The organism is Enterobacter sp., from assembly GCF_977039595.1.
In genome coordinates, this window is record NZ_CDRQYH010000028.1 from 1 (window position 1) to 48,734 (window position 48,734).

Annotated in this window: 37 protein-coding genes and 3 pseudogenes; 23 read left to right on the top strand and 17 right to left on the bottom strand. The window is 56.4% G+C overall.

Features of this window, described 5'->3' with window-relative positions; all coding sequences use genetic code 11:
* The 10 genes and pseudogenes from ACWYRJ_RS10685 to ACWYRJ_RS10730 form a co-directional block, all read left to right on the top strand.
* Nucleotides 1–186 (top strand): annotated as a pseudogene (locus ACWYRJ_RS10685) (hypothetical protein); the annotation flags it as partial.
* A 72-nt stretch (nt 187–258) separates the two neighbouring features.
* The gene (bcsR, locus tag ACWYRJ_RS10690) at nt 259–447 is read left to right on the top strand and encodes a cellulose biosynthesis protein BcsR (RefSeq protein ID WP_008503237.1); all 189 of its coding nucleotides are present in this window, start codon (nt 259–261) and stop codon (nt 445–447) included.
* An 11-nt stretch (nt 448–458) separates the two neighbouring features.
* Nucleotides 459–1,211: a cellulose biosynthesis protein BcsQ gene (gene bcsQ / locus ACWYRJ_RS10695; RefSeq protein ID WP_133295304.1), complete on the top strand. Its 753-nt coding sequence runs from the start codon at nt 459–461 to the stop codon at nt 1,209–1,211.
* Nucleotides 1,208–3,823, top strand: a pseudogene (gene bcsA / locus ACWYRJ_RS10700) (UDP-forming cellulose synthase catalytic subunit). Before bcsQ ends, bcsA begins: the two are co-directional and overlap by 4 nt.
* Before the next feature lie 10 nt (nt 3,824–3,833).
* The gene (gene bcsB, locus ACWYRJ_RS10705; RefSeq protein WP_111963698.1) at nt 3,834–6,254 is read left to right on the top strand and encodes a cellulose biosynthesis cyclic di-GMP-binding regulatory protein BcsB; all 2,421 of its coding nucleotides are present in this window, start codon (nt 3,834–3,836) and stop codon (nt 6,252–6,254) included.
* 6 nt (nt 6,255–6,260) lie between these two features.
* Entirely contained in the window at nt 6,261–7,367 is a 1,107-nt protein-coding gene (gene bcsZ, locus ACWYRJ_RS10710) for a cellulose synthase complex periplasmic endoglucanase BcsZ (protein WP_111963699.1), read from the top strand.
* Nucleotides 7,349–10,831, top strand: a complete 3,483-nt coding sequence (gene bcsC, locus ACWYRJ_RS10715; protein WP_455507855.1) for a cellulose synthase complex outer membrane protein BcsC — start codon at nt 7,349–7,351, stop codon at nt 10,829–10,831. Before bcsZ ends, bcsC begins: the two co-directional genes overlap by 19 nt.
* A gap of 119 nt (nt 10,832–10,950) precedes the next feature.
* Nucleotides 10,951–12,957, top strand: a complete 2,007-nt coding sequence (gene hmsP / locus ACWYRJ_RS10720; RefSeq protein WP_111963701.1) for a biofilm formation regulator HmsP — start codon at nt 10,951–10,953, stop codon at nt 12,955–12,957.
* A 159-nt stretch (nt 12,958–13,116) separates the two neighbouring features.
* The gene (locus ACWYRJ_RS10725) at nt 13,117–14,403 is read left to right on the top strand and encodes a dicarboxylate/amino acid:cation symporter (protein WP_023309587.1); all 1,287 of its coding nucleotides are present in this window, start codon (nt 13,117–13,119) and stop codon (nt 14,401–14,403) included.
* A gap of 226 nt (nt 14,404–14,629) precedes the next feature.
* Nucleotides 14,630–16,123 carry a M16 family metallopeptidase gene (locus tag ACWYRJ_RS10730; RefSeq protein WP_047646783.1) on the top strand — a complete coding sequence of 498 codons (1,494 nt, stop codon included), beginning with the start codon at nt 14,630–14,632 and terminating at the stop codon, nt 16,121–16,123.
* Between the two features lie 63 nt (nt 16,124–16,186).
* Here the strand turns inward: ACWYRJ_RS10730 and kdgK are convergent, their stop codons facing one another.
* Nucleotides 16,187–17,116 (bottom strand): 2-dehydro-3-deoxygluconokinase, encoded by a 930-nt coding sequence (gene kdgK / locus ACWYRJ_RS10735; protein WP_455507856.1) that lies wholly within the window; start codon nt 17,114–17,116, stop codon nt 16,187–16,189.
* A 229-nt stretch (nt 17,117–17,345) separates the two neighbouring features.
* Here kdgK and pdeH point away from each other — a divergent pair, with 229 nt between their 5' ends.
* Nucleotides 17,346–18,119, top strand: a complete 774-nt coding sequence (gene pdeH, locus ACWYRJ_RS10740; protein WP_455507857.1) for a cyclic-guanylate-specific phosphodiesterase — start codon at nt 17,346–17,348, stop codon at nt 18,117–18,119.
* Between the two features lie 65 nt (nt 18,120–18,184).
* Nucleotides 18,185–20,227 carry an AsmA family protein gene (locus tag ACWYRJ_RS10745; protein WP_455507858.1) on the top strand — a complete coding sequence of 681 codons (2,043 nt, stop codon included), beginning with the start codon at nt 18,185–18,187 and terminating at the stop codon, nt 20,225–20,227.
* A gap of 60 nt (nt 20,228–20,287) precedes the next feature.
* On the opposite strand, the gene ACWYRJ_RS10750 is transcribed toward ACWYRJ_RS10745, so the two are convergent.
* The 3 genes from ACWYRJ_RS10750 to ACWYRJ_RS10760 all read right to left on the bottom strand — a co-directional run bounded on the left by ACWYRJ_RS10750 (nt 20,288) and on the right by ACWYRJ_RS10760 (nt 23,846).
* Nucleotides 20,288–21,610 carry an MFS transporter gene (locus ACWYRJ_RS10750; protein WP_111963705.1) on the bottom strand — a complete coding sequence of 441 codons (1,323 nt, stop codon included), beginning with the start codon at nt 21,608–21,610 and terminating at the stop codon, nt 20,288–20,290.
* A 260-nt stretch (nt 21,611–21,870) separates the two neighbouring features.
* The gene (gene yhjD, locus ACWYRJ_RS10755; RefSeq protein ID WP_111963706.1) at nt 21,871–22,896 is read right to left on the bottom strand and encodes an inner membrane protein YhjD; all 1,026 of its coding nucleotides are present in this window, start codon (nt 22,894–22,896) and stop codon (nt 21,871–21,873) included.
* Nucleotides 22,897–22,946: 50 nt separating this feature from the next.
* Complete coding sequence (locus tag ACWYRJ_RS10760; RefSeq protein ID WP_455507859.1) at nt 22,947–23,846, bottom strand: LysR family transcriptional regulator; 900 nt, start codon at nt 23,844–23,846, stop codon at nt 22,947–22,949.
* Between the two features lie 119 nt (nt 23,847–23,965).
* Here ACWYRJ_RS10760 and ACWYRJ_RS10765 point away from each other — a divergent pair, with 119 nt between their 5' ends.
* A complete protein-coding gene (locus tag ACWYRJ_RS10765; protein WP_274243340.1) occupies nt 23,966–24,724 on the top strand; it encodes an SDR family NAD(P)-dependent oxidoreductase in 759 nt (252 codons plus the stop codon).
* Between the two features lie 263 nt (nt 24,725–24,987).
* Here ACWYRJ_RS10765 and ACWYRJ_RS10770 read toward each other — a convergent pair whose 3' ends face one another.
* Nucleotides 24,988–25,527: a GNAT family N-acetyltransferase gene (locus ACWYRJ_RS10770; protein ID WP_111963709.1), complete on the bottom strand. Its 540-nt coding sequence runs from the start codon at nt 25,525–25,527 to the stop codon at nt 24,988–24,990.
* A 148-nt stretch (nt 25,528–25,675) separates the two neighbouring features.
* Between ACWYRJ_RS10770 and ACWYRJ_RS10775 the strand changes: the two genes are divergently transcribed.
* A complete protein-coding gene (locus ACWYRJ_RS10775) occupies nt 25,676–27,265 on the top strand; it encodes an STY4199 family HEPN domain-containing protein (protein WP_455507860.1) in 1,590 nt (529 codons plus the stop codon).
* A gap of 61 nt (nt 27,266–27,326) precedes the next feature.
* On the opposite strand, the gene ACWYRJ_RS10780 is transcribed toward ACWYRJ_RS10775, so the two are convergent.
* The 3 genes from ACWYRJ_RS10780 to ACWYRJ_RS10790 all read right to left on the bottom strand — a co-directional run bounded on the left by ACWYRJ_RS10780 (nt 27,327) and on the right by ACWYRJ_RS10790 (nt 31,425).
* Nucleotides 27,327–28,976, bottom strand: coding sequence for an alpha,alpha-trehalase (locus ACWYRJ_RS10780; RefSeq protein ID WP_111963711.1), 1,650 nt, complete (start codon nt 28,974–28,976; stop codon nt 27,327–27,329).
* Between the two features lie 182 nt (nt 28,977–29,158).
* Complete coding sequence (gene gorA, locus ACWYRJ_RS10785) at nt 29,159–30,511, bottom strand: glutathione-disulfide reductase (protein ID WP_133295294.1); 1,353 nt, start codon at nt 30,509–30,511, stop codon at nt 29,159–29,161.
* 71 nt (nt 30,512–30,582) lie between these two features.
* A complete protein-coding gene (locus ACWYRJ_RS10790) occupies nt 30,583–31,425 on the bottom strand; it encodes a 23S rRNA (adenine(2030)-N(6))-methyltransferase RlmJ (protein ID WP_032640380.1) in 843 nt (280 codons plus the stop codon).
* A gap of 207 nt (nt 31,426–31,632) precedes the next feature.
* On the opposite strand from ACWYRJ_RS10790, the gene prlC reads away from it, so the two are divergent.
* Entirely contained in the window at nt 31,633–33,675 is a 2,043-nt protein-coding gene (gene prlC / locus ACWYRJ_RS10795) for an oligopeptidase A (protein WP_133295293.1), read from the top strand.
* Between the two features lie 7 nt (nt 33,676–33,682).
* The gene (gene rsmJ, locus ACWYRJ_RS10800) at nt 33,683–34,435 is read left to right on the top strand and encodes a 16S rRNA (guanine(1516)-N(2))-methyltransferase RsmJ (protein WP_021242153.1); all 753 of its coding nucleotides are present in this window, start codon (nt 33,683–33,685) and stop codon (nt 34,433–34,435) included.
* A 133-nt stretch (nt 34,436–34,568) separates the two neighbouring features.
* Here rsmJ and uspA read toward each other — a convergent pair whose 3' ends face one another.
* Nucleotides 34,569–35,006 (bottom strand): universal stress protein UspA, encoded by a 438-nt coding sequence (gene uspA / locus ACWYRJ_RS10805; RefSeq protein ID WP_003861223.1) that lies wholly within the window; start codon nt 35,004–35,006, stop codon nt 34,569–34,571.
* 283 nt (nt 35,007–35,289) lie between these two features.
* Here uspA and uspB point away from each other — a divergent pair, with 283 nt between their 5' ends.
* Nucleotides 35,290–35,625: a universal stress protein UspB gene (gene uspB / locus ACWYRJ_RS10810; RefSeq protein WP_455507861.1), complete on the top strand. Its 336-nt coding sequence runs from the start codon at nt 35,290–35,292 to the stop codon at nt 35,623–35,625.
* Between the two features lie 43 nt (nt 35,626–35,668).
* Here uspB and ACWYRJ_RS10815 read toward each other — a convergent pair whose 3' ends face one another.
* Both ACWYRJ_RS10815 and pitA read right to left on the bottom strand, forming a co-directional pair.
* Nucleotides 35,669–36,076, bottom strand: coding sequence for a hypothetical protein (locus tag ACWYRJ_RS10815; RefSeq protein ID WP_127732549.1), 408 nt, complete (start codon nt 36,074–36,076; stop codon nt 35,669–35,671).
* Nucleotides 36,077–36,260: 184 nt separating this feature from the next.
* Complete coding sequence (gene pitA / locus ACWYRJ_RS10820) at nt 36,261–37,760, bottom strand: inorganic phosphate transporter PitA (RefSeq protein WP_127732547.1); 1,500 nt, start codon at nt 37,758–37,760, stop codon at nt 36,261–36,263.
* Between the two features lie 228 nt (nt 37,761–37,988).
* Between pitA and ACWYRJ_RS10825 the strand changes: the two genes are divergently transcribed.
* Entirely contained in the window at nt 37,989–39,185 is a 1,197-nt protein-coding gene (locus ACWYRJ_RS10825) for an NAD(P)/FAD-dependent oxidoreductase (protein ID WP_455507862.1), read from the top strand.
* Between the two features lie 32 nt (nt 39,186–39,217).
* Here ACWYRJ_RS10825 and ACWYRJ_RS10830 read toward each other — a convergent pair whose 3' ends face one another.
* On the bottom strand, nt 39,218–40,156 hold the full coding sequence (locus ACWYRJ_RS10830) for an NAD(P)-dependent oxidoreductase (protein ID WP_455507866.1): 939 nt from the start codon (nt 40,154–40,156) through the stop codon (nt 39,218–39,220).
* Nucleotides 40,156–40,848, bottom strand: coding sequence for an RraA family protein (locus ACWYRJ_RS10835; protein ID WP_455507863.1), 693 nt, complete (start codon nt 40,846–40,848; stop codon nt 40,156–40,158). Before ACWYRJ_RS10835 ends, ACWYRJ_RS10830 begins: the two co-directional genes overlap by 1 nt.
* A 169-nt stretch (nt 40,849–41,017) precedes the next feature.
* Here ACWYRJ_RS10835 and ACWYRJ_RS10840 point away from each other — a divergent pair, with 169 nt between their 5' ends.
* Nucleotides 41,018–41,755, top strand: coding sequence for an IclR family transcriptional regulator (locus ACWYRJ_RS10840; protein WP_455507867.1), 738 nt, complete (start codon nt 41,018–41,020; stop codon nt 41,753–41,755).
* 37 nt (nt 41,756–41,792) lie between these two features.
* On the opposite strand, the gene ACWYRJ_RS10845 is transcribed toward ACWYRJ_RS10840, so the two are convergent.
* A complete protein-coding gene (locus tag ACWYRJ_RS10845; RefSeq protein WP_149367181.1) occupies nt 41,793–43,127 on the bottom strand; it encodes an MFS transporter in 1,335 nt (444 codons plus the stop codon).
* 317 nt (nt 43,128–43,444) lie between these two features.
* Between ACWYRJ_RS10845 and ACWYRJ_RS10850 the strand changes: the two genes are divergently transcribed.
* Together ACWYRJ_RS10850 and ACWYRJ_RS10855 are read left to right on the top strand one after the other, a co-directional pair.
* A complete protein-coding gene (locus tag ACWYRJ_RS10850; protein WP_115876818.1) occupies nt 43,445–43,843 on the top strand; it encodes a potassium channel family protein in 399 nt (132 codons plus the stop codon).
* Nucleotides 43,844–44,012: 169 nt separating this feature from the next.
* Nucleotides 44,013–45,038 (top strand): TerC/Alx family metal homeostasis membrane protein, encoded by a 1,026-nt coding sequence (locus tag ACWYRJ_RS10855; protein WP_023309545.1) that lies wholly within the window; start codon nt 44,013–44,015, stop codon nt 45,036–45,038.
* A 60-nt stretch (nt 45,039–45,098) separates the two neighbouring features.
* Here ACWYRJ_RS10855 and ACWYRJ_RS10860 read toward each other — a convergent pair whose 3' ends face one another.
* Nucleotides 45,099–45,761: an HAD family hydrolase gene (locus ACWYRJ_RS10860; protein WP_455507864.1), complete on the bottom strand. Its 663-nt coding sequence runs from the start codon at nt 45,759–45,761 to the stop codon at nt 45,099–45,101.
* Between the two features lie 240 nt (nt 45,762–46,001).
* On the opposite strand from ACWYRJ_RS10860, the gene ACWYRJ_RS10865 reads away from it, so the two are divergent.
* On the top strand, nt 46,002–46,529 hold the full coding sequence (locus ACWYRJ_RS10865) for an NlpC/P60 family protein (RefSeq protein WP_455507865.1): 528 nt from the start codon (nt 46,002–46,004) through the stop codon (nt 46,527–46,529).
* Nucleotides 46,530–46,534: 5 nt separating this feature from the next.
* On the opposite strand, the gene ACWYRJ_RS10870 is transcribed toward ACWYRJ_RS10865, so the two are convergent.
* Nucleotides 46,535–47,329 carry an SDR family NAD(P)-dependent oxidoreductase gene (locus ACWYRJ_RS10870; RefSeq protein ID WP_111963723.1) on the bottom strand — a complete coding sequence of 265 codons (795 nt, stop codon included), beginning with the start codon at nt 47,327–47,329 and terminating at the stop codon, nt 46,535–46,537.
* A gap of 32 nt (nt 47,330–47,361) precedes the next feature.
* Nucleotides 47,362–48,243, bottom strand: a complete 882-nt coding sequence (locus ACWYRJ_RS10875; protein WP_223580686.1) for a LysR family transcriptional regulator — start codon at nt 48,241–48,243, stop codon at nt 47,362–47,364.
* 99 nt (nt 48,244–48,342) lie between these two features.
* Here ACWYRJ_RS10875 and ACWYRJ_RS10880 point away from each other — a divergent pair.
* Nucleotides 48,343–48,636: pseudogene (locus ACWYRJ_RS10880) on the top strand (phenolic acid decarboxylase); the annotation flags it as partial.
* Nucleotides 48,637–48,734 lie beyond the last annotated feature (98 nt).

Here is a 48,734-nt window from a genome sequence, read left to right on the forward strand (position 1 = left end):
GGTGGAAAAAATAGCCTAAATAGGCTGATTCGATGTGTTTGCGGGAAAAAAATCGGCCCAGATCCGCGAAATTTTAATCAGCGAGTCAGCTTGGGAAGAAATGACCTGCTTATTCGCACCTTCCCTAGCGAAAGCGTAGAAATAAACCTAACATTGAAATTAAAGAACATCAGATTTAGCATGTAAATGAAATTTGTCAGGGCAGGAAGCCCCGCAACTTCTTTAGCGTGCGATTTTCCTTAAAGGGATGGAAAAAGAATGGATAATAACGAACCTGGAACCCCAGTCGACTCGACTCTGGGTTACACATTCCAAAACGATTTTCTGGCGCTGACGCAGGCCTTTTCTTTACCTGAAATAGATTACACCGATATTTCCCAGCGGGAACAGTTGGCCGCGGCTATTAAACGCTGGCCGTTATTAGCTGAATTCGCCCATCAACAATAAGGGAGCCATTGATGGCCATACTCGGATTACAGGGTGTCCGTGGCGGTGTGGGTACCACATCAGTTACCGCGGCGCTGGCGTGGTCATTACAGCTTTTAGGTGAATCGGTGCTGGTTATTGACGCCTGCGCCGATAATTTGTTGCGTATGTCGTTTAACGTTGACTTTACTCGTGAAGAGGGCTGGGCACGCGCGCTGCTTGATGATAAAGACTGGCAGGATGCGGGGATGCGCTATACCTCCCAGCTCGATCTGCTGCCGTTTGGTCAACTGACCACCACGGAACGCGAAAATGAAGCCGCGTATCAGCGCCTCTTTTCGCAGTTCACGCTGGCGCTGCAGGCCCTGAAAGAAAAGGGGCACTACAAATGGATCCTGCTGGATCTGCCCCACGGCGCCGGTACGCTGACCAGACAGCTTATCGCGCAGTGCGATCACATCCTCTCGATCGTTAACGTTGATGCGAACTGCCATATCCGCCTGCACCAGCAGGGGCTACCTCAGAACGCTCATATTCTGATTAACGATTTGCGTATTGGCAGCCAGATCCAGGACGATCTCTATCAGGTATGGCTGCAAAGCCAGCGCCGTTTGCTTCCTATTGTCATTCATCGTGATGAGGGAATGGCGGAATGTCTTGCGTCTAAGCAACCGCTCGGCGAATACCGCAGCGATTCACTGGCGGCAGAAGAGATTCTGACGCTGGCTAACTGGTGTCTGCTGAACTTCGCCAACCGGGCGGAGCATGCAGGGAGTGATGTATGAGTCGTCTCGCCAGCTGGTTACTCATCCCGCCGGTCAGTTCGCGTTTGAGTGAACATTACCGGCATTTTCGCCGTCACGGTGCGTCGGCATTTAGCGCCGCGCTCGGCTGTTTCTGGATGATTCTGGCCTGGATGTTTATTCCACTCGAACACCCGCGCTGGCAGCGCATACGTGCCCGCCACAGTGAGCTATATCCGCACATTAATCCCAACCGGCCGCGTCCTTTGGATCCGGCGCGTTATCTCATTCAGGCCATCTGGCTGGTGGTCACATCATCCCGCTCAGAGAAAATAACGCCGTACTGGCGCAGCTTCTCCCGCGTGCAGCAGTTACGTGAGCGCTACCACTAGTGGCTGGACAGACTGCCCAACAGCTTCAGCGATAAGACCAGCCATCTGGATAACCATAAAGAGCTCGGACATCTCCATCCGGGCCTGCGGCGTTTTATCCTCGGCGTGATCGTCGTGTTCTCGCTCATTCTGGCGCTGGTCTGTATTACGCAACCTTTCAACCCTCTGGCGCAGTTCACCTTCCTGATCCTGCTGTGGGGCGTGGCGCTGCTGGTCCGCCGTATTCCGGGGCGCTTCTCGGCGCTGATGCTGATCGTGTTATCGTTGACCGTCTCCTGTCGCTACATCTGGTGGCGTTATACCTCAACCCTGAACTGGGACGACCCGGTCAGTCTGGTATGCGGTCTGGTGCTGCTGTTTGCAGAAACCTACGCCTGGATCGTGCTGGTGCTGGGCTATTTCCAGGTGATTTGGCCGCTCAACCGCCAGCCGGTTCCGCTGCCAAAGGACACGACCCAGTGGCCAACTGTCGATCTCTTCGTGCCGACCTACAACGAAGACCTGAGCGTGGTGAAAAACACGATTTATGCTGCGCTGGGCATCGACTGGCCGAAAGATAAGCTCAAGGTCTGGATCCTGGATGACGGCAACCGTCCGGCGTTCCGCCAGTTCGCAGAGGAGGTCGGCGTCGAATACATCGCCCGTCCGACTCACGAACACGCTAAGGCGGGTAACATCAACAACGCGTTGAAGTATGCCTCCGGGGAGTTTGTCTCGATCTTTGACTGTGACCACGTGCCGACGCGCTCTTTCCTGCAGATGACCATGGGCTGGTTCCTGAAGGAGAAAGAGCTGGCGATGATGCAGACGCCGCACCACTTCTTCTCTCCGGACCCGTTTGAACGTAACCTTGGCCGCTTCCGTAAGACCCCGAACGAAGGCACCCTGTTCTATGGCCTGGTGCAGGACGGGAATGACATGTGGGACGCCACCTTCTTCTGCGGCTCTTGTGCGGTTATCCGCCGTAAACCGCTGGATGAAATTGGCGGTATCGCCGTCGAAACGGTGACTGAAGATGCGCACACCTCTCTGCGCCTGCACCGTCGTGGCTATACCTCTGCCTATATGCGTATTCCTCAGGCAGCCGGTCTGGCAACGGAGTCACTGTCGGCGCACATTGGTCAGCGTATTCGCTGGGCGCGCGGGATGGTGCAGATTTTCCGTCTCGATAACCCTCTGATCGGGAAAGGACTCAAGCTGGCGCAGCGTCTTTGCTACGTCAACGCCATGTTCCACTTTTTGTCCGGCATTCCGCGGCTAATCTTCCTGACCGCGCCGCTGGCGTTCCTGCTTCTTCACGCTTATATCATCTACGCTCCCGCGCTGATGATTGCGCTGTTTGTTCTGCCGCACATGATCCACGCGAGCCTGACGAACTCGAAGATACAGGGTAAATACCGCCACTCCTTCTGGAGTGAAATCTACGAAACGGTGCTGGCCTGGTACATCGCGCCGCCGACGATGGTGGCGCTGATTAATCCGCACAAAGGTAAATTCAACGTCACCGCGAAGGGCGGGCTGGTGGAGGAGGAGTACGTCGACTGGGTGATCTCCCGGCCGTATATCTTCCTGGTGCTGCTGAATATCGTGGGCGTCATTGCGGGTATCTGGCGTTACTTCTACGGCCCGGAAAACGAAATCCTGACCGTCTTCGTCAGTATGGCATGGGTTTTCTACAACCTGATTATCCTCGGCGGCGCGGTGGCGGTGTCGGTGGAAAGCAAACAGGTTCGTCGTGCGCATCGTGTTGAAATCTGCATGCCTGCGGCGATTGCCCGTGAAGATGGCCACCTCTTCTCCTGTACCGTGCATGACTTCTCTGACGGCGGTTTGGGGATCAAAATCAACGGCCAGGCGAAGGTGCTTGAAGGGCAAAAAGTTAACCTGCTGCTTAAGCGCGGTCAGCAGGAGTATGTCTTCCCGACGCAGGTTGTTCGCGTGGCGGGCAATGAAGTCGGTCTGCAGCTGATGCCGTTGACCAAAAAGCAACATATCGATTTTGTGCAGTGTACGTTTGCCCGCGCGGATACGTGGGCTCTCTGGCAGGACAGCTTCCCGGAAGATAAACCTCTGGAAAGCCTGCTGGATATTCTGAAGCTGGGGTTCCGTGGCTATCGTCACCTTGCAGAATTTGCCCCGTCGTCGGTGAAATTAATTTTCCGGTCACTTACTTCGCTGGTTTCCTGGGTCGTGTCGTTCATTCCTCGTCGTCCTGAGCGGGATGAGGCGAAGCAGGCGGACCCGGTTATGGCTCAACAATGATGATAACGCGATGAAAACAAAACTTTCCTGGTTATGTGCAGTGGCAATGGGGATGAATGCGATCCCCGCAACAATGGCTAACGCAGCCCCGGGTAACGCAGCGGCAACGCCTGCGCCAACGGTACCTGTCGTCGCGCAAGCAACCGATCCGGTTGTCACCGCGGCACCTGGCCAAACAGAAAATATCACGCCGAACCAGCCGACGGAGGGGAACACATTGCCGGCAGACGGCCAGGTCATCGGGCAGGTGATGCCGGGCGTCCGGGGGGCGAATGCGCCCGTCGTTGCGGACAATGCGCCGTCGCGCGACGTGAAGCTGACCTTCGCGCAAATTGCGCCGCCTCCGGGCAGCATGGTGCTGCGCGGCATCAACCCTAACGGCGGCATTGAGTTTGGCATGCGCAGCGATGAGGTCGTCTCTAATGCGGTGCTGAACCTTGAATACACCCCGTCGCCGTCTCTGCTGCCGACGCAGTCTCAGCTGAAGGTCTACCTGAATGACGAGCTGATGGACGTACTGCCGGTCACGAAAGAGCAGCTAGGCAAGAAAACTCAGGCTCAGGTGCCGATCAACCCGCTGTTCATCACCGATTTTAACCGTATTCGCCTGGAGTTTGTCGGTCACTACCGCGATGTCTGCGAAAACCCGGCCAGCAACACGCTGTGGATGGACGTCGGACGTAACTCCTCGCTGCAGATGACCTACCAGTCGCTGGCGCTGAAAAACGATCTCTCCGCATTCCCGGTTCCGTTCTTTGATCCGCGTGATAACCGTCCGCTCACGCTGCCGATGGTGTTTGCCTCGTCCCCGGACGTAACAGAACAGCTGGCGGCCACCATTGTGGCGTCCTGGTTTGGTTCACGCGCGGGCTGGCGTGGACAGAGCTTCCCGGCGATGTATGACAAACTGCCGGACAGAAATGCCATTGTGTTTGCGACCAACGCGAAACGCCCGGCCTTCCTGCGCGATCATCCGGACGTCAAAGCGCCGACCGTTGAGATGATAAGCCACCCGGAAAACCCGTACGTGAAGCTGCTGGTGGTCTTTGGTCGTGATGATAAAGACCTGGTGCAGGCAGCAAAAGCCATTGCTCAGGGTAACGTCCTTTTCCGCGGCAACAGCGTGGTGGTGGATGAGGTCAAACCGCTGCTGGCGCGTAAACCTTATGATGCGCCAAACTGGGTGCGTACCGACCGTGCGGTGACTTTCGGTGAGCTGAAAACCTATGAAGAACAGCTGCAGGCGACGGGGCTTGAGCCAGCGCCGATTAGCCTGTCGCTGAATCTGCCGCCGGATCTGTACCTGCTGCGTACCAACGGCATTGATATCAATCTGAACTACCGCTATACCGCGCCGGCTACCAAAGACAGCTCGCGCATGGATATCAGCCTGAACAACCAGTTCCTGCAATCCTTCAGCCTGCAAAGCACGCAGGATACTAACCGCCTGATGCTTCGCCTGCCGGTGCTACAGGGTCTTCTGGATGGCAAAACGGATGTCTCTATTCCGGCACTGAAGCTTGGCGCGATAAACCAGCTGCGCTTTGACTTCCAGTACATGAACCCAATGCCTGGCGGTTCTGCGGAAAACTGCATTACCTTCCAGCCCGTACAGAACCACGTTGTGATTGGCGATGAGTCGACCATCGACTTCTCGAAGTACTATCACTTCCTGGCGATGCCGGATCTGCGCGCTTTTGCTAACGCGGGCTTCCCATTCAGCCGTATGGCCGATCTTTCTGAGTCCATCGTAGTGATGCCAAAAACGCCAACTGAAGGGCAAGTAACGACCCTGCTGGATACCATGGCGACCGTTGGAGGACAGACAGGATTACCGGCGATTAACGTTACGTTGACGGACGATGGCAGCCAGATTCAGAACAAAGACGCTGACATCATGGTGATCGGTACCATTCCGGACAAGCTGAAGGATGACAAACGTATCGATCTGCTGGTGAAAGCGGCTCAGTCCTGGGTTAACACGCCGCTGCGCCAGACCGAGTTCCCGAGCATTATGCCGGATGTGAACGATCGTCAGGCCAGCGCGCAGACGACGGTAACGTCTCAGGGGGCAATGGCCGCGGTGGTGGGCTTCCAGTCACCTTACAACGAACAGCGTAGCGTGGTGGCTCTCCTGGCGGATAGCCCGCGGGGGTATGAACTGCTCAATACGGCCATGAACGACAGCGGTAAACGTGCCGCGATGTTTGGTTCCGTGTCGGTGATCCGTGAGTCCGGCGTCAATAGCCTGCGCGTGGGGGATGTGTACTACGTGGGCCATCTGCCATGGTTCGAACGCCTGTGGTATGCGCTGGCTAACCATCCGGTTCTGCTCGCCATCCTGGCTGCGGTTAGCGTGGTCTTGCTGGCATGGGTGCTGTGGCGTCTGCTGCGAATCATCAGCCGTCGTCGTCTGAACCCGGATGAGTAAGATGTGATGAAAGCCTTTCGCTGGTGTGCATTAGCAGCGGTGATGCTGGCGGCGCTACCTCTTCGCGCCGCCTGTACCTGGCCTGCATGGGAGCAGTTTAAAAAGGACTACATCAGCGAGGGCGGGCGTGTCGTTGATCCCAGCGACACGCGCAAAATTACGACCTCGGAAGGGCAAAGCTACGCCCTGTTCTTTGCCCTGGCGGCGAACGATCGCAAATCTTTTGACCAGCTGCTGACGTGGACGCGCGATAATCTTGCCAGCGGCGATCTCAACGACCATCTGCCTGCCTGGCTATGGGGTCAGAAAGATAAAGAGACGTGGGCGGTGATTGATACCAACTCCGCCTCTGACGCCGATGTCTGGATCGCCTGGTCACTGCTCGAAGCGGGTCGACTGTGGAAACATCCGGACTATACCCGCACGGGTAAAGCGCTGCTGAAACGCATTGTCAGCGATGAAGTGGTGAAAGTCCCGGGGCTCGGCGCAATGCTGCTTCCCGGTAAAGTCGGCTTTGCCGATGAGAACGTATGGCGCTTTAATCCCAGCTATCTTCCTCCGCAGCTAGCGAGTTATTTCACGCGTTTTGGTACCCCGTGGACCACGCTTCGTGAAACCAATCAGCGCCTGCTGCTGGAGAGTGCGCCGAAAGGTTTTTCGCCGGACTGGGTGCAGTATCAGAAAAACAAAGGCTGGCGGTTGCAGCAGGATAAATCGCTGGTGGGCGGCTACGACGCCATCCGCGTTTATCTCTGGGTGGGAATGATGAGTGATAAAGACCCTCAGAAAGCCCGGCTGCTGACGCTGTTCCAGCCGATGGCGGCCAAGACAATGAAACGGGGTGTGCCGCCGGAGAAAGTGGATGTGGCGACGGGGAAACGCACCGGGAATGGTCCGGTCGGGTTCTCTGCCGCCATGCTGCCGTTTTTACAACAACGTGATGCCCAGGCGGTTCAGCGCCAGCGCGTTGCAGACCATTTTCCCGATAATAATGCCTATTACAGCTACGTGCTGACTCTCTTTGGGCAAGGATGGGATCAGCATCGTTTTCGCTTCACCGCAAAAGGTGAATTAATACCGGATTGGGGCCAGGAATGCGCAAGTTCACAATAAATCTACTCACTTTATCGCTTGGCCTGGCACTGATGCCGATGGCTGAGGCCGCCAACTCTCCGCAGCAGAAACAGCTGCTGGAACAGGTTCGGCTGGGCGAATCGACACAGCGTGAGGATTTGGTTCGTCAGTCGCTTTATCGTCTTGAGCTGATTGACCCGAACAACCCTGACGTTATTGCCGCACGCTTTCGCTACCTGCTGCGCCAGGGCGATAACGCCGGCGCGCAAAAAGAGCTGGACCGTCTGAAAGGGATCGCGCCGGGCTCGAGCGCGTACCAGTCATCACGCAATACGATGCTGCTTTCCACTCCGGATGGCCGCCAGCAGCTCCAGCAGGCGCGATTGCTCGCCACCACGGGACACACGCAGGAGGCGATTGCAGCCTATGACAAGCTGTTTGACGGCAACCCACCGGGCGGCGACGTGGCGACGGAATACTGGAACGTGGTGGCGAAAGATCCTGCTCGCCGGAATGCAGCCATTAACCAGCTCAAGAAAATAAACAGCAGCAGCCCCGGAAATACCCAGCTGCAGGCGACGCTGTCCCAGCTTCTGTTCCAGAGCGGACGCCGTGACGAAGGTTTTGCGCTATTGCAGGAGATGGCCAAATCCACCAACGGGCGCAGCCAGGCGTCTGATATGTGGTATGACCAAATCAAAGACCAGCCTGCCAGCAGCGCGAGCGTTAGCGCGCTGCAAAAATACCTGAGCGTATTCAGCGACGGTGATAGCGTCGCGGCGGCGCGTGCCCAGCTTGAAGCCCAGCAAAAACAGCTCGCTGACCCTGCATTCCGCGCGAAAGCGGAAGGGCTGGCGGCGGTGGATGCCGGGCAGGGCAGTAAGGCGGTGGCGGAGCTGCAAAAAGCCGTCAGCGCCAACCATGCCGACAGTGAAGCGGTGGGTGCCCTGGGACAGGCTTATTCCCAGAAAGGCGACCGCGCCCGCGCGGTGGCACAGTTTGAAAAGGCAATTGCCCTCGACCCCCAGAGCGATAACCGGGGTAAATGGGACAGTTTGCTGAAGGTTAACCGCTACTGGCTGCTGATCCAGCAGGGCGATGCGGCGCTGAAGGCAAATAACCCGGCGCAGGCGGAGCGTTACTATCAGCAGGCACGCAGTATCGACAATACCGACAGCTATGCCGTGCTGGGGCTGGGCGACGCCGCCGCGGCGCGTAAAGATAACGAGGCGGCGGAGCGTTATTACCGTCAGGCGCTGCGAATGGACAGCGGCAACAGCAATGCGGTCCGCGGTCTGGCCAATATTTACCGCGCGCAGTCCCCGGAGAAGGCCTCGCAGTTTATCCAGTCTCTCTCCGCCAGCCAGCGCAGAAGCATAGATGATATTGAACGTAGCCTGACCAACGAACAGCTCTCCGCCCAGGCCGAGCAGCTTGAAAATCAGGGGAAATACGCTCAGGCGGCAGAGATTCAGCGTCGTCGTCTGGCGCTCTCTCCCGGCGATGTATGGATAACCTATCGTCTCTCGCGCGATCTTTACAGCGCGGGTCAGCGAAGCCAGGCGGATACCCTTATGCGTCAGCTTGCCAGCCAGAAACCGTCCGACCCGGATCAGGTTTATGCTAACGGGCTCTATCTTTCCGGAAACGATCAGGACCGCGCCGCGCTGGCGCATCTGGATACGCTGCCGCGAAGCCAGTGGAACGGCAATATTCAGGAGCTTGCCGACCGTCTGCAAAGTAACCAGGTGCTGGAAACCGCCAACCGTCTGCGCGACAGCGGCAAAGAGCAGGAGGCTGAAAACCTTTTGCGCCAGCAGCCAACCTCCACCCGCATCGACCTGACGCTGGCGGACTGGGCGCAGCAGCGTGGCGATCTGGACTCGGCAAAAACGACGTACAACGCCGTTCTGCAGCGTGAACCGCAGAACGAAGACGCCATCCTCGGCCTGACCGAGATTTATAGCGCTCAGGGTAACAAAGATGCCGCGCGCTCGGAGCTGGCGAAGCTGCCCGCCGCGCAAAACGGTCAGCCGCTGTCGCTCAATATGCAGCGCCGCATCGCGATGGCGCAGGCGGGTCTGGGCGATTCCGCCGCCGCAGAACAGACCTTCAATAAAATTATTCCGCAGGCTAAATCGCAGCCCGGCTCCATGGAAAACGCGCTGGTGCTGCGTGATGCCGCGCGTTTCCAGGCGCAGAACGGGCAGCCTCAGCAGGCACTGGAAACCTACAAAGACGCGATGGTGTCGTCTGGCATCACCACGACGCGTCCGGTGGATAACGACAGTTTCACTCGTCTGACGCGTAACGATGAAAAAGACGACTGGCTGAAACGCGGCGTGCGCAGTGATGCCGGTGACTTGTACCGTCAGCAGGATGTTAACGTCACGCTGCAGCACGACTACTGGGGCTCCAGCGGCACGGGCGGCTATTCCGACCTGAAAGCGCACACCACCATGCTCCAGGTGGATGCCCCGCTCTCTGACGGGCGCATGTTCTTCAGAAGCGATCTGGTCAACATGGACGCTGGTTCATTTGATAACAATAACGGGACCTACGATCCTAAATGGGGGACCTGCTACGAAACACCGTGTAGCGGCAATACCCATCAGTCCGACAATGGCGCAAGCGTTGCCGTCGGCTGGCAGAATAAAACCTGGGCGATGGATATTGGCACCACGCCGATGGGCTTTGACGTTGTCGACGTGGTGGGCGGCATCAGCTACAGCAGCGATCTGGGCCCCATCGGCTATACCGTAAACGCCCATCGCCGCCCAATCTCTAGCTCTCTGCTGGCCTTTGCCGGGCAAAAAGATACTAACACCGGCACCACCTGGGGCGGCGTACGTGCCACCGGTGGCGGCGTAAGCATGAGCTATGACAAAGGTGAAGCGAACGGCATCTGGTCGAGCCTGAATGCGGAAACGCTGACGGGTAAAAATGTTGAGGATAACTGGCGCGTCCGCTGGATGACGGGTTACTACTACAAGCTCATTAATAAAAACAATGAACGCCTGACGGTCGGCGTCTCCAATATGCTCTGGCACTACGACAAAGACCTGAGCGGGTATACCCTGGGTCAGGGCGGTTACTACAGTCCGCAGGAGTACGTCTCCTTCGCACTGCCGGTGACCTGGCGTAAACGCACGGAGAACTGGTCCTGGGAGCTGGGTGGCTCGGTCTCCTGGTCTCACTCTAAAACCAAAGACGAACTGCGCTACCCGATTCAGAATCTGATCCCGACCGATGAGCCAGACCGCTATACCGACCGGGGCGTGATGGAAACCGGCAGCAGTTCCTCGGGCACGGGTTATACCGCGCGGGCCATTATCGAACGCCGCGTAACGTCCAACTGGTTTGTAGGCATGGGCGTGGATATTCAGGAGGCGAAAGACTATACCCCAAGCCATGCGCTGATCTATGTGCGCTACTCTGCCGCAGGCTGGCAGGGCGATATGGACTTACCGCCGCAGCCGCTCATCCCTTACGCGGACTGGTAATCGGATTTTCCTTAATCCATTTGTAAGTCTCTCTTAATAGCGCGGCAATCGGGTATACTCAGGCGCGCCGGGTTTACACCCTGGCGCGCCCTGCGCTTCGAGTTTTGTGGAGAGTCATTTTGCGTGTCAGCCGTTCCTTAACAATCAAACAGATGGCGATGGTCTCTGCCGTCACTATGCTGTTTGTCCTGCTCTTCTGCGTAATTTTGCTGTTTCATTCCGTACAGCAGAATCGCTATAACACGGCTTCGCAGTTAGAAAGTATTGCCCGCTCGGTGCGCGGCCCGCTTTCAGCCTCTATCCTGAAAGGGGATATTCCAGAAGCGGAAACCATTTTAAAACGCATTCAGCCTGCCGGCGTCGTTAGCCGCGCCGATGTCGTCTTGCCCAACCAGTTTCAGGCGCTGCGGATGAGCTTTATCCCGGAGCGTCCCGTCCCGATGATGGTGATGCGCCTGTTTGAACTACCGGTGCAAATTTCGCTTCCCGTTTATTCGCTTGAACGCCCTGCGAATCCGCAGCCGCTGGCCTACCTGGTTTTGCAGGCGGACTCCTACCGCATGTATAAATTCGTCATGAGCTGGGTGGTTACGTTAGTGACCACTTGCTTACTTATGACGCTTATTCTCAGCGTGGCGCTCACCTGGTGCATTAACCGGCTGATTGTTCATCCGCTGCGCCGTATCGCCCGTGAGCTGAATACGCTTGCGCCGCAGGATCAGATGGGACATCAGCTTGAGCTGCCGCGTCTGCATCATGACGATGAGATAGGTATGCTGGTGCGCAGCTACAACCTCAACCAGCAGCGCATCCAGCGTCAGCAGGATGAATTAAACAGCAGCGCCACCCGTTTTCCGGTATCGGAGCTCCCCAATAAAGCCTTCCTGATGGCGATGCTGGAGCAGACCGTTGCCCGCCAGCAAACCACGGCGCTGATGGTTATCGCCTGTGAAACCTTGCAGGACACGGCTGGCGTACTTCAGGAGAGCCAGCGTGAAATGCTGCTGCTCACCCTGGTGGAAAAGATCAAATCTGTCCTTGCCCCGCGCATGGTGCTGACCCAGGTCAGCGGTTACGATCTGGTGGTGATTGCCAACGGCGTAAAAGAACCGTGGCATGCGATCACCTTAGGTCAGCAAGTACTCACTGTCATTAATGAGCGGTTGCCCATTCAGGGTATCCAGCTTCGTCCGAGCGCCAGTATCGGTATCGCCATGTACTATGGTGATTTAACGGCGGAGCAGCTTTATCGTCGCGCGTTTTCGGCGGCGTTTACCGCCCGGCGCAAAGGGAAAAATCAGATCCAGTTCTTTGAACCGGAGCAGATGGAAAAGGCGCAGCAGCGCCTGACGGAAGAGAGCGACATCCTGACCGCGCTGGATAACCGGCAGTTTGCCCTCTGGCTACAGCCGCAGATGAATTTGCTGACGGGAGAAGTGAAAAGCGCCGAGGCACTGCTGCGCGTGCAGCAGCCGGATGGTTCATGGGAACTGCCGGAAGGGCTGATTGAGCGCATTGAGTCCTGCGGCCTGATGGTTACCGTCGGCTACTGGGTGCTGGAAGAGTCCTGCCGTCAGCTGGCCGCCTGGCAGGAGCGCGGCGTGACGCTGCCGCTGTCGGTTAATTTGTCTGCTATGCAGCTTATGCACCCGACCATGGTTTCAGAGATGCTGGAGCTGATCCATCGTTACCGAATCAAACCTGATACGTTAACTCTGGAAGTGACGGAGAGCCGACGCATCGACGATCCTAATCAGGCGGTCGCGATTCTGAAACCGCTGCGTAATGCCGGTATTCGCATTGCCCTGGACGATTTTGGCATGGGATACGCCGGGCTGCGTCAGCTTCAGCACATGAAAACCCTTCCGGTAGATGTGCTCAAAATTGACAAAGCGTTTGTCGAAGGTCTGCCGGGCGACAGCAGCATGGTGCAGGCGATTATCCAGATGGCGCGTAGCCTCAACCTCCATCTTATTGCCGAGGGGATTGAAACCGAAGCGCAACGCGCCTGGCTTGCGGAGGCGGGCGTGGAGAGCGGACAAGGCTTCCTTTTTGCCCCCGCAGTCCCTTCGGATATCTTTGAAGAACGATACCTTTCTGGTGCTGACAATAACGCAAAAGTGTAATTTTGTTGCTGGCTTGTGCGAGCCAGCTCAAAGTTCTTAACATTTGTGTTTCAAATTTGAACTGAGTTTATTTCTGTCCTGTTATGTGGGTGTTATTTTAAAGCCGCAGGTTAACCATAACCTTACAAAGCCTGTGGTTTTTCTTCCCAAGGACACCTTATGAAAACCTCACTCTTCAAAAGTCTTTATTTCCAGGTCCTGACAGCCATCGCCATCGGTATTCTGCTGGGTCACTATTACCCTGAGCTGGGCGCGCAAATGAAACCGCTTGGCGACGCGTTCGTTAAGCTCATCAAAATGGTCATCGCTCCGGTGATCTTCTGTACCGTAGTAACGGGCATCGCTGGCATGGAAAGCATGAAGGCGGTCGGTCGTACCGGTGCAGTGGCGCTTCTCTATTTTGAAGTGGTCAGTACACTTGCGCTGATTATCGGTCTGATCATCGTCAACGTGGTGCAGCCAGGCGCGGGGATGAACGTAGACCCGTCAACGCTTGATGCCAAAGCGGTCGCGGTATATGCCGAGCAGGCGAAGGATCAGGGCGTGGTAGCCTTCCTGCTGGACGTAATACCGGGCAGCGTCATTGGCGCGTTCGCCAGCGGAAACATCCTCCAGGTGCTGCTGTTCGCCGTGATGTTTGGCTTTGCCCTGCACCGTCTGGGCAGCAAAGGCCAGCTTATCTTTAACGTAATCGAAAGCTTCTCGCAGGTGATCTTCGGCATCATCAATATGATCATGCGCCTGGCGCCGATCGGTGCTTTTGGTGCGATGGCCTTCACCATCGGTAAGTATGGCGTCGGTACGCTGGTGCAGCTGGGTCAGCTGATTATCTGCTTCTATATAACCTGTATCCTTTTCGTAGTCGTGGTGCTGGGTTCCATCGCCCGCGCGACGGGTTTCAACATCTTCAAATTTATTCGTTACATCCGTGAAGAGCTGCTGATTGTTCTGGGGACCTCCTCTTCAGAATCGGCGCTGCCGCGTATGCTCGACAAGATGGAAAAGCTGGGGTGCCGTAAATCGGTGGTCGGGCTGGTGATCCCGACGGGCTACTCCTTCAACCTGGACGGCACCTCGATATACCTGACGATGGCGGCCGTGTTTATCGCTCAGGCGACCAACAGCCATATGGATATTTTCCATCAGATTACCCTGCTGGTGGTGCTCCTGCTCTCCTCTAAAGGCGCAGCAGGCGTGACGGGCAGCGGCTTTATCGTGCTGGCTGCCACCATTTCAGCTGTAGGTCACCTGCCGGTGGCGGGTCTGGCGTTGATTCTGGGTATCGACCGCTTCATGTCAGAAGCCCGTGCGTTAACCAACCTGGTGGGTAACGGCGTGGCAACGGTGGTGGTGGCGAAATGGGTGAAAGAGCTGGATCACAAAAAGCTCGACGATACTCTGAATAATCGTTCAACTGACAGCAAAAATCCTGGCTTAACCTCTTAATCTTGTCACAAATGCCCGTATTCCCTTGTCGGGATGCGGGCTCCTGCGCATAATAACTGTTCGTACCTGTCATAATTCGACAAGATTTTTTTGGGTATATTTCACTTCGGACCGTGACGTTTTGCCGAACGCGCGGTCTAATCGACGTGTTTTCATCGTCATCTTTAAGAGTGAAGCGCGTCGCGAGGCACTCTTTTTTAACCAGGAATGTTGATCAGGGGTTCACATGCAGGGCACAAAAATTCGACTCTTAACCGGCGGTTTGCTGATGATGGCAGCAGCCAGTTATGTGCAGGCAGATGCGCTCCAGCCAGACCCGGCCTGGCAACAAGGGACATTAGCGAACGGTTTTCAGTGGCAGGTGTTAGCCACTCCGCAACGTCCCAGTGACCGTATAGAAATCCGTCTGTCCATTAATACCGGTTCCCTCACGGAAAGCACCCAGCAAACCGGTTTTAGCCATTTTATTCCCCGGCTGGCGCTCACGCAGAGCGGCAGCCTGCAAGCGGTTCAGGTGCGTTCACTTTGGCAGCAGGCCATCGATCCGAAGCGCCCGCTTCCTCCGGCTGTTGTCTCGTATGACTACACCATGTTTAACCTGAGCCTGCCTAATAACCGTAACGACCTGCTGAAAGAAGCGCTTACGTATCTCTCCGATGCCTCTGGCAATCTGGCGATTACGCCGGACACCGTTAACTATGCGTTGAGCAACAGTGACATGGTGGCGACCTGGCCCGGAGATACCAAAGAGGGCTGGTGGCGCTACCGCCTGAAGGGCTCAACGTTACTGGGACATGACCCGGCCGAACCGCTGAAACAGCCGGTCGATGCCGAACAGGTAAAATCGTTCTACCAGAAGTGGTACACCCCGGACGCCATGACGCTGATCGTGGTAGGTAACGTGGACAGCCGCGCGGTGGTGGAGCAGATCAACAAAGCGTTTGGTGATTTGAAAGGTAAGCGTGAAACACCAGCCCCTGTCCCGACGCTCTCTCCGCTGCGTGCAGAGCCTGTCAGCATTATGACGGACGCCGTGCGTCAGGATCGCCTCTCCGTCATGTGGGATAACGCCTGGCAGCCCATCCGTGAGTCCGCGGCAATGCTGCGCTACTGGCGTGCCGATCTGGCGCGTGAGGCGCTGTTCTGGCACGTTCAGCAGACGCTGAGCAAGAACAACGTCAAGAATATCGGTCTTGGCTTTGACTGCCGCGTGCTGTTCCAGCGCGCGCAGTGTGCCATTAACGTTGAATCGCCGGGCGATAAGCTGAATGCCAATCTGGGCGTGGTCGCGAAAGAGCTGGCAAAAGTGCGTAAAGAGGGGCTTTCCGAAGAGGAATTCAATGCTCTCGTGGCTCAGAAAAAACTCGAGCTGCAGAAGCTGTTTGCGACCTACGCACGTGCCGATACCGACATTCTGATCAGCCAGCGTATTCGCTCCCTGCAGAATCAGGTGGTGGACATTGCGCCGGAACAGTACCAGAAGCTGCGTCAGGACTTCCTGAACGGTCTGACCGTCGAGATGCTCAATCAGGACCTCCGTCAGCAGCTGTCACAGGAGATGGCGTTGATCCTCCTGCAGCCGAAGGGCGAACCGGAATATGACATGAAGGAACTTCAGACGACCTGGGATTCCATTATGGCTACCGCGCCGCAGCCAGCGCAGGCCGCCACGGCGGATGATTTACATCCGGACGCGACGGATATTCCGCAGGGGCAGTAATGCTTAAACATTCCCTCTCCCTGTGGGAGAGGGTTAGGGTGAGGGCATCAGCCCGCACCTTACTTAAACAGGCATCGCCTCGGGCGGAATAATCGCCCCGCGATACTGAATCACCGTGCTGGCCGTCAGGTGCCCACGCTGTGCCGCCGCTTCCGGCGTTCCCCCTGTCAGGCGTACCGCCAGGTAGCCCGCGCTGAAGGAATCCCCCGCCGCGGTGGTATCAATCACTTTCTCTTTGGCCAGCTTCACCGCAGGGACCTCAACCACCGCTTCACCCGCAATCGCGACCAGGCACGACTCCGCGCCGCGCTTAATCACCACTTCGCTCACGCCAGCTGCGTGCGTACGTGCAATTACGTCCTCAACCGGCTTTTCACCCCACAGGGCGTCTTCATCATCGAGCGTCAGGAAGGCGATGTCCGTGCACTGCAGCATCTGCTGATAAACCTGCTGCGTCTCTTCGCGGCTGCCCCACAGGCGCGGGCGGTAGTTGTTATCGAAAATGACCTTGCCGCCGTTAGCACGGCATTCGCGCAGCAGCGACAGCAGCTTTTCACGGCTGGTGGGGCTTAAAATCGCAAGGCTAATCCCGCTCAGATAGAGATAGTCAAAGGTCGCCAGCTCTTCGCAGATGGCCGCAGCCGCGTCGCTCTCCAGCCAGAATTTGGCCGCGGCTTCGTTACGCCAGTAATAAAACGTGCGTTCGCCGGTGCTGTCGGTCTCGATGTAATAAAGTCCCGGGAGGCGGTTTTCCATACGCTGAATCAGCGACGTTTCAACATGTTCACTCTGCCACGCCTCCAGCATCTGCTGGCTGAAGCTGTCCGTTCCCAGGGCGGTAACGTAATTCACGGTGAGCGCCTCAGGCGCGACCTGGCGGGCAATATAAACGGACGTGTTTAACGTATCGCCACCAAATCCGCGGCTGACTTCAGCGCCTTTTTGTGACAGTTCAATCATGCATTCGCCAATCACGGCAATTTTTTTGGACATAGTCGTGAACCTGAACAGAAGAATTATCAGCAGTGTGCGCTGAGTGAATTAACCGGTCAACTATATTAAAACAACGTTCCATTATTTTATTTGAGCCAGCGCGTGTTCCCGCGCATTTCTGTCATCTTAATTTCATTTTCCCGGTGAATTGAACATAAAGTTCTCAATTGTCGCGCCGATAATCCTGTGACGAGTCCAGAAAGGCTATCCCAACAACAGGACATCTGAAATGAAGTCAGAGCAGGTTATCCAGCGGCTGAGCACTACGCCTGAGGCAAGTATTGAGAACTTGCAGGAGCATCGCTACTGGCTGCAATGTGAGCGTGCATACACCTATCAGCCGATCTACCGAACAGATGGTCGACTGATGGCAATTGAAATTTTGACCGTCGTTACGCACCCCTCAAACCCCACTCAGCGCATCGCGCCGGATCGCTATTTTGCCGAAGTTGCCGTTCGCCAGCGTCTGGATGTGCTGGAAGAACAGCTTCGCATGCTGGCGACGAAGCAGCCCTTTTTCGAACAGCACGATATCCTCGCCTCGGTGAACGTCGACGGCCCAACCCTGCTGGCGCTGCGGCAGAACGCAAAATTGCAGGAGCTGATCGCCACCCTGCCGTGGATGCGCTTTGAGCTGGTGGAGCATGTCCGTCTGCCGCAGGATTCCTCGTTTGCTTCGATATGCGAATACGGCCCGCTGTGGCTGGATGACTTTGGCACCGGCATGGCGAATTTCTCCGCCCTGAGTGAGGTGCGCTACGACTACATTAAAGTGGCCCGCGATCTGTTCATTATGCTGCGTCAGACCCCGGAAGGTCGGAATCTGTTTACGCTGTTATTACAGCTGATGAACCGCTATTGCCAGGGCGTGATTGTTGAAGGTGTGGAAACGCTGGAAGAGTGGCGTGATGTGCAAAGCTCGCCTGCCGCGGCGGCGCAAGGCTATTTCCTCTCCCGACCGGTACCCATGGATCGCCTCGATAGCGTGATAACTACCCTCTGATAAGCCCGCTTCCCTTTGTCTGGACTATAGTTTTACAGGACAGGTCATCAGGAAAGGGGATAAAAATGACAAGAACAACCAGGGTAATCTCCTGGACAGCAGGGATTTTCTTGTTGTTGATCGTGGTCGTCGCCATCATTATTGCGACGTTTGACTGGAACCGTCTCAAGCCGACCATCAACCAGAAAGTCTCAACCGAACTGAACCGCCCCTTCGCCATACGCGGTGATTTAGGGGTAGTGTGGGAGCGTCAGAAAGAGGAGCCCGGCTGGCGAAGCTGGATCCCCTGGCCGCACGTCCACGCCGACGACATCATTCTCGGTAACCCGCCGGACATCCCGGACGTCACCATGGTCCACCTGCCGCGCGTGGAGGCCACGCTAGCGCCGTTAGCGCTGCTGACCAAAACGGTCTATTTGCCGTGGATCAAACTTCAGCAGCCTGATGCGCGTCTGATCCGACTCTCAGAAAAAACCAACAACTGGACGTTTAACCTTGCCAGCGATGGCGACAAGGATCCGAATGCCCAGCCTTCTTCCTGGTCATTCCGTCTCGACAATATTCTTTTCGATCGCGGACGGATCGCCATCGACGATAAGGTCAGCAAGGCGGATGTGGAGATCCTGGTCGATCCGTTGGGCAAACCGCTGCCGTTTAGCGAGGTCACGGGCACGAAAGCAAAAGGCGACGCGGCAAGCGTAGGTGACTATGTCTTCGGCCTGACGGCAAAAGGACGCTACAACGATCAGCCTCTCAGCGGTAAAGGGAAAATTGGCGGCATGCTGGCGCTACGGAGCGAGGGCACGCCGTTCCCGGTGCAGGCGGACTTCCGTTCCGGTAACACCCGCGTGGCGTTCGTGGGAACGGTTAACGACCCGATGAACATGGGCGGCGTCGACCTTCAGCTTAAATTTGCCGGTGATTCGCTGGGCGAGCTGTATGAACTGACCGGCGTACTGCTGCCGGATACCCCGCCATTCGAAACGGACGGGCATCTGGTCGCCAAAATCGATACCGAAAAATCGTCCGTTTTTGACTACCGGGATTTTAATGGCCGCATTGGCGACAGCGACATCCACGGCACGCTGACCTACACCACCGGAAAACCGCGCCCGAAGCTGGAAGGGGATGTTGAATCCCGTCAGCTGCGTCTGGCCGATCTTGGTCCGTTGATTGGCGTGGATTCGGGCAAAGGCACAAAGTCCAAAGAGGTCAAAAAGGACGTTCAGCCTGCGGGTAAAGTATTGCCTTACGATCGTTTCGAAACCGACAAATGGAACGTGATGGATGCGGATGTACGTTTCAAAGGCGGGAAAATTGAACATGGCAGTACGCTGCCGATCAGCAATCTTTCGACCCATATCCTCCTCAAAAACGCCGACCTGCGCCTTCAGCCACTGAAGTTCGGCATGGCGGGTGGGACGATTTCCTCGAACATTCACCTGGAAGGCGATAAGAAGCCGATGCAGGGACGGGCGGAGATCCAGGCGCGTCGATTGAAGCTTAAAGAGCTGATGCCGAACGTAGAGTTGATGCAGAAAACCCTCGGTGAAATGAACGGTGATGCCGACATTCGCGGCGTGGGTAACTCGGTGGCGGCGCTGTTGGGCAGCGGCAACGGAAACCTGAAGCTGCTGATGAACGACGGGCTGGTGAGCCGAAACCTGATGGAGATCCTGGGGCTGAACGTCGGGAACTACATTATCGGGCAAATCTTCGGCGATGACGAGGTGCGGGTGAACTGCGCGGCGGCCAATCTGGATCTGGTGAACGGCGTGGCGCGCCCGCAGATTTTTGCCTTCGACACGGAAAACGCGGTGATTAACGTGACCGGTACCGCCAGCATGGCTTCGGAGCAGCTTGATCTGACGATTGACCCGGAGAGTAAGGGGATCCGTATTATCACGCTGCGCTCGCCGCTGTACGTGCGCGGGACCTTCAAAAATCCGCAGGCGGGCGTGAAGCCAGGGCCGCTGATTGCGCGCGGTGCCGTGGCTGCGGCCCTTGCGACGCTGGTTACCCCAGCCGCAGCGCTGCTGGCACTGATTTCGCCGTCAGAGGGCGAGGCGAATCAGTGCCGGACCATTTTGTCGCAGATGAAGAAATAGCTCCCTTTCTCCCTCTCCCTGTGGGAGAGGGCCGGGGTGAGGGCATCAGGCCGCAGTGAATTACAGAGCCTGGTGCTTCGTCTCGTGCGTCAGCAGCAGCGCAATCAGCGTCAGCGCCGCCATGGCCGCAAGATAGACGCCCACATAGAACAGACCATAGTTTGCCTGCAGCCAGGTGGCGATATATGGCGCAACGGACGCACCCAGAATAGACGAGACGTTATAGGAGAACGACGCGCCGGTATAACGTACTTCAGTCGGGAACAGCTCGGGCAGCAGCGCGCCCATCGGGCCGAAGGTCAGCCCCATCAGGCTCAGGCCAATCAGCAGATAGGCCATCACCAGCGCCGGGCTACCTGAACCCAGCAGCGGCGGGAAGACGAACAGGGCAAACAGAACGATCAGCGTGGTGATGGTAATCATGCTTGCACGACGACCGAATTTATCCGCCAGCAGGCCGGCAATCGGAACCATCACGCCAAAGCCGATCACCGCCATCATCAGCATCCACAGCACTTCGTTACGCGGCAGCCCCAGCCCAACCGGCGCAGCGGCGGTACTGAACGTCATGGAGTAGACGGTCATGATGTAGAACAGCGTATAGGTGGCGAGCATGATAAACGTGCCCAGCACGGTCACGCGAACGTGTTTGGTCAGAAGCGTACCCAGCGGTACTTTTACCTGCTTGTTCGCCGCGGCCACTTTCGCGAAGACAGGCGTTTCATGCAGAGAAACACGCACATACAGGCCAATCAGCACCAGCACGGCTGAGAAGATAAACGGAATACGCCAGCCCCAACTCATGAACTGTTCATCCGTCAGCAGCCAGGAGAGCAGCAGGAACGTCCCGTTGGCAAAGAAGAAGCCAATCGGAGCGCCAAGCTGCGGGAATGAGCCATACAGCGCGCGCTTGCGCGCCGGGGCGTTCTCGGTGGCCAGCAGCGCCGCGCCGCCCCATTCACCACCCAACCCCAGACCTTGCCCAAAACGCGCCAGCGCCAGCAGGACCGGCGCCAGAATACCGATGGTTTCGTAGGTCGGCAGCAGGCCGATGGCTACGGTGGAGATCCCCATCGTCAGCAGCGAGGCCACCAGCGTGACTTTGCGGCCAATGCGATCGCCAAAGTGTCCAAACAGCGCAGAGCCAATCGGACGCGCAACAAACGCAATCGCAAAGGTCGCCAGAGACTGCAGCGTGGCCGCCGTCGGATCGCCCTGCGGGAAGAAAATGTGCGGGAATACGATGACCGCGGCGGTGGCATAAATATAGAAGTCGAAGAACTCAATGGCGGTGCCAATCAGCGATGCGACGACGACTTTATTGCGCGAATTTACCGGAACGTTTTCCGTTTCTGAGTCGAGTGTGGTGGCGGTTGCTTGCATAATATTTTCTTATTTTTGTCGAACGAAAGGCCATATTACGCACAGCAAAAGCGACATTTCAATCTGTAACAAAGCCGCGACCCGGTGATAAAAACAGCAAAAAGCGGATAATTTTCAGACCAGCCAAAACACGTCTATGAAATGCTTCACAGATTTTAAATATCAGTCAATTAAACTGGTTTTCGGTTAAATAAAAGTTACGGGCTGGATTTATATGCTGAAATGATGAATCGGGCTGAAATTTCAGCCCGATGGCGGGGCTAGCGGTGCGTTTTGCCGGGCATTCGCGTGTCGCCTTTGTACTCGGCGGTGGCAATCCATGCCGCGCAGAACAGGGTCAGGCGGGCGAAGAAGTAGAAGAAGGCCATCAGTCCAAGCACCGAGCCAAACGCCGCGCCGGAGGGGGATTTAACCAGTGACGGCAGGGTGTAAGTCATCACGATTTTGATCACCTCAAAGCCGATCGCCGCAATCAATGTGCCGCGGAGCAGCGCCTTCTTGCGCGGACGATGGCGGGGCAAGCGCCAGAAGATCCAGAAGAACAGCAGGTAGTTGGCGAAGATGGAAATAGCCAGCCCAATGCCGCGCCAGGCGGGCTTCAGCCATTCGATGTAATCCAGATAGAGCGCGGAGATGATCATCTGCTGCGCCGAGCCCGCCACGGAGGTAATGGAAAGCGTCACGATGAGCGCGACCAGCAGGCCAATCAGCGAAACAAAATCGCGGAGATACTTGACCCAGATTTTCTCCTGGTCCTGCGGCTTACGCTCCCAGACGTCGCGCGACTGGGCGCGAATGGCCTCGCGCAGGTTGCCCATCCAGTTAACGCCGGAGTAAAGGGCAATCAGCAAACCGACGATGCCGACGGTGGTACGCTGCTGAACGGCGGTATTGATAGTGCTTTTGAGCGTACTGGCAAGGGTCGGGTCACTGACGTTATTCAGGATCTTATTGAAGATATCCTGCAGTAGCGTCGGGTGCGACGCGAGGACAAAACCGGCTGCCGCGAACGACACCATCAGGATCGGTATCATAGACAGGAAGGAAAAATAGGTGATGGCGGCACCAAACTGGTTTCCCATGCGGTCATTAAAGCGCTCGGTTGCGCGTATCAGATGCGCCACCATGGGAAACTGCTGAATTCTCGCGGCGATGCCAGTGACGGTCCCCAGCGCTTTGCTGGCGGTACCTGGCGTTTTGGCCTCTTCGGGCCCGGTTTCCATCTTTTTGACGGGCTCATACTCTAAATGTTGGGTGGGTCGTTGCGGGTTGTTTTCCGGCGTCACGCGTCTTTTCCTTTTCGTTTGGCTGGATGTTATTGAATTATAGCTTGCGACTAGTCCACGTAAGCTTTTGTGAGTTCGGTTAGCCACTCCATGAACAGATGGACCCGGCGGGAGAGGTTGCGCCGGTGGGGATAAATCAGGGAAACAGGCATCGTTTCGGCCCGGTATTGCGGGAGGATCTCAATCAGCTTCTTCGCGCGCAGTAAATCGCGCACCCCAACCCGCGGCACCTGAATAATGCCCAGTCCGGCGAGACAGGCAGCCTGGTAAGTTTCCGTGCTGTTGACGGTTAAGACCCCGCCCGTTTTTATCCACTGTGTTGTACTGCCGTTATAAAACTCAAAGCCCTGTGGGCGTGTTCCCAGCGTAGCGGTGTAGTGAATAACGGCGTGCGAGCCTAAATCGTCCAGGGTTTCCGGGTAGCCAAAACGCGCCAGATAGTCCGGGCTGGCGCAGTTAATCACCGACAGCTTGCCCAGTGGACGGGCAATCAGCCCTGAATCCTTCAGCGTGCCGACGCGTACCACGCAATCAAACCCTTCGCGGATCACATCCACCAGACGATCGCTGCTGCTGAGCTCCAGTTCAATGCCAGGATAGTGCTGCAGAAAAGCAGGCAGTTTGGGGATGACTAAATTTCGAGCAACGCCGACGGGCATATCCACGCGGAGCCGGCCGCTGATGCTGGAGGGATCGTGCTGAAACATACCGTCGAGTTCATCAAGGTTTGCCAGCAGATCTTTTGCCCGCTCGTAATAGACCATGCCGTCCTGCGTCAGGCTGACGCGGCGCGTGGTGCGGTGTAATAGCTGAGTGCCAAGCCGGTTTTCCAGGGCCTGAATCTGCCGTGAGACGCTGCCTTTTGGCAGGGTTAATGTTTCGGCTGCGCGGGAAAAACTCTCCAGTTCCGCGACGCGGACGAACAACTGCATTGCGTGAATTTTATCCATAGACGAAGCTCATTGTTGTTTCTGCTGAAACAGTGAAGCGTTTTAATCCATCTTTATTGATTTTCTATCACCTAATAAGCTCTTTCTCAATCTCCTTAACAGCCAAAACGAGGTTTATGATGAGTGAACGTATCGCATTAGTGACGGGTGGTAGTCGTGGTCTGGGTAAAAACGCTGCATTAAAGCTGGCGGCAGACGGCACGGGAATCATCCTGACATACAACCGTAGCCAGCAGGAAGCGCTGGATGTTGTGCATGAAATTCAGCAAAAAGGCGTCAACGCAGCGGCATTACAGCTTAACGTCGGGGATATCACGGGATTTGAACATTTTGCCCAACAGCTTCAGGAAACCCTTAGGACCGTCTGGCAGCGTGAAACCTTTGACTATTTATTGAACAATGCCGGGACGGGTTTATATGCACCCTATGCCGACACGACGGAAGCCCAGTTTGATGAAGCGTTGAACATTCATTTCAAAGGGCCTTTCTTCCTGACCCAGCGCCTGCTGCCGCTGCTTAACGACGGGGGACGTATCCTCAACGTCTCCAGCGGGCTGGCCCGTTTTACCCAGCCGGGCTCAGGGACCTACGCGGCCATGAAGGGGGCGATGGAAGTGCTGACGCGCTATCAGGCGAAAGAGCTGGGCGCGCGCGGCATTTCCGTCAATATCATTGCGCCTGGCGCGATAGAAACAGACTTTGGCGGCGGACGCGTGCGCGACAACGCGGAGCTGAATCAGTTGCTGGCCTCGCAGACGGCGCTGGGACGGGTGGGTCTACCGGACGATATCGGTGATGCCATTGCGGCACTGCTCAGCGATAAGCTGGGCTGGATGAATGCGCAACGTATTGAAGTGTCAGGCGGTATGTTCCTGTGATGCCCGGACTTAAGGGGAAGGAACCTCTTAAGGAACCCTTAATATGGATGTGTCTGCCACTGACAGCGATAAAGAACGCAGGCAGCCATAGACGATAACCCATTTTCATCACGATATTTCTTCAGAGAAAGACCCTGATGTTTTTTATTAACGCAATGGCCGCAGAAAATATTTTCAGCGCATGACGTTTGATATTCGTTTCCTCTTAATAGCGACCCTGAAGAGGAAACGACGTCCGGAAATATCGGCTAAATTACTATTGGTCAGGAATTATTATTCAGGTATTCCTGCTGTAATAAACCAAATAGCCAGTCATTTTGCCAGCGCCCCGCAAGATAATAGCTCTCACGTAATTCACCTTCCAGGTGAAAGCGGGCTTTTTCCAGCAGGCGTCTTGAAGCAGCGTTTCCCGCTGTTACGGTGGCGGTGAGTCGCCGTATACCGCCCTGAAGAAAAGCGTAATCGCAAAGCGCCTTCAGGGATTCAAAGCCGTAACCTTTCCCCTGCGCCTCGGGGGCGAAAAGGAAGCCCACTTCGGCGCAGTCCTCCTCCCGATGAATATACCCGGTAACGCCCAGCGGGGTCAGTGAGGCGGTGTCACGTACGACGAGGCAAAGCCAGTGCGCGCTGCCCGGAGCCCATGGCATCAGGCGCGAATCAAACGCTTCGCGTATCGCCGCGACAGGGCGGTCTTCCGCCACAAAGCGCATAACGTCCGGGTGCTGCTGGAGCGCCAGAAAAAAGGGCCAGTCTTGTTCCTGCAGGGGCGAACAGGTAAGGCGAGAGGTAATTAAAACCGGCATTCAGATTCTCCTGAAACATTTTAAATCATTTTAGGGTTGTCACTTTATTTCAACAGAAAGTCAGGTATGGTTAACCGCGTATAAATAAAAAGAATAAAGGGCGTCTCGCGCCCATTCCTGATGTCTTCGTTGTCGCTTAAGGAAAACAATGACTCTCAGCACATCACACCATATTCGCGAACAGTTTGAACACTGTCTGGCGGTCATTCGCCATGCGTCGGTGGAAATTTTACTCCTTCTGAATGTACATGCTTCTGAGGGCAAAGATCCACGCTGGTTTCTGGAACAACTCGACAGCGCGCGATTAGCTTTGGGCGGCTGGGGAGCCGTTGCGAAAAAACTCAACCTGAATGATGCCGAGATGTCGGAATTTACGCTCCAGCTGCGCCTGCTGCAGCAGCGCGTACCGCAGTATGAAAGCGGACAGGATGTGAGTGAAAACCAGCTTATTGCGGCGATGCGGTTTGTGACCGCGCTGGAACATCTTCGTCTTCAGCAGCCGCTGTTGACCTATAGCACGGAGCTGGCACCGGGCAGCGAACTCCAGCATCAGCAGGCGCACAAGCAGGTACGCGCAATTGAGCTGATGCTTAAAGGGCTTATCCAGCAGGCCTGGCCCGATCAGGTAAAGCTGAACAACCATCTTAAGACCCTGTTTAACGCTGACCGCGTAAGGCGCTGGCTGAAGCTTGGCGAGATCAACGATGTCCTGAGCGGCATGATGTTCAGCGAGCTGGCGCAGATGCTGGTGGATAAAAAAGAGTTCAGCCGCTATTACGCTTCGCTTTTCAGCGACCCGTCCATGCTGACGCTGCTGGTTGAACCACGCAAAACGCTGCAAACCTTTCTCGACGATATTCGGCAAATCCGCAACAGCATCACCGTTCAGAAGACGTTAAGCTCGGCGCAAATTCAGCTGCTGGACAACTACTACGCGCAGATCGCGCGGCCCGTTCAACGCGCGTTTGAAGAGGGGAGAACGCGCGTTAATCCGGCAGGATTCATGGCGGTAGATGCCAGTGAATTGCATACCTTCTGGGAAAAGGCGCAGAAAATGGATCGGGTTACCGGTGGGGATCTGTTTGAAGTCCGTGACACCATTGAAAAGCCGACCCAGCGCGCGCCGCGCACCCCCGAACAACGCGAGCAGCTCATTTCCGGTGCGCTATGGGGGGCGGTTGGCGTTATGGTGATTGCCATTGTGGCAGGGGGCTTCTGGCTGGTGACCAGCAGCAAGCCGCAGCCAGCGGCCGTCAGCGCGGCTGAAGCGGCTCCACCGCAGGAAATGCGCGAGACGCCTTCCTCGCGCGAAACGCTCACGCGCATGGGGGTGACCTGGGACGAGAATAATTTCCGCTCGGCCATTAACCGCAACGATACCCGCGTGACCCAGCTCTTTTTGCAGGGCGGTATGGACTGGAAGCTGTCCTGGACCGAAGAGGCGATGTCGGCAGGCCATGACGACGTGCTGGAGCTGATGTTACGCTACCGGCAAAACATGGTGGAAGAGAAGCCGTGTCGCCGCTTCATCAACACGCTTAGCCACGCTATGTCGAACGGCGAGTCTCTGACCTCGGTACGTAAAGAGTATCTCAAAGCGTTCTGCACCGTGCCTGCCGTAGTGAAACGCCAGCAGCACGATCTCGACATGGCCACACGCCGCGCGCAGTCACAGCCGGATGCCACCACCAAAAAATGGCAGTCTATTCAGAGCGCCATTTATGAGGTGATTCGCTAACATTTTCCCCTCACCCCAGCCCTCTCCCCGGAGGGGCGAGGAGGAAAAGACCGCACCCTGCCTAAGGCTCCCCATACAACCCAATCAGCCGCCGCACCACGCCGTTCGTCCAGCCGAAACCGTCCTGCAGCGGATACTCACCCCCGCCACCTTCGCGCGGCGTGCTGCTGGCGATGTGGTACTTCTCAATCAGCTTGTGGTGCGTCTTGTAGAAATGGTTCACCGTATGCAGCCAGCTCCAGGCGATCTCATCCCCCAGCGAGTCGTTTCCGTACTGCTTGAATCCCTGAATCGCCATCCACTGCAGCGGCGCCCAGCCGTTGGGTTTATCCCACTGCTCGCTGGTTTCGTACTCGGTCGCCAGAATTCCGCCCGGGGTCAGCAGACGCGCCTTGACCGCATCCGACAGGCGTTCCGCCTGCTCGTGAGTTGCCATGCCAACGTACAGCGGCACGATGCTGGCGGCAGAAAACAGCGCCAGCTCTTCGCGCCGCCAGTCGTAATCGCGGTAACAGCCGCTCTCCTCGTCCCACAGATAGCGGTTTACCGCCGCGCGGCGATCGTTGGCTTTCTGGCGGAATTCCTCTGCAGTCTCTTTATCTCCTTTCGACGCCGAGATGTTGGCGATAGCGCTTTCCAGTTTGAACAGGAAGGCGTTCAGATCGATTGGGATGAATTGCGTCGTGCGGATGCTGGCGAGCCGCGACGGATCGCGCAGCCAGCGGGACGAGTAATCCCAGCCGGAAGCCGCACCCGCGCGCAGGTCGCGATACACCTCATTTGGCGGACGGCCCGAGTGGCGCGCGGTTTCCACGTCCTCGATCCACGATTCGTCGCGCGGGGTATCGCGGTCATCCCAGTAGCGGTTGAGCAGTGAACCGTCCGGCATGCGCACGGCGCTGCGGTATGCCTGATTAAGCAGCAGCGACTCCGCACCGTCCATCCAGAAGGCGTACTCCATTTTGAGGTGATCAAGATAGCGTTTCGCACCGCGCACGCCGTCCTCCTCAAACAGCTCCACCATCAGCGCAAAGACCGGCGGCTGTGAGCGGCTGAGATAATAGGTGCGGTTGCCGTTGGGGATATGTCCGTAGCGTTCTATCAGCCAGGCGAAGTTGTCCGCCATACATTTGAGCAGATCGTTACGGCCGCTCTCCGCCAGCCCCAGCATGGAGAAATAGGAATCCCAGTAGTAAGTCTCGCTGAAGCGCCCGCCGGGGACGATATAGGCCTGCGGCAGTGCCAGCAGGGAAGACCAGGGAATATGATCCTGCGGCTCGCGCGTCAGCACCGGCCACAGGTTATCAATGTGCTCTTTCAGGGAGAGTCCCGGGTCGGAGACATATTCTGTGCCGTACGTTTCCGGCATCCAGAAGTGGTTCTCCACAAACTGGCGTAGGTCGAAATCCCGGTGGCGTCTGACCTTGCGGTAGCGGATCAGGATATCCAGTGGATCCATCTTCGGCGCGCAGTCGGGGAAGGTTTTACTGTCCGCAAACAGCCGCGTCGACTGCACGTGTTCGAACAGTTCAAGATAGCGGTCTGCGGGCGTCAACGCATCGGAGGCGGGTAGCCCCTCGATCATTTCGGGTTCCGGCTCCGCCTCAATCATTTCATCCAGTTTCAACTCGCAGGGATCGGTCTCGTAGCGCAGCTCTTCTGCAATCTCGAACTCGATGTTCTCGGTAGCCTGTAGTTTCTGGTTGAACATGGTGATAGGGACCTCCGGTTGTGTGTTCAAAAGACAGGTTTATCCGGGCGTCTTATAAGCGTAGACATTCGCTTCGGTAGATGGGGAGGGAAATGTGCGGTAGATCACTATTTTCGGAGCATTCGTTTTGCAACGATTTATGAATGTTAAAAAAAATGCCCCTCCGGGGAGGGGCATCAGGATTAACGCATGGTCACAAACTCTTCCGCGGCCGTCGGGTGGATTGCCACAGTATTATCGAAGTCTTTCTTGGTTGCGCCCATCTTCAGCGCCACGGCGAAGCCCTGCAGGATCTCATCCATGCCGAAGCCAATGCCGTGGATACCGACAATCTTCTCTTCCGGGCCGACGCAGACCAGCTTCATGCGGCACGGCTGACGGTGCGAGGTGACGGCGGTATACATTGCGGTGAACGCCGATTTATACACTTTCACCTGGTCGTCGCCGTACTGCTCGCGCGCCTGCGGCTCGGTTAAGCCGACGGTGCCGATTGGCGGATGGCTGAAGACCACGGTCGGGATGTTGCTGTAGTCCAGATGCTCGTCCGGCTTGTTGTTAAACAGGCGCTCGGAGAGACGACGACCCGCCGCAACGGCGACCGGCGTCAGCTCAACCGCACCGGTATTGTCGCCGACCGCGTAAATGCCCGGTACGCTGGTGTTCTGGAATTTATCAACGACGATATAGCCTTTTTCGTCGGTTTTCACGCCAGTCACGCCCAGGTTGAAGTTATCGTTCGCCGGTTCACGGCCAATCGCCCAGATCAGGCAATCAACGGTCTGGCTGCGACCATCTTCCAGCTCAAGCGTCAGGCTTCCGTCCGCGTTTTTCACCACCGCTTTTGGTACGGCGTTGGTGTGCAGGGTTGGGCCTTCGGTGTTCATCACTTCAACCAGCGTATCGACAATCAGCGGGTCAAAACTGCGCAGCGGCGCGTGTTTACGTACGAACAGGTGCGCTTCTGCGCCCAGGCCGTTAATCACTCCGGCCAGTTCAACCGCGATGTATCCCGCGCCTACCACGGCAACGCGCTCAGGCAGGGCTGGCAGCTCGAAGAAACCGTCGGAGTCGATGCCGTATTCCACGCCCGGGATGTTCGGGTGGCTCGGACGACCGCCGGTGGCGATCAGGATGTGATCGGCGGTGATCGTCTCGCCGTTCACTTCGATCGTTTTCGCATCAACGAAGCGGGCGAAACCGTGGATAACGTCGACGTTATTTTTACCCAGCACGTTGTCGTACGAGGTGTGAATGCGATCGATGTACGCGGTACGGCTGGCGATCAGCTTGTCCCAGTCGAAGCGGTTGATGGTGGTGTCAAAGCCGTAGTCCGGGCCATACATATGGATAGCTTCACGGATCTGTGCCGCATGCCACATCACCTTCTTCGGTACACAACCCACGTTCACGCAGGTGCCGCCCAGCGCTTTGGCTTCAATCAGCGCGCACTTCTGGCCGTACATGGCCGCGCGGTTGATGGAGGCGATGCCGCCGCTGCCGCCGCCGATTGCGATGTAGTCATAATGCTTAGTCATAGCTTTTGTCCTTAATCGTGAATTGCCGCGATTGTATACCTGAAATCAATAGTTTCCACCGATGGCTGCGATTACTCCGGCACTATCCAACTGACGGTAGCGTGGCCTGTACCCGCCGGCACCAGCGTTTTATGCAGCCACGGCAGCACGTTGTTCATCTGCGCTTCGAGCTTCCACGGCGGGTTGATTACAATCATGCCGGAGGCGGTCATGCCGCGCTGATCGCTGTCCGGACGTACCGCCAGCTCGATCTGCAGGATCTTGCGGATGCCGGTCGCTTCCAGGTCTTTGATCATGCGTTTGATCTGCGCGCGCAGCACCACCGGATACCACAGGGCGTATGTCCCGGTGGCGAAGCGCTTGTAGCCTTCGTGGATACCGGTTACCACCGCCTGATAGTCGGTTTTGATTTCGTACGGCGGGTCGATGAGCACCAGGCCGCGACGGGAAACCGGCGGCAGTTTGGCCTTCAGCTGCTGGTAGCCGTCGGCTTTTTCGACGCGGGCGCGGCTGTCTTTCTGGAATTCTGAACGCAGCAGCGGGAAGTCGCTCGGGTGCAGCTCGGTCAACTGGAGGCTGTCCTGCTCGCGCAGCAGCTGGCGGGCAATCAGCGGCGAGCCCGGGTAATAACGCAGCTGGCCGTTGCGGTTGAAGTGGTTCACCACGCCGATGTACGGCTCCAGCTCGGCAGGCAGGTCGTCCTGCTGCCAGATGCGGGCAATTCCTTCCAGATATTCACCGGTACGCTCGGCATGCTCGCCGCTCAGCTGATAACGGCCCGCGCCCGCGTGCGTGTCCAGATAGAGAAATGGCTTCTCTTTCTCTTTGAGCGATTCGATGATCAGGCTCTGAACGGTGTGTTTAAGGACGTCGGCGTGGTTGCCTGCGTGGAAGCTGTGGCGATAACTGAGCATGGGTAATGATATTCCGCTGAATTGACGATTTGCCACAGTTTACAGCAGAACGGCAAAGATTACCCGTAGGCCCGGTAAGCGCAGCACCACCGGGCTCTTTTCGACAACGTCCGGCATTGAAATCCTCTACACTTAACCCCATTCTAGATCCCATATGCACAGCGCCGGATGCGCGCTTCATTCACCTATTTCAACAGGACAGCGTTTATGACCAATCCATTACTGACGCCTTTTTCGTTGCCACCGTTTTCTAAAATCCTCCCCGAGCATGTGGTTCCAGCGGTTACGCAATCGCTGGACAACTGCCGCGCGGCGGTAGAAAGCGTGGTCGCGCAGGGCGGGCCGTACACCTGGGAAAATCTGTGTCAGCCGCTGGCCGAAGTGGACGACGTGCTGGGGCGTATCTTCTCCCCGGTAAGCCACCTGAACTCGGTAAAAAACAGCCCGGAACTGCGCGAAGCCTACGAACAGACCCTGCCGCTGCTCTCTGAATACAGCACCTGGGTCGGTCAGCACGAAGGGCTCTACAAAGCCTACCGCGACCTGCGCGACGGCGACCATTATGCCGAACTGAACACGGCGCAGAAAAAATCGGTTGATAACGCCCTGCGTGATTTCGAGCTGTCCGGGATTGGCCTGCCAAAAGAGAAACAAACCCGCTACGGTGAAATCGCCGCGCGTCTGTCCGAGCTGGGCAACCAGTACAGCAACAACGTGCTCGACGCCACCATGGGCTGGACGAAGCTGATTACCGACGAAACGGAGCTGACAGGCATGCCGGAAAGCGCCCTGGCGGCGGCAAAAGCGCAGGCCGAGGCGAAAGAACAGGACGGCTTCCTGCTAACCCTGGACATCCCGAGCTATTTGCCGGTGATGACCTATTGCGACAACCAGGCGCTTCGCGAAGAGATGTACCGCGCATACAGCACCCGCGCCTCCGATCAGGGGCCGAATGCCGGTAAGTGGGACAATAGCCCGGTCATGGCGGAAATCCTTGCCCTGCGCCACGAGCTGGCCCAGCTGCTGGGCTTCGAAAACTACGCCGATAAATCCCTCGCCACCAAAATGGCGGAGAACCCGCAGCAGGTGCTCGACTTCCTGACCGATCTGGCGAAACGAGCCCGTCCGCAGGGTGAGAAAGAGCTGGCCCAGCTGCGCGCCTTCGCGAAAGCGGAGTTCGGCGTGGACGAGCTGCAGCCGTGGGACATTGCTTACTACAGCGAAAAACAGAAGCAGCACCTCTACAGCATCAGCGACGAGCAGCTGCGCCCGTACTTCCCGGAAAACAAAGCCGTTAACGGCCTGTTCGAAGTGGTGAAGCGCATCTATGGCATCACCGCCAAAGAGCGTACCGATATCGACGTCTGGCATCCGGACGTGCGCTTCTTCGAACTGTATGACGATAAAAACGAACTGCGCGGCAGCTTCTACCTCGATCTCTACGCGCGTGAGAACAAGCGCGGCGGGGCGTGGATGGACGACTGCGTGGGCCAGATGCGTAAAGCAGACGGTTCTCTGCAGAAGCCGGTCGCCTACCTGACCTGTAACTTCAACCGTCCGGTGAACGGTAAACCTGCGCTCTTCACCCACGACGAAGTGATCACCCTGTTCCACGAGTTCGGTCACGGCCTGCACCATATGCTGACCCGCATCGAAACCGCAGGCGTGGCAGGCATCAGCGGTGTACCGTGGGATGCGGTCGAGCTGCCGAGCCAGTTTATGGAAAACTGGTGCTGGGAGCCGGACGCGCTGGCGTTTATCTCCGGCCACTACGAGACCGGCGAACCGCTGCCGAAAGAATTGCTGGATAAAATGCTGGCGGCGAAGAACTACCAGGCGGCGATGTTTATCCTGCGCCAGCTGGAGTTCGGCCTGTTCGATTTCCGCCTGCATGCCGAGTTCAGCCCGGAGCAGGGTGCGAAGATTCTTGAAACCCTGGCCGAGATTAAAAAGCAGGTCGCCGTGATCCCTGGGCCAACCTGGGGCCGCTTCCCGCACGCGTTCAGTCACATCTTCGCTGGCGGCTACGCGGCGGGTTACTACAGCTACCTGTGGGCCGACGTGCTGGCGGCGGATGCCTTCTCTCGTTTCGAAGAAGAGGGGATTTTCAACCGCGAAACCGGCCAGTCGTTCCTCGACAACATCCTGACCCGCGGTGGTTCCGAAGAGCCGATGGTGCTGTTCAAACGCTTCCGCGGCCGCGAGCCGCAGCTGGATGCGATGCTTGAGCATTACGGGATCAAAGGCTGATTGTTACGTGAAGATCTGCTTAGTGGATGAAACGGGCGCCGGAGACGGCGCCTTATCTGTTCTGGCCGCCCGCTGGGGGCTGGAACATGATGAAGATAACCTGATGGCGCTGGTGATGACACCAGAACATCTCGAATTACGTAAGCGCGACGAACCGAAGCTCGGCGGGATTTTCGTCGATTTTGTCGGCGGCGCGATGGCGCACCGGCGCAAGTTCGGCGGCGGTCGTGGTGAAGCGGTGGCCAAAGCGGTTGGCATCAAAGGGAGCTACCTCCCGGACGTGGTCGATGCCACGGCGGGGCTGGGGCGCGATGCGTTTGTGCTGGCGTCTGTCGGCTGTCATGTGCGGATGCTGGAGCGTAATCCGGTGGTGGCCGCGTTGCTGGACGATGGTCTGACGCGTGGCTACGCGGACCCGGAAATCGGGCCGTGGTTGCAGGAACGATTGCAGCTGATCCATGCCTCGAGCCTGACGGCGCTGACCGATATCACCCCGCGCCCACAGGTGGTCTATCTCGACCCGATGTTCCCGCACAAGCAGAAAAGCGCGCTGGTGAAGAAAGAGATGCGGGTGTTTCAGTCTCTGGTGGGGCCTGATCTGGATGCGGATGGCCTGCTGGAGCCGGCTCGTCAGCTGGCGACGAAGCGGGTGGTAGTGAAGCGCCCTGACTATGCGCCGCCCCTGGCGGACGTTGCCACGACCAATGCGGTGACCACCAAAGGGCACCGGTTTGATATTTATTCGGGGACACCGGAATAGTGCGGGCTGATGCCCTCACCCTAACCCTCTCCCACAGGGAGAGGGAACAAACACTAAAAACGGCAACTATGTTGCCGTTTTGCTTTTACCTTGTAGGCCCGTTAAGCGTTAGCGCCACCGGGTTTTTTTGCACTTACTCGTCTTCTTCGTCACGCAGCGGAACAATCAGCATATCCACGTGGACGGTATTGATCAGCTGGCGCGCGGAAGACATCAGCTTGCTCCAGAAGTCCTGATGGTGACCGCACACCACCAGGTCCATGTCATATTTCTTGATCGCATCAACCAATACCTGGCCCAGGTCACCGCTGCCGCTCAGGGTTTCGGTAATCGGATAACCCGCGTTGGTGGAGAGTTCGCTCAGGGCGTGGTGCGTCTCTTCGGAGATACGCTTCTGCATATCGCCCAGATTGACGTCGATCAGACCGGTGTAGAGGTCGGAGTAATTCACATCAACGTGAATCAGCGAAACTTTCGCGTTGTAGGGACGTGCCATGGATACCGCTTTATCAACCAGCACTTTGCTCTCCGGAGAGAGGTCTACCGCGATGAGAATGTGTTTGTAAGCCATAGTGTTACTCCTTCCTTAAGTTATCGATGACTAAATAGGAAAGCCGTCGTCTGATGCTTTCATTACGGCCCAGTTAAACATATTTTTCAAGCTTTGGTGTTGATAACGATTAACCTTGTGGCAAAAAAATTAACGGATCTCCTACACTATTAAATGAGCCGTTCGGATATTAAAACGCGAACCGGATCGACTTTTGGTCATTCTTTCACTGAACTGTCTGTCAGGGCATTGGGGTGCGGTAGCTCAGAAGCCTTGCTTCGTGGGCGGACGCCGGGGAGGATGTATGATTAGCACCGTCGCATTGTTTTGGGCGTTATGCGTGGTTTGCATAGTGAATATGGCGCGCTACTTCTCATCGTTACGTGCGCTGTTAGTGGTACTTCGTGGTTGCGATCCGTTGCTTTATCAGTATGTGGACGGTGGAGGGTTCTTCACCTCGCATGGACAGCCCAGCAAACAGATGCGTCTGGTGGGATACATCTACTACCAGCGCTACCGCGATCATCACGATGAAGAATTTATCCGTCGCTGCGAGCGCCTGCGTCGTCAGTTCATTTTGACCAGTGCCCTGTGTGGCCTGGTCGTCGTCAGCATGATTGCATTGATGATTTGGAACTGAGCATCACAACAGGCGGGGTCAGCCCCGCCTTCTTTCCTCTGGTTCAGGGCTTAACTGAGAACCGAAGATCGGAGATATTGGTCTCAATCGAAGTAACCTTCCCGCTATAGGCGATGTTAACGTCTCCGTTTGTATCAATGCTGGCCGCAGTAATTGTACCCGTACCTTCAATGACAGGATGCTTCTTAGCCAACTGATGGATAATGTCGGTGTCTTTCCCTGTTATCTTTTCCGAGAGATAGTAACGGTAGATTGTGGGTACGGTGGCGCCACCCTGATTGTTCACGGTCATATAGAGCCAGACGCTGTCAGATAATTTATAAGCGTGTTGAAGTGCATCGTTATTTCGCTGATTGGGCTGGTGGTTTAGCCACACAAATCCAATGACCAGAGCCAGAAGCGAAACCGTAACAAGGCGATGAATCCATTTAGTAGCCGTTTTGAATGGCATACTCTATTCCGTCATGGGTGTTGTTTGGACTGAGAACATTCGCGAGGATAATAGTTATTTGTGCAGTAAAAATCTGAACAGATAGTGTTCAGATTGTCCTGATTACAGCACTGGGTTGAGTAAAAAAACAGCCATAAAAAAGCGGGTCAGTTTCCTGACCCGCTTTTTTGTCGCCTTCAACCGATTAAATCAGCTTCAGCGAAATCCAGTACAGCCCGCCAGAGAGCAGGATGGATGCCGGAAGGGTGAACACCCAGGCCATCAGAATGTTGGTCACGGTTTTGCGCTGCAGGCCGCCACCGTCAACAATCATGGTACCTGCTACGGACGAGGAGAGTACGTGGGTGGTGGATACCGGCATACCGGTGTAGCTCGCCAGACCGATAGACACTGCCGCCGTCATCTGCGCGGACATACCCTGCGCATAGGTCATGCCTTTCTTACCGATCTTCTCGCCGATGGTGGTCGCCACACGACGCCAGCCAATCATCGTACCGATACCGAGCGCCAGCGCGACGGCCATGATGATCCAGATTGGCGCGTACTCAATGGTGTTGAGCATATCGCCTTTCAGTTTCTTCAGCAGACGCTGGTCGTCAACATTCACGTCAGGCAGCTTCGCCACTTTATCCGTCACATCAGAGATGCACAGCATAATGCGACGCAGCTGACCACGCTGCTCAACGGTCAGTTTGTCATAACTTTCGATATTGCCCAGCATCCCTTTGGCACGTTCCAGCGCGTTAATCGCGTTTGCCGGATGGCAGTGGAACTCGCCAGGTGCAGTCGTGGCACCGGCTTCCGGAGAAGGGATCAGCTGGTCAACGCCGGTCGCTTTTTTCAGCAGCTCAGGGTGCTGCTGGAAATAGGTTTCAACGTTGTTTACCGCATCACGGGTACGGGTGATTTCGTAGCCGGAGGCATTCATGTTGACCACGAATCCTGCCGGTGCAACGCCAATCAGTACCAGCATCACCAGACCAATGCCTTTCTGACCATCGTTCGCGCCGTGTGAGAAGGCCACGCCGATAGCGGAAATGATCAGGGCAATACGCGTCCAGAATGGCGGCTTTTTCTTGCCGTCTTTCTTTTCACGCTCTGCTGGCGTCAGGTGAATACGGGAGCGTTTTTTGGTATTGCTCCAGTAACGACGCAGGATGAAGATCAGCCCGCCCGCCACCACCAGACCCACGATAGGGGAGACGATGAGAGAGGCAAAGATCCCCAGTACTTTCGGGATATTTAACGCATCAACAACCGAGGTACCGGTCATGAGGGCGTTGGTTAACCCGATACCGATAATCGCGCCGATGAGGGTGTGAGAACTGGATGCAGGCAGGCCGAAATACCAGGTACCGAGGTTCCAGATAATTGCAGCAAGCAGCATTGAGAACACCATAGCGAGGCCATGGCCAGAACTAACGTTAAGCAGCAGATCCGTTGGCAGCATATGCACAATCGCATACGCAACGCTCAGCCCGCCCAGGAGGACACCAAAAAAGTTAAATACTGCCGCCATAACAACCGCAAGCTGCGATCGCATTGCGCGAGTGTAGATAACCGTCGCTACTGCGTTTGCAGTGTCGTGGAAGCCGTTGATCGCTTCGTAAAACAGTACAAAAACCAGAGCAAGCAATAATAAAAGCCCGGTATGTAAATCCAGGCCGGCAAACAAATGTAGCATAGGACGTTACGCCATTTTGAGGACATGAACGCGGCGCATTATCCAGGACAAATGCGCGGCGGGCAAAGTGAAATATAGACTTTTTTTGACATACCACCTGATTTGAGAAAAGGGCCAGAAAGGATATTCTTTAAATTTCAATGAAATGCCTTTGTAATATCTTTTTACGCTGGTGTGACCACATAGGAAACTTTACAATCCGCGGCAGTTAACAAAGAGGGTTTTGACGTGGAAAGGTTTGATGCCGTGGTAATTGGCGCCGGTGCGGCGGGTATGTTTTGTGCGGCAATGGCCGGACAGGCGGGTCGTCGCGTGCTGCTGCTGGATAACGGTAAAAAGCCAGGCCGTAAGATCCTGATGTCCGGCGGCGGGCGCTGCAACTTTACTAATCTATATGTTGAACCCGCGGCCTATTTGAGCCAAAACCGTCATTTTTGTAAATCTGCGCTGGCGCGTTATACCCAGTGGGACTTTATCGACCTGGTCGGTAAGCACGGTATCGCATGGCATGAAAAAACGCTGGGACAGCTGTTCTGCGACGACTCCGCGCAGCAGATTGTCGATATGCTGGTGGCCGAGTGCGAGAAGGGCGGCGTGGTCATGCGCCTGCGCACCGAGGTGCTGGAGGTTTCCCGCGACGACCAGGGCTACACGCTGCAGCTCAACGGCGAAACCGTCAGCGCCGATAATCTGGTGATTGCCAGCGGCGGCCTGTCCATGCCGGGGCTGGGCGCTTCCCCGTTCGGCTATAAAATCGCCGAGCAGTTTGGCCTGAAAGTCCTGCCGACGCGCGCCGGGCTGGTGCCGTTCACGCTGCATAAGCCGCTTCTCGAGCAGCTTCAGACGCTGTCCGGCGTGTCCGTTCCCTCCGTCATTACCGCCGAAGACGGGACCGTGTTCCGTGAAAACCTGCTCTTTACCCATCGCGGCCTCTCCGGCCCTGCGGTACTGCAAATCTCAAGCTACTGGCAGCCGGGGGAATTCGTCACGGTTAACCTGCTCCCCGATTGCGATCTCGACGCGTTCCTTAACGAGCAGCGTACCGCACACCCGAACCAGAGCCTGAAAAATACCCTGGCAATGCAGCTACCAAAACGTCTGGTGGAATGTTTGCAGGTGCTGGGGCAGATCCCCGACGTGTCGCTCAAGCAGCTTAACAGCCGCGAGCAGAATGTTCTGGTGGAGACCCTGACAAACTGGCGCGTGCAGCCAAACGGCACGGAAGGCTACCGCACCGCGGAAGTTACGCTGGGCGGGGTCGACACGAATGAGCTCTCTTCCCGCACCATGGAAGCGCGCAACGTACCGGGGCTCTATTTCATTGGCGAAGTGATGGACGTGACCGGCTGGCTCGGCGGATACAACTTCCAGTGGGCATGGGCAAGTGCCTGGGCGTGTGCTCAGGCGCTGGCAGAAGACAAGTGACATAAGCGCGCTGCCACTCGTCGCGGTTGGCTTTACGGGCTGACGGTGGTGACGTCCATCACGGCCAGAATATTGCTCGCGGCCACGGTCCCCATCTTGATGTATGACGCTGCGGTAACGCCGCCAATATGCGGTGAAATAACCACGTTTTCTACGGACTGCCAGAGATGTGGCGCGGTCAGCGGCTCGTGGGGAAAGCTGTCCAGCGCTGCGCTGTGCAGCGTGCCATCCTGGAGCGCCGCCAGTAACGATTCACTGTGGATCAGTCCGCCGCGTGCCGTATTGACCAGAATGGCGTTCCGCTTGCAGTGTGCGAGCGTCTCGCTATTGATCATCTCCCGATTCTCATCGGTCAGAGGACAGTGCAAAGAGATGACATCGGAACGGGAAAGAAGTCCGGTCAGCGTCTCTGCGCGTTCGCACAGGGCAGGCATGGACTTAGCATAGGGATCGTAAGCCAGCACCTTCATGCCGAAGGCGTGACCAATAGTCGCCACGCGCGAGCCGATAGCGCCCAACCCGATTAGCCCCAGCGTTAAGCCCTCCAGCTCAATGGATTTATGCGTCGCCTTATCCCAGTGCCCGTCCCGTAACCGCTTGTCCAGAGGCACCACGGACTTTGCGCAGGCGAGGATCAGCGCCCAGGTATGTTCAGCCACTGCCGCCGCGTTTGCGCCTGGGGCCGCGCGGACGGCGATATTGCGTTCGGCCGCTGCCGTCTGGTCTATCACATCGATCCCGCTTCCGTGCTTGGAAATAACCTGCAAAGCCGGGGCGGCATCCATAACCTTCGCGGTGATCCTGCCGTAACGTACCAGGATCGCCACGGGATTGTGTCGTTCACACAGCGCGATCAGGTCATCCTCAGTGGGCTGGCGGCCTGCAAACACCACCTCAAAGCCCTGCAACATCACCATAGCCTGCTCCGCCAGGTCACTTCCGGTAACCAGAACTACGTCTTTGCCTCCCATCACAGCGTCTCCCCGTCGGTCAACATACCAGCCTTACGAAGCGCGTCATCAAGCCAGTGTGGACGTAAATCGCCTTCACGGATGGCAGCAAGACGCCGGGTCTCCATCTCCAGCTTTTCTTTTGCCAGCGCGATTAGCTGCTGAACCTCATCGCGCGGGATGACGACCACGCCGTCGATATCCGCCACAACCAGATCCCCGGCCTGAACCGTCGCCCCGGCGACTGAAATGGGATGATTAACCCGGCCAGAAATTAACTTTGTCGGGCCGCAGGGGTTCAGACCGGCAGAAAAGACAGGGTAGTGGCCTTTGCTCAGGGAATCGGCGTCACGCACAGCGCCGTCAATAATGATGCCCGCAATGCCGCTTGCCTGAGCCTGAGTAGCCATGATTTCGCCCAGCAGCGCGCAGCTCAGGTCGCCTTTGCCATCGACGACCAGGACGTCGCCGGGCTGCGCAACCGCCATCGCGGCATGAATCGCCAGATTATCCCCCGGACGGACTTCCACGGTGATGGCTGGACCCGCAACGGACATGTGTGGGGCCAGCGGTTTGATGCGGCCGTGAAGCGTACCGCGGCGACCGGCCACGTCGGCCAGAATGGCTGCCTGATACTCGGCAGCCCGACGAACATCCTCGGCAGAAACGCGTTCGAACTGGCGATTAATCGGTTTTTTTTCAGAAACGGACATGAATGCCTCCATATTGTTTTACTGAGTAAAATGCAGGTGTACATAACAAAACAACTATAGCGGTGTTGCTTTCCTTTTAGCCAGACCCGAGGTGGCGTTTGTGATGTAAACACGAAGTGACTCACAAAATTTGAGGTACACTCACTGCCGGGCTAACAAGGAGATAATGATGGGGAATGAAGGCGTTGTAGCGGTTGAAAAAGCGCTGGCTTTACTGGATTGCTTCCGTCCTGGAGATGAGAGCCTGACGCTGACCGCGCTGGCACAGCTGTCGGGTTATCACAAAACCACGGTTTACCGCCTGATGAATTCTCTTGAACGGATGAATTACGTCGTCAGGCATGAAGACGGCAATTATGCGCTTGGCCCACGTCTGCTTTACCTCGGCAAGCTGTATGAACAATCTTTCCATCTTTCGCGGGTGGTTCAGCCAGAGCTTCAGGCGCTCTCCCTGGCGTCTCAGGAGAGTGCCAGCTGGTATGTGCTGGAGGGTGGGCAGCGCCTTTGCCTGTTTCGCGCGGAAGCGTCGCACGGCCTGCGACACAGCAATCTTCCCGGCAGTCAGTTCCCGCTCGATAATTCGGCCATCAGTAAGGTCTTGCGCCATTGGGGGCTCAATGAAAACCTGCCGGAGGGAGACGCAGAACTCCCTTTCTACACGTCAGGCGCACGCGATCCCCACACCGCGGCGTTTGCGATGCCCGTCTTCGGCGTTCACGACAAGCTGGTTGCGGCGTTAGCCCTGACCGGCCCCATCTCACGGCTGACGGAAGATCGTCGTGAGAAGGAGATAGGGCCATTGATGAAGGCGGCGGCCAGCCGTCTGTCGCAGAAAATGGGAGCCAGTAAGCCCTTCTGTCAGCAGTTCTTTGGTGAAACGAGCGACGCGGCGGAAGAAAATCTTTAAACGCAGAAGCGGGACATTTGTCCCGCTTCTGTCATCACTAATGTGTGACCTGTTTTTCGTGTAGCTGAGCGTTGCGGGCCTGCCGTCCCATAATGAGCACCGCGATACCCCCGGCCAGGCAAAGCGCGGCTAGCGGAAGCATAGCCAGAGTGTAGCTGCCCGTTCTCTCGCTGATCATGCCGTAGGCATTTACCATTACCGCCCCGCCAATCAGGTTCGCGATGGCGCCAATCGCGGCCAGCCCCGCCGCTGCCGAGGAGCTGCTCATCCAGCCGGATGCCAGCGCCCAGAAAGGTCCTTTCATAGAATACGCACCCGTCAGGATAATGCTCAGGATCACGATAGTGGCAAAGAGCGAGACGCTTACAAAGGCAGCGAACACGCCCGCAGCAATCATGAACAGCGTCAGCGCGGTATGCCAGCGGCGTTCGTTGGTACGATCAGAATGTCGTCCCCAGACAATCATCAGAACCGATGCCAGGCCGTAAGGAATGGCGTTAAGCAGACCTGTCTCAAGATTATCGAGATGGAAGGATTTCAGCAGTTGAGGAGACCAGACGCTTATGGTGGTGCCCGCGGACGATGCGCCCGCGTAAATCAGCGCCATCAGCCAGATTTGGCGATGCTTCAGCAACTGCCACGTCGTCTGATGCCCAATATTCTTTTGCTGGCTCCGCTCGGTTTCCAGCGTGGTTTCCAGCCACTTTTTCTGTTCATTGCTCAGCCATTTCGCCTGATGAGGGCGATCCCGGAGAATAAACCAGGCCGCAATACCCAGCAGCACCGCAGGTAAGCCTTCAATGATGAACAGCAGATGCCAGCCGCGAAGACCCAGCCAGCCATCCAGCGACAGTATCAACCCTGAAAGCGGGGAACCGATGAAGTTAGCGAGCGGGATGGCGACCATAAAGGACGCAATAATGCGCGCGCGGTAGCGGGAAGGGATCCACCAGGTCAGATACAGCACGACGCCTGGGAAGAAGCCTGCTTCCGCTGCCCCGAGAAGAAAACGGACGATATAGAGCGACGTGGTGTTTTGAACCAGCGCCATGCCCATGGAGACGATGCCCCAGCTGATCATAATGCGCGGGATCCACAGCCGGGCGCCGACTTTCTGCATGGCCAGATTACTGGGTACCTCAAACAAAAAATAGGCCACGAAGTAAAGGCTGCTGGCGAAGCCAAACGCCGCTTTGCTGAGGCCAAGGTCCTCATTCATCTGCAGCGAAGCCATGCCGATATTCCCGCGATCGATAATGGAGACCAGGTAACTGACAATCAGAAACGGGAGAATACGCCAGATCACCTTCCGCATCGTCTCTCTTTCTATGTCCTCGGTGGCGGTCGCGCCGTTACGTAAATGTTCTGTCATTGTATCCTCGCAGGGTGTGTTCTTGATTTTATTAGGTACAACTTAGTTTTATTAAACAAAACCACTATAGCGACGGCGCGTTATTTTTATCCAGTTAATGGAAGGTTTAAATGATGTAAATAAGAGGTGACTCACAGATAGTGCGCTGCGGATATAGCGTTTTCAGCTGCTAACCAGCCGCAAGCTGGTCGTGTCGGTAGAGAAATAATCACGCAACGCAATTATTGCACCAACTTTTCCTCTCCATTCAACTAAGCTTCGACCAGATGCCTCGCCGCGCTCGCGGGGCCATACTCCCTTTGGTCAGAGCACGCATCATGCAGCTACTCAGTATTATTATTTTGCTTACCCTAACCGTGGTGATTCATTCGCTGTGGATGTTTGGCGTTTTAAAATTCATTAAATTAGACGTCGATTCTGCGGTACGCATTGTTTTACGCAATGTCGGTATCGTGATCTCTATGATCTTCGCCCATCTCCTTGAGGCCGGACTGTTTGCGGCGTTTTATTTTGTCATCGACGCGTTTAATGACTGGAACACCAGCTTCTACTTTTCACTGGTGAGCTATGCGACGGTAGGGTACGGCGACGTCACGTTACCCCAGCACTGGCGGCTCATCGGCGGGGTGGAGGGGCTGGTGGGCGCGTTGATGGTGGGCTGGTCTGTAGCGGTTCTGGTGGCGGTGCTGCAGCGCTTGCGCGGAATGAGCGCCTAAACGGCAGATGCGCGATCCCCGCCTGGTAAGGTAAAGTACACCCCTCTTTTCGTAGCCGACAGGGCTGCGGCTTTGAGGGTGAAAAGGCTGATTAACAGCCCACCCTTTTCTGTTCCTGGTTTACGCCAGTTTGCATGGTGTTGTGTTTTGTCTGCCAAAAGGGTTTTGTATGTCTGCTGCTCATCTCGGTTTCCCGACTGAAACCGTTGTTGTCTTTGTGGTGATGGCCGTTGGAGCGATGTTTATCGACCTCTTTATGCACCGTCACGATAAACCGATCTCGCTGAAAAGCGCGGCGATGTGGTCCGTTTTCTGGGTCATGATGGCGATGGCCTTCGCCGGTTTCCTGTACGTTCACCACGGCGCCGAGATGGCGAGCCTGTTCCTCACCGGCTACGCGCTGGAAGAGGTGCTTTCCGTCGATAACCTGTTCGTGATGATGGCGATCTTCGCCTGGTTCGGCGTGCCGGATAAGTACCGTCACCGCGTGCTCTACTGGGGCGTGCTGGGGGCAATTGTCTTCCGCGGCATCTTTGTGGCTATCGGGACCAGCCTGCTAAGCCTTGGGCCGTACGTTGAGGTTATTTTCGCGCTGGTCGTCGGCTGGACGGCGGTGATGATGCTCCGACGCAATGAAGAGAGTGACGAAGTGGAAGATTACTCGGGTCATCTCGCCTATCGTCTGGTGAAGCGCTTCTATCCGGTCTGGCCAAAAATCAGCAGCAATGCCTTTATTCTGACGCAGAAAGAGGTGGATGCGGAGCTTGAAAAGCCGGAAAACCAGGACGTGATGGTCGGACGCGTGAAGAAGGCGAAGCGCTATGCGACGCCGCTATTACTTTGCGTGGCCGTCGTCGAACTCTCTGACGTGATGTTCGCGTTTGACTCCGTGCCGGCCATTATTGCCGTGAGCCGCGAACCGCTGATTATCTACAGCGCCATGATGTTCGCCATTCTTGGCCTGCGTACGCTTTACTTCGTGCTGGAAGCGCTGAAGCAGTATCTGGTGCATCTCGAGAAAGCGGTGGTGCTTCTGCTGTTCTTCGTTGCGTTCAAGCTGGGGTTAAATGCCACCGATCACTTCTGGCATCACGGTTACAGCATTGGCGCCACGGCCAGCCTGTTTGTGGTATTGGGCGTGCTGGCGCTGGGAATTATTGCGAGCGTGATGTTCCCGGGAAAACGTGAGGCCTGATGCATCGTTTTTCTCCCTCTCCCTGTGGAAGAGGGCCGGGGTGAGGGCACCAGACCGCACTTACCCCTTAATCGGTGAATTCCGACGCTTGCGCGGGTGATGGAAGTGCCGCCAGTGCGGATCCTGCGCCGCCGCCAGCAGCTCGTGGTCGCCGCGGGTGTCACCCCAGGCGCGCAGGTGATAGGCGTTGAGATCGCCATACACTTTTTCCAGCCTGGCCACCTTCTGGGCGCAGCGGCAGTTATTGCCCGTGATGCGTCCCGTCAGCTTGCCGTCTTTCACTTCCAGCTGCGTGCCAATCAGCTTAATGCCCAGTTTGTCAGCCCACGGCTGGAGTACCAGCGCCGGGGATGCGGAACAGATGGTCACTTCCGCACCGGAATTCACCTCAGCCGCCACCGCCAGAACCCCTTCGGGACGCATCAGCTTGTTCCAGTATTTTTCGCAAAACGCTTCCGCCTGCTGGCGCAACCATTGTTCATCCACGCCCGTCAGGAACGTTTTAATCAGCACTTCCTTCAGCTCATCACGCGTCAGCTTGCGACGCACGCAGTGGAGCGTGGGCAGCGCCATGCGCACCAGGCGGCCCGCGAAGTAACGTTTACCGAAGGCAAAACGCAGGAAAGGAATAAAGCTGTCGTGGTGCGTTAACGTCCCGTCAAAGTCAAAGACAGAGAGCACGTTAGATTTTGCCACCGTCTCGTCGGCAATCATATTGGTCATAAATACGTCTTAGCTGAAATACACATTCTGCGGATCAGTTTACCTGCTTTAGCAGGACAGTCCTTATATCCCCACCATTTTTTTCTCGATCTTGCGATCTCAAAGTCAGTCTATTTTTGGCCTCGATAAGGATTGGCGAAAAAACGACCTGTCTATATTATCGCCACATCGCAAGATATTTAGGGGAACCCATTGAACCCCACAGGTAAGGAAAAACTCACTCACTACTTCTTTCTTGATATGACTCTTAGATCGCTTATTTCAATCCTCACGTTAAGTTTTGCTTCGTTTTCTGCGTTTAGCTTTCAACTTCCAGCGTCGATGGTCTCGATGAACAGTGAGCTGGCAGTTTCACCGGCGAAATCTGCGCTGGTGCATCAGGAAACAGGCCCGCTGCGCTCGCGTATTCTCGATCAATACCAGAAATGGAAAGGCACCCAGTACCGGTGGGGCGGAACCACGCATCGCGGGGTGGATTGTTCCGCGCTGATGCAGCACCTGTTTAGCGATGCGGCACACCTTAATTTGCCGCGCACAACGCGCGAGCAAATTCATCGCGGCGTGCAGGTGGCGCAATACCGCCTGAGGCCCGGAGACCTGGTATTCTTCCAGACGGGTCCGAACCGCAAGCACGTTGGCGTTTATATTGGCGACAGCCAGTTTATTCACGCCTCAAGCAGCCAGGGCGTAACGGTTTCAACCCTGACGGATGATTACTGGCAAGCACACTATATTACCGCTCGTCGGATCGCAGGCAGCGCGGCCTGACAGCATCAGATGATGTCATCCACGACGCCACCGTCGACGCGCAGCGCCGCGCCCGAGGTGGCGGAGGCCTGGGTCGAACAGACATAAATCACCATATTGGCCACCTCTTCAACCGTGGCAGCGCGCTGGATAACCGAGCTGGGGCGGTTGGCCATCACAAACTCTTTCGCCAGCTGCTCCAGCGATTTGCCGGTTTTTTCGATTTCATCTTTCATCATCTCTGCGAAACCGTCCGACATCGTTGGCCCCGGCAAGACGCTGTTGACCGTCACGCCGCTTCCCGCCACGAACTTCGCCAGCCCGCGCGCCAGCGAGAGCTGCGCCGTTTTGGTCACGCCGTAGTGGATCATATCTGCCGGAATATTGCAGGCCGACTCGGACGAGATAAACACCACGCGTCCCCAGCCTTTCTGCACCATGCCCGGCAGCAGGGCGCGGGACAGGCGTACGCCGGACATCACGTTGGTCTGCCAGTAACGCTCCCAGGTCTCATCGTCGGTGGCATAAAAATCCTGAGGGCCGTAAATCCCGGCGTTGTTGACCAGAATATCGACGTTATTCGCCACCTTCAGAAGCGATTCCACCCCTTCCGCCGTGCTGAGATCGGCAATCGCGGCGCGCACCTGTACGCCTGGCACTACCTGCTGCAGCTGCTGAATGCCTCTATTCACCGATTCCATGCTCCGGCCATTGACGATCACTTCCGCACCGCTTTCTGCCAGACCTCTGGCAATGGCGAATCCGATCCCGCCGGTTGAGGCGGTTACCAGCGCCACTTTCCCCGCAAAGTCGATTTTCATCATCTGCTCCTTATCGTTTTAACGTTCGGACCTTAAAGCGTAGCAGGTGAGGATGGTGGCTCCTGGCTAAAAAGGCGCAATAGCGTCTCAACCTGTTCATCAAGCGGGGCGAGAGAGCGCTTTACAATCAGGTGTAGCGGCGTTGCTCTGCGTGCGCCGTGGCTCAGCGGCAGGCGTTTCAGCACGCCCTGATCCAGCTGGGTCTGGATGCGTTCCTCTGGCAGCCAGCCGTAGCCGACCTGAGAGACCACGGCCTCTATGGCGGCATCGATGGTGGAAAAGGTCCACGACTCGCCGGCCGCGCGCGCGGCGGGCTGGCTGTCCGCAATCTGGATAAGCGGCCACGGGCGTAGCATGTCGTCGTTAAGCGGCGCGTCGAGGTGAAAGAGGGGATGCTGATGATGGGCCACGGCAACAAAGTCGATATTCATCAGCCATTCGCCGAGCCCGGTAATATCCTGGCGGCGGGTTAAGACCAACACATCGGCTTCGTCGTTAATGGCATCGGCGCGGGTATTTTCCAGCACCTCGGTCAGACGGACCTGGGTCTGCGGATACTGCTGCTGGAACTCACGAAGAATAGCGAACAGGCGGCGGCGCGGGAAAATGGAGTCCACCACCAGATCCAGCCGCGTGCGCATTCCGTTGCGAAGGGTCGCTGCGCGCGTCTCAACGTACGAAAAGGCTTTCAGCAGCGGTTTAACCTGGTTGAGCAGCAGTTCTCCTGCCGGCGTTAACACCGCCCGTCGTCCTTCCGGCACCAGGAGCGCCACGCCCAGCCGCTCCTGCAGCAGCGACAGGTTATAGCTCACCGAAGACTGGCTGCGGTGCGTTTCTTCCGCGGCTTTGGCAAAGCTGCCCGCTTCGACCACTTTCGCCAGTAAAGACCATTGTTCAAGCGTCGTCTTATGCATGATTTATCTAAAATTTGGATTAATTTGATTAAAACATAGCGTTATTCATTCATTTTTTGAAGGGGTACGATCGTCTCATCAAAACAAAGGAGACATCTTATGAACACCTTCGACAAACACGACTTAAGCGGCTTTGTTGGTAAACATCTTGTATATACCTACGATAACGGCTGGAACTACGAGATTTACGTCAAAAATGAGACCACGCTTGATTACCGTATTCACAGCGGTCTGGTAGCCAACCGTTGGGTGAAAGATCAGCAGGCTTACATCGTGCGGGTAGGGGAGAGCATCTATAAAATTTCCTGGACCGAGCCAACCGGCACCGACGTCAGCCTGATTGTGAACCTGGGCGACAAACTGTTCCACGGCACCATCTTCTTCCCACGCTGGGGAAGGTGCGAATAAGCAGGTCATTTCTTCCCAAGCTGACTCGCTGATTAAAATTTCGCGGATCTGGGCCGATTTTTTTCCCGCAAACACATCGAATC

Excerpts from the sequence above, each read along its gene's own strand:
- bcsR (WP_008503237.1), top strand. The coding sequence starts at position 259 with ATGGATAATAACGAACCTGGAACCCCAGTCGACTCGACTCTGGGTTAC.
- bcsQ (WP_133295304.1), top strand. The coding sequence starts at position 459 with ATGGCCATACTCGGATTACAGGGTGTCCGTGGCGGTGTGGGTACCACA.
- bcsB (WP_111963698.1), top strand. The coding sequence starts at position 3,834 with ATGAAAACAAAACTTTCCTGGTTATGTGCAGTGGCAATGGGGATGAAT.
- bcsZ (WP_111963699.1), top strand. The coding sequence starts at position 6,261 with ATGAAAGCCTTTCGCTGGTGTGCATTAGCAGCGGTGATGCTGGCGGCG.
- bcsC (WP_455507855.1), top strand. The coding sequence starts at position 7,349 with ATGCGCAAGTTCACAATAAATCTACTCACTTTATCGCTTGGCCTGGCA.
- ACWYRJ_RS10725 (WP_023309587.1), top strand. The coding sequence starts at position 13,117 with ATGAAAACCTCACTCTTCAAAAGTCTTTATTTCCAGGTCCTGACAGCC.
- ACWYRJ_RS10730 (WP_047646783.1), top strand. The coding sequence starts at position 14,630 with ATGCAGGGCACAAAAATTCGACTCTTAACCGGCGGTTTGCTGATGATG.
- kdgK (WP_455507856.1), bottom strand. The coding sequence starts at position 17,116 with ATGTCCAAAAAAATTGCCGTGATTGGCGAATGCATGATTGAACTGTCA.
- pdeH (WP_455507857.1), top strand. The coding sequence starts at position 17,346 with ATGAAGTCAGAGCAGGTTATCCAGCGGCTGAGCACTACGCCTGAGGCA.
- ACWYRJ_RS10745 (WP_455507858.1), top strand. The coding sequence starts at position 18,185 with ATGACAAGAACAACCAGGGTAATCTCCTGGACAGCAGGGATTTTCTTG.
- ACWYRJ_RS10750 (WP_111963705.1), bottom strand. The coding sequence starts at position 21,610 with ATGCAAGCAACCGCCACCACACTCGACTCAGAAACGGAAAACGTTCCG.
- ACWYRJ_RS10760 (WP_455507859.1), bottom strand. The coding sequence starts at position 23,846 with ATGGATAAAATTCACGCAATGCAGTTGTTCGTCCGCGTCGCGGAACTG.
- ACWYRJ_RS10765 (WP_274243340.1), top strand. The coding sequence starts at position 23,966 with ATGAGTGAACGTATCGCATTAGTGACGGGTGGTAGTCGTGGTCTGGGT.
- ACWYRJ_RS10770 (WP_111963709.1), bottom strand. The coding sequence starts at position 25,527 with ATGCCGGTTTTAATTACCTCTCGCCTTACCTGTTCGCCCCTGCAGGAA.
- ACWYRJ_RS10775 (WP_455507860.1), top strand. The coding sequence starts at position 25,676 with ATGACTCTCAGCACATCACACCATATTCGCGAACAGTTTGAACACTGT.
- ACWYRJ_RS10780 (WP_111963711.1), bottom strand. The coding sequence starts at position 28,976 with ATGTTCAACCAGAAACTACAGGCTACCGAGAACATCGAGTTCGAGATT.
- gorA (WP_133295294.1), bottom strand. The coding sequence starts at position 30,511 with ATGACTAAGCATTATGACTACATCGCAATCGGCGGCGGCAGCGGCGGC.
- ACWYRJ_RS10790 (WP_032640380.1), bottom strand. The coding sequence starts at position 31,425 with ATGCTCAGTTATCGCCACAGCTTCCACGCAGGCAACCACGCCGACGTC.
- prlC (WP_133295293.1), top strand. The coding sequence starts at position 31,633 with ATGACCAATCCATTACTGACGCCTTTTTCGTTGCCACCGTTTTCTAAA.
- uspA (WP_003861223.1), bottom strand. The coding sequence starts at position 35,006 with ATGGCTTACAAACACATTCTCATCGCGGTAGACCTCTCTCCGGAGAGC.
- uspB (WP_455507861.1), top strand. The coding sequence starts at position 35,290 with ATGATTAGCACCGTCGCATTGTTTTGGGCGTTATGCGTGGTTTGCATA.
- ACWYRJ_RS10815 (WP_127732549.1), bottom strand. The coding sequence starts at position 36,076 with ATGCCATTCAAAACGGCTACTAAATGGATTCATCGCCTTGTTACGGTT.
- pitA (WP_127732547.1), bottom strand. The coding sequence starts at position 37,760 with ATGCTACATTTGTTTGCCGGCCTGGATTTACATACCGGGCTTTTATTA.
- ACWYRJ_RS10830 (WP_455507866.1), bottom strand. The coding sequence starts at position 40,156 with ATGGGAGGCAAAGACGTAGTTCTGGTTACCGGAAGTGACCTGGCGGAG.
- ACWYRJ_RS10835 (WP_455507863.1), bottom strand. The coding sequence starts at position 40,848 with ATGTCCGTTTCTGAAAAAAAACCGATTAATCGCCAGTTCGAACGCGTT.
- ACWYRJ_RS10840 (WP_455507867.1), top strand. The coding sequence starts at position 41,018 with ATGGGGAATGAAGGCGTTGTAGCGGTTGAAAAAGCGCTGGCTTTACTG.
- ACWYRJ_RS10845 (WP_149367181.1), bottom strand. The coding sequence starts at position 43,127 with ATGACAGAACATTTACGTAACGGCGCGACCGCCACCGAGGACATAGAA.
- ACWYRJ_RS10850 (WP_115876818.1), top strand. The coding sequence starts at position 43,445 with ATGCAGCTACTCAGTATTATTATTTTGCTTACCCTAACCGTGGTGATT.
- ACWYRJ_RS10855 (WP_023309545.1), top strand. The coding sequence starts at position 44,013 with ATGTCTGCTGCTCATCTCGGTTTCCCGACTGAAACCGTTGTTGTCTTT.
- ACWYRJ_RS10860 (WP_455507864.1), bottom strand. The coding sequence starts at position 45,761 with ATGACCAATATGATTGCCGACGAGACGGTGGCAAAATCTAACGTGCTC.
- ACWYRJ_RS10865 (WP_455507865.1), top strand. The coding sequence starts at position 46,002 with ATGACTCTTAGATCGCTTATTTCAATCCTCACGTTAAGTTTTGCTTCG.
- ACWYRJ_RS10870 (WP_111963723.1), bottom strand. The coding sequence starts at position 47,329 with ATGAAAATCGACTTTGCGGGGAAAGTGGCGCTGGTAACCGCCTCAACC.
- ACWYRJ_RS10875 (WP_223580686.1), bottom strand. The coding sequence starts at position 48,243 with ATGCATAAGACGACGCTTGAACAATGGTCTTTACTGGCGAAAGTGGTC.